Source organism: Pseudomonas sp. NPDC090208, from assembly GCF_044746785.1.
In the GTDB taxonomy this organism is placed as follows: domain Bacteria; phylum Pseudomonadota; class Gammaproteobacteria; order Pseudomonadales; family Pseudomonadaceae; genus Aquipseudomonas.
This window is the reverse complement of sequence record NZ_JBIVCU010000004.1, coordinates 1-41,596: the sequence shown is the minus strand read 5'-3', so window position 1 is coordinate 41,596 and position 41,596 is coordinate 1. Positions and strand designations below refer to the sequence as shown.

Sequence of the window (41,596 nt, the reverse complement as noted above, 5' to 3'; positions counted from 1 at the left end):
CGCATTCGCCAGCAAGCCGGCTCCCACGGCCTTCGGCCAGAATCAAAAGCAGAAGTTGCCGGTTGTTCCGTAGCAGTCCGGCTTGCCGGCGGTGGCGATCTCACGGACACCGACACTGACAAGCCGGACAAATGACCAAAAGTGGGAGGGAGCCCTGCTCGCGAAAGCGGAGGGTCAGCCAGTGCAGCATTGACTGGATGGACGCCATCGCGAGCAGAGCTCCCTCCCACGGGCCTGGTAGCGCCAACGTTGACAAGCCAGACAGGGGCAGCGGGCCTCTATCAGCGCAATCGCTCCGCCAGATAATTCAATACCGCCCGGGTTTTGGCCGGCATGCGCTGACCCAATGGAATCAATGCATGAACCGGCGGGCCGGGGGCGTCGACGGTGGGGAGGACGCGCACCAGCCTGCCGCTATCGACGTAGGGTTGGGCGACCTTGTCGTACAGCTGGGCGATGCCCAGGCCGATCACCGTGGCGTCGATCACCCCCTGACCATCGGAAACGATCAGCACAGGCGTCGGCGAAAACTCGCGGGCGTGGCCGTTTTCCACCAGCGACCAGTGCCGCAGCTTGCCGGTGAAACCACGAAAGATCACCGCTTCGTGATTGACCAGATCCGCCGCTGACTCGATGGGGGCGTGACGTGCCAGATAGGCCGGCGCGGCATACAGACTCAACGTGATGTCGCACAGCTTGCGCACGGTCATGTCGCTGTCCTGCGGCAACTCCCCGGCGCGCACGACGATGTCCCAGCCTTCGCCCACCGCATCGGACATGCGGTCGGTCATCGACAGTTCCAGCGTGACCTTCGGGTAGCGGTCGCGCAGCTCGGAGAGCGTCGGCAAAAACAGTTGGCGAAAGCCTGAAGGGATGTCCAGCCGTACCCGGCCGGTGGGTTCTTCCTTGCGTGCCGCCAGCGCTTGGGCTGCGTCGCGCAGACCATCCAGAGCGGCCTGTGCGGCGATCAGGTAGGTTTCGCCGTCTTCGGTCAATCGCACCGCCCGGGTGGTGCGCTGAAACAAGCGGCTGCCCAATCGGCTTTCCAGACGCTGCACCGCCTTGCCGACGTTGGATTTGCTGGTGGCAAGGTTCTCCGCTGCGCGGGTGAAGCTGCCGGTCTGGGCGACAGCGACGAAGGCGGCAATGTCGGGAAATGACGTGTCGGCGCGTTCCATGATTGTCTCTCTTGAGGCGACTAAGTGTCTCTTGGTTACGCATTTATCGATAATTCTGCGCCAGCAACAATGACACATCTTTTTGTAAAACAGGTAGCTACATCCATGACAAATATTGCCCACACGGCAGGCGCGCGAGACAAGTTGCTCATTCTCGCGGCCATATGCCTGTCAGCGCTTGTGCTGCCGCTGAGTTTCACCGGAGGCGCCGTGGCAACCCCGGCAATCGGCCGCGAACTGGGCGGCAGTCCGGTCGCGTTAACCTGGATCACCAACGCGTTCATGTTGTCGTTCGGCAGCCTGTTGATGGCCGCAGGCGCGCTGGCGGACGTGTATGGTCGCAAAAAACTGTTCACCCTCGGCATGCTGTTGTTCACCGCTGCATCGCTTGCCCAAAGCCTGGCGCCGTCGGTGCTCTGGCTCGACATCCTGCGTGCAGTTCAGGGCGTTGCAGGTGCTGCGGCGCTGGCCAGTGGTTCGGCCGCCATCGCCCAGGAGTTCGACGGCCACGCCCGCACTCGCGCTTACAGCATGCTGGGCACCACGTTCGGCATCGGTCTGGCGTTCGGACCGTTGCTGGCGGGCGGCCTGATCGAAGCGTTCAGCTGGCGGGCGATCTTCGTGTTCACCGCCGCCATTGGCGTGATCGCGATGGTCTTCGGTCTGCCGCGCATGCGTGAAACCCGCGACCCGGATGCTCAGGGGCTGGACTGGCCGGGCACCATCACGTTCACCGGGGTGCTGGCGTTGTTCACCTTCGGCGTCATTCAGGCACCCGAAAGCGGTTGGGGCAGCCCACTGGTGACCGGGCTGTTGATCGGTTCGGCAGTCCTGCTGGCGCTGTTCGTGACGATTGAAATGCGGGTCCGGCGCCCGATGCTCGACCTCACGCTGTTCCGTTATCCACGCTTCATCGGCGTGCAGATGCTGCCGATCGGCACCTGCTATTGCTACATCGTGCTGGTGGTCATGCTGCCGCTGCGCTTCATCGGTGTTGAAGGCTTGAGCGAGATCGACGCCGGCCTGCTGTTACTGGCGCTGTCTGCACCGATGCTGGTGGTGCCCATGCTGGCAGCGTCGCTGGCGCGCTTCGTTTCCCCCGGCATCCTGTCCGGCGTGGGCTTCCTCATCGCAGCACTGGGGTTGCACGGGCTGAGCCTGTACAACGTCGGCGAACCACGGTTCGGCCTGGTCGGCCCGATGCTGCTGATCGGCATCGGTGCCGGCCTGCCTTGGGGGCTGATGGACGCCCTGTCGGTCAGCGTGGTACCGAAGGAGCGCGCAGGCATGGCCGCCGGTATCTTCAACACCGTGCGGGTGGCCGGGGAGGGCATTGCACTGGCCAGCGTGGCGGCGATCCTGGCCTCGTTGCTGCAGACGCACCTGGTCGAGATCATGCAGAGCGCATCGGGCAGCGTCGACACCGCCGCCATCGCCGAAGTCGCCCAGCGCGTGACCAGTGGCGACATGGCCCATGCGGTCGACCGTGTCCCGGGCCTAGCAAACCAGACACTGATCGCAGGTTACGCCCAGGCGTTCCAGTACCTGCTGCACATCCTGACCATCATCACCCTGTTTTCCGCAGCGGTGGTGCTGGGCCTGCTCAGCAGGGACCGTACGGCCACTGAAGCGTCGGGGCGTGAGGCAGCTGTGGAGTAATGGCCTTAGCAGCCGTTACGGTATCGCGATTCCTAATGCATTCAGGGTTGGGGTATCCATCCGGCCGCTGTTGACAATGCCTGAATCCGCCTGGAACGCCATGATCGACCCTCGCGTGCCGTTACCCAGTACGCCATCAATTGGGCCTGAGTAATATTTTTTGATCATTAGAGCCAGCTGGACCCTGCGCACCAGCATGGATACATCCGCTGCTGCCGGTGTTGCTGCGATAGGGGTAGCTCGGGCCGCAGAGCTTGTTGACGTTGAGGTGCGTGGTGTTGCTGTCGGTGTCGGATTTACCGTCGGGCTGCTGGATCGGTAAAGGTTCGTTGTTGGTGCAGGCGCGCTGTAGTACGACGTAGTCGGCGCGCTGTAGCGCGGGGCACTGTACCCGCCTGAGCTGCTGTAATGAGAACTGTGCGAACTGTGTGAGCTATGGGAGCGATGCGCCGCATAGATGTTCACCGCATCGCTTGCGTTAAGCGTGTTTTTGAATGCTGGTGGCGCGCTATGGGGATGAGGTAACCAATCATCTGCCGCGAGTTGAGGCTGGCCAGCATCAGCCAGCGGACTGGCGAGCATCGGCGCGAGAGCTATCGATTGGCCGATCAGGACTTTCCAACGATCAAGCAACTTCATACGGCGCTCCTTGCAGTGTTTCTAGTTCTTTTAGTGAAAGCGGATGGATGTCTCGACTCTGCCAGCGCGGCGAATGAGACTTGAAAAAACCTGCGCAAGCGTGTTTCGCAGAACAGGCCTGACAGGTGTCAACGAACAGGTTTTTCCAGTCAGAAATGCTCTGGCGATAAAACTTCCCAAGACTCGGATCCAGCACACACAGCGGGAGGTTATAAACCGATACGGCCAGGCCTCGGATATCGAGAAAGTGCGCAGTCAAGGCGAGTTGGGCCTGATAATCGGCAGGGTCTATCCAGAGGACATCGTAGTTTTTCTTTGCCAGCCCGGTGTTTTCGATACCCATCAACGCAACGTGTTCTATGAACGGAAGGTTTCTGAAAACAAAGTGTGCCCACTCCGGCAATCGGGTGACTGTCAGTTTGCTCAAGACCATTCGGATTTCGATTTTCTGTTCGGCCCGATGAAGGTTGTACAGCCCTCCCATGGTCTCTGTGAAAGCCCCCGGCGCACTCACGACATGGTCGTGATCTGCGGCGTTATCCGCATATAACGGAACTCCCCAGGTGACGTTGGGATGTCCGTGGGTTTTCAAATCGACCATCCAGCTCGAATCATTCAGCAGCCGGCCATTGCTGAGAATATGCAGCGCTTTTTCCGGCACTGTGGCAGCGGCATGTCTGACAATTGCCAGCAGTCCTTCACGATAGAGGGTCGGTTCGCCGCCACTGATACCGAGTTGCTCAACCCCCGGATCGATCAGATCCAGCAGTCTCAGGTTTTCATCGATATGCCAACGATCATCGACATCCCTTGGCGGTTGGGAGCACATCAGGCAGAGGCTGTTACAGCGATCCGTCATGAACAGCAAATTGCTGTTGGCTCCCCGACGGTAAAGGACGCGTACCACGTTCGTATGTGGGCTGACCGCAATCACGTCTCCTGGCCGCACCACCCCTGAATCTTTCGGGTGCCCCAACATCACTGCGCTCAAACCTGAAAGCAGCGGTATCTCGTCGGTAAAGAGAAAGCCTCCCACCGGCAAACTCATGAGCTGTTCGCGATGGGATTCAAGCGCACCGTCCATCCACAGAATCAGATCCGAAAACCCGGCTTCGCCTGCACAAACGGCAGTCCCTTTCTCAATCAACTCCTCGGGGGTGATCACTTTGAGGAGTTTCGGTACCGAGACATTGCACATATCAAACCGGGTATCTCTACGCAGCATCATTACCCCCTGTATCCAGCCGAGGGAAGATCGACTATCGATCGCCGCGAAAGCCAGGACACCAGTACCTTCTGTGTGTGGTCGTCAGCATCTCTCAGTTGACCGAAAAGGTAAGTCAGCAACGCCGTGTTCTTCTCACAAAACGTGCTGAAGCCTCGATGTCCTACGGGATCGCCCTGCCTCGCATACTGTTCGACAGGATCAGCACCGCAGTAAGGGACCAGCGCGCAATCGGAACATCCCGGAAGCGCTTCAGCAATGCCGGCCGACAACAGCAGCTCAATGACGGGAGAGCGAAGCAGTTGATCAAGCGGCTGCTTGACGCTGCCCAGTCGCAAACCGTTTTCTCCCATTTCCAGCAGCATTCGAGACTCGTCGGATGGGTAGACGTCGCCGTCGTAGTTGTAAACGAGCGTCCCCAGCCCGGCTCCCAGTGGCGATCTCAGATCGACGTAGCCCGAAGAAAAAGGTGTCAGCACATTGGCAAGAAGGAGTGACATGTAGCCTTCTGCGAGATAGGTACCGTTGGCATTCAGCGAGATCAGGTAATCCATCGATTTCTTGTAGAAGGCAATGAACTCTCCCATCGTATAGTCGAGCCGTTTGGAGGAGGTCTTAGCGAATCCGTATGGGCTCAGCGGGCGTAACGAAATGCTTTTGAAGCCTTGGGCCACATATTCATCAATGATCTCGACGGGATGCAGCAGACTCTTTGCAGTCAGGGTTGTCAGCGCGGATACTGCGTCGTGCCCCAGCTTTGCACGAACTCGTTGTATGCCTTCAATTGTTCGCTCATAGGAGTTCCGGCCAGGCGACGGCCTGTTTGCGTTGTGCAAAAACGCCGGGCCATCCAGGGAGGTGGAGAACTGAATCCGGTGCTGGTAGGCGAAGTCCAGAATATCGTCGGTCAGATGGTGCAATGTCGAAGTGATGACGTATTGGATACGTCGCCTTTCCGACTCATTTCGTTGAGCTATTGCCTGAACGATCTGTTTGATGCGATCAAAGGCGAGCAGGGGTTCGCCGCCTTGAAACTCAACCGTGAGGACCGGCGAGGGCGATTCAAACATACGGTCAATTGCATGGTTGGCGTCGTCCTCGGAGAGGTCATGACTGGATCCGCCGAGCGGTGCACGAGATACCTGGCAGTATTGGCAGGTGTGATTGCAGCGAAGCGTCACCACGAAAATATGCAAGGCCGGCCCATCAAAGATGAAACTCTTGCGGCTCCGGTATTGCGCGGCAATTTCAGGGATCGGATTGTGTCCCCTCGGCTCAAAAATGAAATGCCGAGCCAGCAAATCCTTATACAGAGATGAGCGGACATCGAGTTGTTTGCGTACCAGCGCTTGCAGATCGGATTCTGACACAAACAGGTATTCACCGGTTTCTGCGGTCAGAAGAATATCGGCCGCACTGTCATCGTCACCGAGCCGCAAGAAGCGAAAGGGCAGCAGTTGGTACGCGACGTCCTTGGCGATCAACGAAGTCTGCATGATCAGAGACCTGCGCCTCTTAGCGCAGCGTTCGCGATGATTTCTCTTAATCCTGACGTTTCGCGTTGAATCTGTTCGCGTAAAGCGAAGTCATTCAAGTTGCGCAGCACGAGTTCACGGGCAGCATCCGGAGTCAATTGTTCACTTGAGCCCGCCAAAAGGGTGGGAGTGACGAGCAAAGTGATGATGGAGTCGGATTGTTGAACGCTGATGGTCAGAGAGGAGGCGAGTGCATATACCGCGCGCTGTACAACGCTCAACGGATAGACGCCGCTGTTCAGCGTAAGGGTGACATCCCAGTGCATGATCGAGTCCATTCGGAGCGTTGGATTTTGGTAAAGCATGACCTCTGTGAGATCTAAATGCCACCATGTGTAACAAAAAATTTACGATCGGCCATGAGACGTCGAGCTGAGCTTTTTCTCCTGACGACGAGTGGATCGAGAGGGCCGAACCAACCTCCACTCATCCCGTTCGACGCCTGATCAACTCATCCACCCTCGACAAAAACACTTTCAACAACGGCGAGTCATTGGCCCGGTTGTAGCCGATCATCAGGTCGATGGTCGGTGGTTCGCCGCGCAGGGGGCGGCTGGTGACGGACCAGGGCAGGAAGTTTTCGGCGTAGGCGGGCAGCAGGGCGACGCCGCGGGTGGAGGCGATCAGCGACATGGCCATGGTCAGGTTGTGAATGCGGTGGCTGGGGGTGATGTCGAGGCCGGAGGCGGTCAGGTAGTTTTCGATGGCCAGGCGCATCGGGTAGGCGATGTCGGAGGCGCCGATGAACACTTCTCCGGCGAGGTCGTGCACGTCGACGTCCGTGCCTGCGGCCAGGTGGTGGTCGCTGGGCATGATGACCACGAAGCGCTCCTTGGCAACGCTGATGTAATTGAGTTGCGGGGTGTTGTGTTCTTCACGCAGGAAGGCGACGTCCAGCTTGCCGCGCACCAGGGCGTCGGCAAGGTCGGGGGAGTACTGGCTGGACACGGTCATTTCCATGTTCGGCAACTGATCGAGCAATAGCCGCGTGGTTTCCGGGAGCCAGTCCACCTCTTGCCCGGTCAAGAAGCCCACGGCGAAGGTTGGCTTGCTCGGATGCGCCGCCTCCCGTGCGGCTTCGATACCGGCTTCGACCTGTTCCAGCGCGCGCCGTGCGTGCTCCAGAAAAACCGTCCCGGCCGGGGTCAATTCGATGCCGCGCGCGCTGCGCAGCAGCAATGGCGCGCCCACTTCATCTTCCAGATCCTTGATCTGCCGGCTCAGCGAAGGCTGCGAGGTGAACAGGCGCTTTTGTGCCGCCACCGTCAGGCTGCCTTCCTCGGCGACCGCGATGAAGTAACGCAAATGGCGCAGTTCCATGTTCAGGCTCCTGATCGGGTCATGCTTTAAAAGCATGGGACAGCAGCTTACAAAGTCTTATCCAGCCGCGCAATTGCGGCATAGATTGGCCTCAACAGCAACGGTTCAGCGTTGCGCTCACTGACCAGCGAGGCCTGTCATGCATACCCATCAGACCGCTCCTACCCAGTACATCGATGCCAACGGCATCCGTTTCGCCTATCGCCGCTTTGGCAAACAGCAAGGCGTGCCGGTCGTCCTCAACATGCACTTCACCGGGACCATGGATCACTGGGATCCGCTGGTCACCGACGGCCTGGCGCAACAGCGCGAAGTGATTCTGTTCAACAACGCCGGTATCTCCAGCACCTCCGGTGAGGTGCCGACGTCGGTCGAGGAAATGGCGGCCAACGCCGCGCACTTCATCAAGGCGCTGGGGCTGCAGCAGGTCGACGTGCTCGGTTTTTCCCTTGGTGGCCTGGTCGCTCAGACGCTGGCAATCACGGAGCCGGCGCTGGTACGCCGTCTGGTACTGGTCGGCACCGGTCCACGCAGCGGCGACGGCATGGCATCGCTCACACCAGAGGCAGTCGAGGTGTTCAGTGCCAGCTACGCGAATCCCGACGACCTCTGGCTCGGTGTGTTTTTCACCCCGTCGCAGGCCAGTCAGGCGGCAGGGCGGGCCTTTCTCGAACGCTTCCGTCTGCGCAATGAAGGCCGCGATCCCGAAGTGAACGAGCGCGTTGCCCCGGCACAGCTGGCGGCGCTGGCCAAGTGGGGCGCCCCGCAGGACAAACCGTTCGATTACCTGGCCGCGCTGCAGCAGCCGACCCTGGTCATCAACGGCGACCACGACGTGATCATTTACTCGATCAACTCCTGGCACCTGCAACAGCACATCCCCAACGCCCAGTTGATTTTGTACCCCGATGCCAACCATGGCTCGCAGTACCAGTACCCCGAGCGCTTCGTCGGCCATGTGTCGATGTTCCTGTCCGAGTCGTGATTCACCGTTTCATCCACCCCCGGTTTTCATCGCTACCCCTTTGAGGAATACACCATGAGCAATCTGACTGGAAAAACCGCGCTGGTCACCGGCGCCTCCCGTGGTATCGGCCGCGCCAGTGCGCTGGCATTGGCTAAAAACGGCGCGCAGGTGCTGGTGCATTACAGCAGCGGCGCCGCCGAGGCACAGGCGGTGGTGGCTGAAATTCGCGCCGCTGGCGGCCGGGCAGAAGCGGTCGCTGCCGACCTGTCCACCGCAAACGGGCCCCATGGGTTGGCGCAAAAGGTCATCGAGATCGTCGGTGCCCGGCTCGACATTCTGGTGGCCAATGCCGGCATCGCCAGCGCGGCGAGTATCGAGGACACCACCGTCGAGGATTTCGACCGCCTGTTCGCCGTGAACGTGCGTGCGCCGTTCTTCCTGGTGCAACAACTGCTGCCGGTACTGCGTGAGGGCAGCAGCATCGTGTTGCTGTCTTCGCTGGCGGCCCGTGCGGCGGTGGGCAACCTGGCGGCGTACGCCTCGACCAAGGGCGCTATCGACACGTTGGTCACCCATTTCGCCGCCACCCTCGGGGGGCGCGGGATCCGCGTCAATGCCATCGCGCCCGGCGTGGTCGACACCGACATGTCGAGCTTCGCCCGCACTGATGCCGGTCGCGACATGACCCTGTCGATGCAAGCCCTGCAGCGCGTGGCGCAACCGGATGACATCGGCGGGACCATCGCGTTTCTGGCCTCCGATGCCGCCCGCTGGATCACCGGCGACACCCTGCGGGTCGACGGCGGCTCCAAGCTCTGAGGTGTCCTGCCGACCCACCCATCGCTGTTCCCGGCGCCGGGGCACACGCCACGGCGACCGGTCTGATTTTCAACCGTTATCGAGGAACCGATCATGACCGCAACCCTTTATCACGCTGGCGGCTCTCCCAACTCGCGCCGCGTTCGTATCTTCATTGCCGAGAAAGGCCTGCAGGTTCGGCTATTGCCGGTGGATCTGGGCAGCAAGGAGCAGTTTTCCGACGCCTACAAAGCCATCAACCCGCGCAGCATGGTGCCGACCCTGGTGCTGGCGGACGGCACGTCGATTGCCGAAGTACCGGCCATCTGGCGCTATTTGGAAGAGACCCACCCCGAGCAGCCGCTGTTGGGCAGCACGGCGACTGAAAAAGCCCTGATTGCCATGTGGGAGCGGCGCGTGGAGCTCGACGGTTTTGCTGCGGTGATGGAAGCCGTGCGCAACGCCGTACCGGGTCTGGCCGGGCGGGCGTTGGCCGGTCCGCATTTGTATGAGCAGATCCCGGAACTGGCCGTGCGCAGTCGCTTGCGTGTGGTCAATTTCTACGCGGACCTGAATCAGCGTCTGCAGACGGTGCCGTTCGTGGCAGGCGAGCATTTCAGTGCGGCGGACATCACCGCGCTGGTGACCCTGGATTTTGCCAGGGGCGCGCTGAAGATGGAGATTGCCGAGGAGCAGACGGCGCTGAGGGCCTGGTACGACAAGGTGGCCGCGCGGCCCGGGATGTCGGCCTGAATCTTGCCGACTGTTGAATGAACAATGCCAGCCGGTGACACCGGCTGGCATTGTTCATTTCAGCGCTGGATCAAGCGCCGGCGAACTGCGCACTCAGTTGTTCGGCCGCCTTGTCGAACGCCACCTTCATCGCCTCGATCACTTCGTCGTCGTGTTCGAACGAGATGTAGATGCGCCCATACGGCGAAGGCATCATCAACACGCCCGCTTCGCGCAAGGCCAGGTGCAGGGCTTTGCTGAACGCCGGGTTGGCGATTTTTGCCGCTTCTTTATAGGTTACCGGCGCAGTCGCGGCGGGCCAGATACCGAAGACGTTGCCGTAGCCGCTGGTGGCGACGCTGATGCCGTGGAATCTGAAGCTGCTTTCCACGGCGGAGCGCAGGTCTTCGCCGCGCTGAATCAAGCGCGCGTAGTCACTTTGGTCCAGTTGCTCAAGGGTGCTGGTGACCGCCGCACAGGCCAGCGGGTTGCCGCTGAAGGTGCCGCCACGGGCCACACGGCCCTCCTCGAAACCGGCGAGGATGTGTGGCTTGCCGACCACCGCAGACACCGGGACGCCGTTGCCGATGGCCTTGCCGACGCTTGCCAGGTCCGGGTCCAGGCCGTCACGCAGCCCGGCGAGGCCGGCGTACAGACGGAAGCCCATCAACACTTCGTCGCAGATCACCAGCGCACCGTGCCGGTGGGCGACGTCCTGCACATGCTTGAGGTAGCCGGGCAGGGGCATGATGCAGCCGGCGTTGGCGAGCATCGGTTCGAGAATCACCGCAGCGATGTCATGGTCTTCGGCGAACAGTCGCTCGACATCGGCGAAGTCGTTGAAGCGGATCAGCGTGGTGCGTTCGGTGGACGGGCGGGCGCCGTCTTTGAAGCGTGCTTCGTCGGAGGTCACGTTGCCGAAGCTGACGTCGTCGAACCAGCCGTCGAAACCCGCCGCCATCTTGGCGATCTTGCCGCGACCGGTGTAGGCTCGCGCGGCACGGCAGGCCAGATGAACCGCCTCGCTGCCGGAGTTGGTGAACATGACTTTGCTCAGTCCACCGGTGTGCCGGGCCAGCGCGGTCGCCGCCCCGTGTTCGCGAACGTGAGCCCAAGAGGGCGCCGCGCTGTCGCCGAGGGCTTCGGTCACGGCGGTATTCACCGTGTCGTTGGCATGCCCGAGCAACACCGCGCCGAAGCCCAGCGCGGTGTCGATGTACCGGCGCCCCTTGTCGTCCCACAGCCAGGCGCCCTTGCCGTTGCGGATGAACAGCTTTTCGCCGTTCAGCTCCGGCAGAATGCGCGCGGCACTGGATACATCGCCCACTAAGTTAGCCATTTCAACCTCTGAATCTGGACAGTAGTTTGCCGTCCGGGCCCGGCCCGGAACGGAATCACATGGTTTTCAAAGCGTCCCGGACGGGACTGCGCCTGCCGGTTTATTGTTGTTTGACCTTCAGCTTCTCGTTGCGCCGCCGCAGCAGTTCCAGGGTCAGCAGCATCAGCACGGAGAGCACGACCATGATGGTGGCGACGGCGGCAATGTTCGGGCTGATGTTTTCGCGGATACCGGCGAACATCTGCAGCGGCAAGGTGCGTTGCGAGGGGCTGGCGAGGAACAGCGTCACCACCACTTCATCGAACGAGGTGGCAAAGGCGAACAGCCCGCCGGAAATCACGCCGGGCGCGATCAGCGGCAGCATCACCCGGAAAAATACCGTCAGTGGCGGGGCGCCGAGGCTGGCCGCCGCGCGACTGAGGTTGGTGTTGAAGCCCTGCAGTGTCGCGTTGACCGTGATCACCACGAACGGCACGCCGAGCATGGCGTGGGCCAGCACCAGGCCAAGGTAGCTGTTGAGCAGCTGCAGCTTGGCGAAGAAGAAGTACAGGCCGACGGCAACGATGATCAGCGGCACGATCATCGGCGAGATCAGGAACGCCATGACCACGGCCTTGAAACGAAAGTTGCCGCGACACAGGCCGACCGAGGCCATGGTGCCGAAGACCATCGCCAGCACTGTCGCACCGGGGGCGATGATGAAGCTGTTGCGGAACGCCTGGCGCCATTCCTGCGAGGACATCAGTTCCTCGTACCAACGCAGGGAAAACCCGTCCATGGGGTAGGTCAGGAACGATGACGCGTTGAACGACAACGGGATGATCACCAGGATCGGCACGATCAGAAACAGCAGGATCAGGATGGACGCCGACACCAGGCCGAAGCGCGCCAGTTTCTCGGCGGGGGATGCGTAAGGTTGCAACATGTCGATTACCTCGCCTGGGTCGGGTTGGTGAGCTTGCCGTAGACCACGTAGAGCAGCAGGGTGGCGATCAGCAACAGGCTGCCGAGCGCCGAGGCCATGCCCCAGTTCACGGTCTTGTTGGTGTAGAAGGCGACGAAGTAGCTGACCATCTGGTCGGCCGCACCGCCCACCAGCGCCGGGGTCACGTAGTAACCAATGGCGAGGATGAACGTCAGCAGGCCGCCAGCCGCCAGGCCCGCGAAGGTCTGTGGTACATACACGCGCCAGAACGCCACGAACGGGTGGGCGCCGAGGGAAATGGCCGCACGCACGTAGTTGGACGGGATGCTTTTCATCACGCTGTACAGCGGCAGGATCATGAATGGCAGCAGCACGTGGGTCATCGCGATGATCACGCCGGTGCGGTTGAACACCAGCTGGATCGGCGCATCGACGATGCCGAACAACATCAGTGTGCGGTTGATCAGGCCATCCGATTGCAGCAGCACGATCCACGCCGCGGTGCGCACGATCAGCGAAGTCCAGAACGGCAGCAGCACGCAGATCATCAGCAGGTTGCTCTTGCCCTCGGGCAGTATCGCCAGCCAGTAGGCCACGGGAAAACCGAGCAGCAGGCATAGCACGGTGACGATGGCGCCGATATAAAAGGTGCGGGCGAAGATGTCGACGTAGATCGACTGGTTGGCATCGGCCTTGACCAGATCGCCGCTGGCAGGGTCGAGCCGGTGGTCCAGCGCGGCGAGCAGGTAATACGGCGTCAGTTTCGCCGAAGCCTGCTTGAGCGCCTTCCAGTAGGTGAGGTCGCCCCAGGCCTTGTCGATGTCGATCAGCGCTTCACGCTTCGACGCGGCACTGTCGTCCGGCAGCTTGCGCAGGGTTTTGGTGATGACCGTGCGGTAGTCGGGAAGCTCGTAGCTCAGACGCTTGCTCAGGGCGAGGATCTGGCCGTTTTCCCTGGCGTCAGCGAGATCCTTGATCAACGCCGCGTAAGTGTTTTCGCCGGGCAGCGCGTCGCCTTGCCAGCCGCGCAGGGCCGCTGTCGTGGCGGGCAGCGCCGTGTTGACTTCGGGGTTGTCGACGCTGCGGCTGAGCATGGTGCCGATCGGGAAGGCGAAGCACACCAGCACGAACAGAAACAGCGGCGCGATCAGCGCGAGGGATTTCATCTTGTAGGCGCGTTGCGACTTCTTGAGCTTGGCTCTCAGGTCGACGGTGTCTTCGTCATGCTGCAGCACAATAGCGGTCTGGCTCATGATCCGCGCCTCAGTGCTGGGTGGCGTCGAGCGCACGAATGTGCTCGGGCGCCCAGGAGAGCGAGATGGCGCTGCCGACGGTCCAACTGCTGTCCATTTTCGCGGCGGGCAGTTTGATCATGAAGTCGGGCTGCCCGGCGATCTCGGTGATCATCCGGACGTGATCGCCCAGGTAGATGTATTCGCGAATCCGCGCGGTCAGCGGCGTGCTGCCGGCGGCGCCGACCATGACCCGCTCGGGGCGGATGCACAATGCGACCGGTTCGCCCGGGCGAGCGCGGGTCACGGTGATCGCCTGGACATGGCTGCCGTCCTTGAGACGCACGGTCGAGTGGGTGGCGTCCTGGGACAGCACGGTGCCCATCAGGGTGTTGTTCTCGCCGATGAACTGGGCGACGAAGCACTGGGTCGGGGTTTCGTAGATGGCGGTCGGGGTGTCGATCTGCTGGATCACGCCATCGTTGAACACGGCCACGCGGTCGGACATGGTCAGCGCTTCGCTCTGGTCGTGGGTCACGTAGACCACCGTCAGCCCCAGCTGCTTGTGCAGGTGTTTGATCTCCAGTTGCATGTGCTCGCGCAGCTGTTTGTCGAGAGCGCCCAGCGGCTCGTCCATCAGCACCAGCTTGGGCTCGAAGACCAGTGCGCGGGCCAGGGCGACACGTTGTTGCTGGCCACCGGACATCTGCGCCGGGTAGCGTTTGGCGAAGTCGTTGAGGCGCACCATGTCCAGCGCGCGGCGCACTTTCTCGGCGCGTTCGATGCGGTTGATCTTGCGCACCGACAGGGGGAAGGCGAGGTTTTCCTCGATGGTCATGTGCGGAAACAGTGCGTAGTTCTGGAACACCATGCCGATGTCGCGCTTGTGCGGCGGCAGGTTGTGCAGCGGTCTGTCCTTGAGAAAGATCTCGCCCTGAGTCGGTGTTTCAAAGCCGGCGAGCATCATCAGGCTGGTGGTCTTGCCGGAGCCGGACGGGCCGAGGAGGGTGACGAATTCACCTTCCTTGATGTCCAGGTTCAGGTCTTTCACCACCGGACGAAAGCCGTCGTAGGTTTTCTGGATGTTCTTGAAGCTGACCAGGTGTTTCATGTCGCAGAGCCCTCATCAGGGAGTAGGCAGGGTCTGTCTTCGCTACTCATCTGCCTGTTCACGCAAAATGAAGAAGCAATCGTCGGCCGTCACGTCGCGGCGGGCGCGACATGGGGCGTCGTTCAGGTTTGAAACTGCCACCCGCAACGGGGCGGCAGGGCGGTGGAGCCGTCGGTAACGCGGGTTACTTCTGGGCGATCCAGGCGTTGAACCGTTCGGTGAGCGATTCGGTGTTGTCGACCCAGAACTCCACGTCCAGCGGCAAGGCGGCCGCCAGGTTGTCCGGCGTGGTCGGCAGGTCGGCTTTCAGGTCCGCAGGCACCAGCTCGTTGGCCTTTTTGTTCGGCAGGCCGTAGGCGATGAATTTCGGCAGTTTGGACAGGTTTTCCGGCTTGCTGGCGAAACCGATGAAGTCCATGGCGGCGGCCTTGTTTTCACTGCCTTTGAGCACGGTCCAGGAGTCGATGGCCGAGACGCTGCCGTTCCACAGGAACTTGAAGTGCTTGCCTTCGTTGCGGTTGAAACCGGTGATGCGGCCGTTGTAGGCCGAGCTCATGACCACGTCACCCGCCGACAGCATTTGCAGCGGCTGGGCGCCGGCTTCCCACCAGACGATGCTCGACTTGATGCTGTTCAGCTTGTTGAACGCGCGGTCCACGCCTTCAGGTGTGCGCAGCACCTTGTAGACATCGGCCGGCTTGACGCCGTCGGCGATGAGGGCGAATTCGAGGGAGTATTTCGGGCCTTTGCGCAGGCCGCGCTTGCCGGGGAATTTCTGGGTGTCGAAGAAGTCGGCCCATGAGGTCGGCGAGGTTTTCAGTTTGTCGGCGTCCCATGCCACGCCGGTGTTCCACACGATCGCGCCGACGCCGCAGTCATTCACGGCTTCCGGGATGAAATCGGCCTTGTTGCCGACCTTGGCCCAGTCGATCTTTTCGTAGAGGCCGGCCTCGCAACCCAGCGCCAGGTCCTCGGCTTCCACTTCGACCACGTCCCAGTTCGGGCTGCCGACTTTCACCTTGGCGTCGAGAACGCCCACGCCGCCATCCCAGCTCTGGTCGAGGACTTTCTTGCCGGTCTGCTGACCGTACGGCAGGAAGAAAATCTCCCGCTGTGCGTCCTGGAAGTTTCCGCCCCAGGAAACGATAGTCAGATCACGGGCGCTCGCAGACTGTGCGCCTGCCAATCCGGCAACGGCAAACGCGAGAGCGGCTAAAGCGTGGCACGGCTTGTGCTTCTTGTGCATTTGGAACCTCGACGCAGATGTTGTGTGGTGGTGGTAAAAATTTTTACCACTGCGAAATCTGCGACGCAAGTTTTATTTTCCTGCGCGCCTGAAATCTGAAATCGCCCGGATAATCGGTAAGCGATTGATTTTTATCGCCTGAAATTTGATATTGGGCGGCCCCGGCCATCGCGCCTTTCCGGCGTGCCGAGCCCGTTGCTTTGCGTCTTCCAAGCGAGGCGCGGTCACACGCTGTTACTTTTGCGCTTGTCAGGTGAGGCGTGTTGGTGCGAAATACCCAACGTGGTGCGCCGAGTTCATTTGAGGAAAAAACCGTGACAGATTCACCGGCGATCAGCCGTAACCCCCACGCGCCGGAAGAGCCGCCTGCAGACGAAACGTCAGCCGAGGACAACGCATCGGTCGGCGAACGCCTCAAGGCCTTGCGCCAGAGTCGGGGCCTGTCGATTCGTGGCCTGGCCGAACTGGCCGGGGTGCCCCACGCCACGCTGTCGATCATCGAACGCGACAAATCCAGCCCCTCGGTGAGTATTCTCAAACGCCTGCTCAAACCTCTGAACGTCACCTTGAGCGTGTTCTTTTCCGACTCGGCGGTGGTCGACCGCGCGGTGTTCTACAAGGCCAGCGAACTGGTCGAATTGGCCGACGGCAAGATGCTTTCGTACCGGCAAGTCGGCGCGAACCTCGCCAACAGCTCGATGATGATCCTCCATGAGCGTTACGAACCCGGCGCCGACACTGGCCAGGAAGGCGAAGAGCTGTACTCTCACGAAGCCGAAGAGGGCGGCATCATCATCGAAGGCCGGCTGGAAATGACCGTCGGCGACGAGGTGCGAATCCTCTCTCCGGGCGATGCCTACTACTTCGACAGCCGTTTGCCGCACCGCATGCGCAATCCGTTCGATGAAGTCTGTGTGGTGGTCAGCGCGGTATCGCCTCCGACGTTCTGATCAATGGTGCGGCAGGGCCTATCCCCATGGGTTGTCCTTCAGGCGTTTTTCCAGAAAGTCGCGGAACACCCGGATTCTCGGGCTCAGGTGTTTCCTGTTCGAATAAATCAGGTAGATCGGTTCCTTGCCCGGCAGGCTGAACTCCGTCAACAGCGGAATCAGTCGGCCCTGGCGAATGTCCTCGCCGATGTGGAACTGCGCCAGCTTGACGATCCCCGCGCCGCTCAAGGCCATTTCCCGCAACAGGTCGCCCTGGCCGAACACCGCCTTTGGCGCGATGGGCAGGGTGATGATTGCGCCTTCGCCTTCGCCATCGACGAACTGCCAGGTGTTCCAGGCGCTGTGAAAGCCGAAGTTGAAACAGTCATGGTCGAGCAGATCTTCAGGCTGTGCCGGTGTGCCCCGGCGCGCCAGGTACTCCGGCGACGCACAGGTGACCCAGGCGCTTTCGCCGATCTTGCGCGCAATCCGGGATGAATCCGGCAAGCTGCCGCTGTGAATCGCCACATCCAGCCCCTGATCGAACAGGTCGACGTACTGCGGCCCGACCTGCACGTCGACGGTCAGACCAGGGTAAGTGGCGAGGAACTCCGGCAGCCACGGCAGGATCTGGTGCTTGGCGAACGTGGTCATCGTGTGTACGCGCAGCGAGCCACTGACCCGGTCGGGAAACGCCTCAGCCAGCGAGTCCGCTTCGGCCATGGCATTGATCACGGCCCGGGCGCTGAGCAGATAGGCCGAGCCTTCTTCCGTCAGCGTCAGGGTTCGCGTGCCGCGCTGAAACAGCCGCACCTGCAGCCGGTCTTCGAGGCGGGTGATCAGTTTGCTGATCGCCGAAGGGGTCAGGCCGTTCGCCCGTGCCGCCGCCGAGAAATTGCCATGCTCGGTCGCCCAGACGAAGGCCAGCATCTGTGAGTAGTTATCCATCTGCACGCTCGCGACAGGCTACGGTTGGCACGCAGCCTGCCAGCATTCGAGGCCCCGGACAAGCCGCTTGCCAGTCACCTGAAACCTGCCCGTCAGCGGATGAATCGCTCGATGTAATCGTCCGGCAGGCCCAGGGATTTGTAGTGCTTGCGTGCCGCTTCCAGCTTGGTGAACACGTCTTCGTAACCCACCGCCACGCCCTGCGGGTCGACGTAGGTGTAGCCGCCCTGAACGTGGAACCAGGTGATCATTTCCTCGACGTCTTCGGGCACGAACAGCGTGTGGGTTTCACCTGGTGGCTCGTAGGCGAACGAGCCTTGCTCGGCGACCCAGTCGTGTTCCAGGTAGTACCAGCGGCCCTTGAGCACAATGGCGTGAACGCCGCCGGTGTGGCGATGACGAGACAGCACGCCGCTCTGGCGAACCCGCAACAGGTTGATGTAGTAGCCGCCCGTGGTGCTCAGCAGCAGCGGCTTGAACGACACCGACGCGGTGACCGGCACCCACAGCTGGTCATCTTCGAGCCAGTCGGTCAGTACGCCGGGGTGCACGATGTCCGGCGTCATGTACGGCACTTGCGGCAGTTGATAGGGGATTGCGAGTTCGTCTGGCTTGGCAACGCTGCTCATCGTTCTCTGTCCACGGTCGGTGATCGGAATCCCCGGCTGCTTGACCGTCCGGGGTTGAACACAGAGTAGGTGAGCGCGCGCGGCAGAAAAACCGCATCACCGGCACAGCAGGTATGAACGGGCGTCACAGATGCCGGCCGACTACCTCGGTAATCAGCCGGCAATCGGCGTCACGCCAGCGTTGGCTGGGCAAAGGTACTGTGGCGACGCATCAGCCCCATCACACAGAGGAACGAGGCAAGCGCCAGCAGCGAGTAGAACACCGCCAGCGGCCACCATTGCCCGGCCGCTTGCCCGGCGATTAGCGTCCCCAGCATCGGCGTGGTGCCGCCGATCAGGGCGCCACAGGCCTGGTAGGCCAGGGAAATCCCCGAATAGCGCTGATACACCGGAAACACGTTGACGATGTAGCCGGCGATGACGGCGTAGAACGCCGAGGAGAACACTTTCGCCAGCGCAATGCCGAGGATGATCATTGTGCTTTGCCCGGTCGACACCAGGCCGAACATGAGATAAGGCACCAGAACGCTGATGCCCGAGGTCAGTAGCAGGAAGCGACCGGCGCCGACCTTGTCCGCCAGCCAGGCAGCGATGGGCTGGTTTATCAACTGGACGATGGCGACCACCGACAGGCATTCGAGAATCACCGAACTCTTGATGCCCATGTACTGCGTGGCATAGGCGATCATGAAGGTGTTGGTGAAGTAGGCCGAAGAGATGCCGATGGTGCAGGCGCCCATCACCAGCAGAATCAGCGGCCAGGCGTCACGGACCACGGCCTTGACCGGGGATTGCGCAGGTTTCTCCGCCTTGGCCTGGGCTTCGAATTCCGGCGATTCATGGACGCCGCGACGAATCAGGAACGCCAGCAGCAACAGCAGCACGCTGCCGAGGAACGGCAAGCGCCAGCCCCAGCTGTACATCTCCGCTTCCGGCAGCTCGGTGATGAAACGGAACACTGTCAGCGATAGCACCAGCCCGGCCGGGCTGCCCAGTTGCGCGAACGAGGCGTAGAAACTCTTCTTGCCCTCGGGCGCGTGTTCACTGGCGAGCAACACCGCGCCACCCCATTCACCGCCCACCGCAACACCTTGCAGGATGCGCAACGCCACCAGCAGGACCGGCGCCAACAGGCCGACCTGTTCATAGGAAGGCAGCAGGCCGATGCCGACGGTCGACACGCCCATCAGCAGCAGCGTGAGGATCAGCGAGTACTTGCGCCCGAAACGGTCACCCAGGTGGCCGAACACGATGCCGCCCAGCGGCCGCGCAAGAAAGCCGACCGCGAGGGTTGCGAAGGAGGACAGAGTGCCCACCAGTTGGCTGCTGCCCGGAAAGAACACGTGGCTGAAGATCAGTGCCGAGGCCGTGGCGTAAATATAGAAATCGAACCACTCGATCAGCGTGCCGAGAAACGAGCCGGCAGCGGCCCGGACCGGCTGCCGCGCCCGCGCTGATCCAGCGGGAAGAGAGGTGTTGGAGGAGGTGGACATGGGGCTTTCCTTTGACTGTTGTTGGCATTGTTCAAAAGGCATCAAGCCGGCGTTGTTCATGCGTCTGTCGCGCGCTACCGGCGTTGCGGGTTATCCAGCCAGCGGGCGGTCGACGTAAGGTCGATTCAGCGTTTCCAGCGACTGGGCGAAGGCCAGCAACCGCTGTTCGTCACGGTAGCGACCGACGATCTGCAGCCCGACCGGCAAGCCTTGCTCGCTGAACCCGCAGGGCAGCGACAGCGCCGGGTGACCGCTGAGGGTGATCAGCGAGCAGCTGTTCATCCAGTCGATGTAGGTGTCCATGGTCTGCTCGCCGATCTGTTTGACGAAAGGCTGTTCCACCGGGAATGGCAGCACCTGGCTGACCGGCGCCACGAGGAAATCGTACTGCTCCAGCAGCGCCTGGGTCTCGCGGAACAACCGCGCGCGTACCGCTTCGGCTTCCATCACGTCCCGGGCGGTGAAGCGGCTGGCCTGCTCGATGTTCCACACCACGGTGTCCTTGAGCAGAGGGCGATGGCTGTCGAGCAAATGCGCGTAGCCGCTGGCGTAGGTCAGCGCTCGCAACACTTGAAACGCCCGCGCGCCGCCACGGAAATCCGGCTCGGCCAGTTCCACTGTGCAGCCCAGGTCGTCCAGGCGGCGTACGCCGGCTTCGGTGACGGTGCGCACGGCCGGATCGACCGGCAATCCGCCCAGATCAGGGCTGTAGGCGATGCGGGCGCCTTTGAAGTCGCGTGGTGCGCTCACGTCCAGCGGTAAGGCGCGGGACTGCAACGACAGTGGGTCGCGGCTGTCTTCGCCAGCGATCACGCTCAACAGCAGGGCCACGTCGGCGACGCAACGACCCATCGGGCCGGCCACGGTCAACTGGCCGAAGCTGTTGGCGTTGGGCAGGTTCGGCACGCGACCGATGGAAGGACGCAGGCCGACGATGTTGCAGAAGCTCGCCGGATTGCGCAGCGAACCGCCCATGTCGGTGCCGTCGGCCAGCGCCACCATGCCGGTCGCCAGGGCCACGGCGGCGCCGCCACTGCTGCCGCCGCAAGTCAGGGCAGGGGCGTAAGGGTTGCGGGTGGCGCCGAACACTTCATTGAACGTCTGCGAGCCGGCACCGAACTCGGGCAGGTTGCTCTTGCCCAGCAGGATCGAACCGGCGGCGGCCTGGCGGCTGACGATCAGTGAATCCTGAGTGGGGACGTGCTCGGCGTACACCCGCGAGCCCCAAGTGGTGCGCATCCCGGCGGTGAGGAACGAATCCTTGTGCGCGACCGGCAAGCCATGCAGCGCGCCCAGCGTTTCGCCCCGTGCCTGGCGGCGGTCGGCGGCATCAGCGCGGGCCAAGGCGCCTTCGGCGTCCACGGTGACCAGGGCATTGAGCGTGGGGTTGTGCTGATCGACCTGATCCAGACACGCCTGGGTCAACTCGCGCGCTGACAAGTGACCGGCACGAATCTCTGCTGCCAGTTCCCATGCGGGCCGAGAGGACAGGTTGCCTGCCGAGTGAGCGGACATCGAAAACTCCTTATTGTATCGCTATGCAATACTTCATATTGTTTAGTGATACTATGTATATAAGGGATCGGTGTGTCGGTCAAGATGAGGTATGCTGGCCACCTACATTGGAGGCCGTGTGAACCTGACCGATAAAGACGCTCGCCAGCAGCATCCGCAGTTCATCGAAACGCTGGAAAAAGGCATTCGAGTGCTGGAGGTGTTTCGCGATGGCCAGCCTTCGCTGGGCCTGACCGAGCTGTCCGAAGCCTGTGACATGACAAAAAGCGCAGCCCAGCGCTTCACCCATACCTGGTGCGAGTTGGGCTACCTGTTCAAGGATGAGCGCTCGCGGCGCTACAGCCTCACCCACAAGGCACTGGAACTGGGGTTTCTCTACCTCAACGCGTCGCCGTTGATCAGTCGGGCGCTGCCGGCGCTGAAGCTGATCCGCGAACGCTGCAACCTGACCGTCAACCTCAGCGTGTTGAGCGGCCATGACATCGTCTATGTGATGCGCATTCCAGGCCCCAACCAGACCTTCGCCGAGATGCTGCCCGGCAGGCGCATGCCGGCGTGGTGTACGTCGGCCGGGCGAGTGTTGTTGGCGGACCTGCCTCCGGAGCGGGTCAAGGCCAGCTTGGCGCAGGTCGCCCCGGTGGCCTACACCGCGCACACGGAAGTGGACCCGGACATTCTGTATGAGCGCGTGCTGGAGGCCGGTCAGAACGGCTACTCGTTGACCCGCGAGCAGGTGCTGGTGGGCCAGATCGGCATCGCCGCGCCGATTCGCAACGTGCATTTTCAGGTGGTGGCGGCGATCAACATCACCGCGCAATTGAGTGCCTGGCCGGTGGAAAAGGTCGAGCAGGAACTGGTGCCGCTGCTGATGGAAATCAGCCAGGCCGTGAGCATCGGCTAGCACCCTGTCATCAACGCTGTATCGCAATGGAAGGCTTGTCAGGATGAACGACCTCAACTGCCCGTCGGCTGCGCCGCAGATCACCCGCCAGGCCAATACCGAGCGCCGCCGAGCGCTGTTCGCCGGCTGCGGCGCCCACGCCATCCACGATGGGCTGACGGACGTGATCTACGTGCTGCTGCCGCTGTGGCAGGCGCAGTTTGCCTTGAGCTATGCGCAGGTCGGGCTGCTGCGGGGTGCCTATTCGGCCATGATGGCCGGGTTCCAGCTGCTCGCCAGCCGTGCGGCACGCCGCTGGGGGCGCAAGCGTCTGCTGGTCGGCGGCACCGTACTGGCAGCGCTGGCTTACCTGTTGATCGGCGCTGCCAGTGGCCTGGGCGTGTTGCTGGTCGCGCTGCTGCTCGGCGGATTGGGCGCCAGCAGCCAGCATCCCCTGGCCTCGTCATTGATCACCGATGCCTACGAGGCCGGGGGTGGAATCAAGCAGGCGCTTTCCCAGTACAACTTCGCGGGAGACATCGGCAAGACGCTGGTGCCGGGATTGGTCGGGCTGTCGCTCACGGTGCTCAGCTGGCGCGCCAGTGCCATCGGCGTGGGCATGTTGGGCATGGCGGTCGCGGTGTGGCTGTGGTGGATGATGCCGTCGACCACGGCCACGGCTCAAACCGGCAAGGGCAAGGTCGGCAGCGGCGCGGGATCGGTCGGCGGACTGCGGGCGATGATTGTCACCGGCACCCTCGACAGCGCGGTGCGCATGGGTTTTCTGACCTTTCTGCCGTTCCTGTTGCAAGCTAAGGGCGCCGGCAGCGCCGGCATCGGTCTGGCGCTGACCTTACTGTTCATCGGCGGTGCCTTCGGCAAATTGCTGTGTGGCTACCTGGGCGCGCGCATCGGCATGATGAAGACGGTCTGGCTGACCGAATTCAGCACGGCGGTGCTGATCCTGTTGGCGTTGTGGTTGCCGTACACGGCGCTGATGGCGGTGTTGCCGCTGTTGGGGCTGGCACTCAACGGCACCTCGTCGGTGCTCTACGGCGCGGTGCCGGACCTGGCTGGCAAAGACAGGCGCGACCACGCTTTTTCCTTGTTCTACACCGGCACCATCGGCGGCGGCGCGATCGCCCCGGTGCTGTTCGGCCGGTTGGGCGATCTCACTGGTATTCCTGTCGCCGTGACAGGCCTGGCTGCATTGCTGTTATTGACCTTGCCCCTTGCCTGGTATGTACAGAAGGGGCTGGATCAGGCCGGGTCTGAGGCGGGTCAAGCGTAAGCCGGCCCGATCAGGACCGGCTCACGCGCCGGGCTATTCCATCGCCTCGGCCACGCCCTGATCTTCACCCAGAAACCCGCCGCTCTGGTGTTGCCACAGCCGCGCATAGGTGCCGTTCTTTTCCAGCAATTCGCTGTGGGTGCCTTGCTCGATGATGCGACCCTCGTCCATCACGATCAGCCGGTCCATGGCGGCGATGGTGGACAGCCGGTGGGCGATGGCGATGACGGTCTTGCCCTCCATCATTTCATCGAGGCTTTCCTGAATCGCCACTTCGACTTCTGAGTCGAGGGCGCTGGTGGCCTCGTCCAGCAGCAGGATCGGCGCGTTCTTCAGCATCACCCGGGCGATGGCGATGCGTTGGCGCTGGCCGCCAGACAACTTGATGCCGCGCTCGCCCACCAGCGTGTCATAGCCGGTGTGGCCCTGGCGGTCGCTCAGTTGCTGGATGAAACCGTCGGCCTGGGCATTGGCGGCGGCGGCGCGGATCTGCGCTTCGCTGGCGTCGGGGCGGCCGTAGGCGATGTTGTCGCGAATCGAGCGGTGCAGCAGCGAGGTGTCCTGAGTGACCATGCCGATGGCGCCGCGCAGACTGTCCTGAGTGACGTGGGCAATGTTCTGCCCATCGACACGGATCTCGCCGCTGTTGACGTCGTAGAAGCGCAGCAACAGGTTGATCAAGGTGGATTTGCCGGCCCCGGAGCGGCCGACCAGACCGACCTTTTCCCCGGCGCGAATGTTCAGGCTCAGGCCATGCAGCACCTGGCGTTCGCCGCCGTAGTTGAAGCTGACGTTGTCGAAGCTCACCGCGCCGCCGGAGGTCATCAGCACGCCGGCGTCGGCGGCGTCCTGCACCTTGGGGCTGCGGGTCAGGGTTTCGATACCGTCCTGCACGGTGCCAATGTTTTCGAACAGCGAGGTCATCTGCCACATGATCCAGTGCGACATGCCGTTGATACGCAGCGCCATGGCGGTCACCGCGGCCACGGCACCGGTGCCGATTTCGCCCTGATGCCAGAGCCACAGGGCATAGCCGCCTGCGCCCATGATCAGCGCGACCACCAATGCCTGATTGACGATCTCGAACTGGCTGACCAGACGCATCTGGCGAAAGCCGGTGTGCTTGAAATCTTCCATCGCCGCGCGGGCAAAATGCGCTTCACGCTTGGAGTGCGAGAACAGTTTCACCGTGGTGATGTTGGTGTAAGCGTCCGAAACGCGGCCAGTCATCGACGAGCGTGCGTGGGCCTGCTCCTGCCCGACCTGACCCAGGCGCGGCACGAAATACAGCATCGCCAGTCCGAACAACGCGACCCAGGCAATGAAAGGCAGCATCAGTTTCAGGGCGAAACCGCCGGCCAGGGCGATGATCGCAATGAAATACACGCCGATGCCGGGGGCGATTTCGATGACGGTGAACAGCACCTCACGCACGGCCAGCGCGGTCTGCATCACTTTGGTGGTGACCCGGCCGGAGAATTCGTCGGAAAAGAACGACAGGCTCTGGCGCAGCATCAGGCGGTGAAAATCCCAGCGCAGCCGCAACGGCAGATTGATCGCCAGAATCTGGTGCTGAACCATGGTGCGCAGTGCCACCAGACCGATGCTGACCAGCAGCACGATGCCGATCCCCCACAACACATGGCTTTCCTGTTCGATTGCAGCGCCGCCGGCCTGCCAGTGCGAGAGCAGATCCACCACCTGGCCGAGAAAGGAAAACAGCCAGGCCTCGTAAATCGACACGGCGGCGCTGAGCAGTGCCAGCGCGAGAATATAACCGCGAGCGCCGCGGGTGCAGGCCCACAGAAACCGAGCCAGGCCGTCAGGTGGAGGGGGTACCTCGTCCGGCGGAAAAGGGTCGAGCCAGCGTTCAAACACACGAAGCATAAGGGTCTCCATCACAATCAGATGGGCGAATTCTGCCATCAACGACCGGGACCGGCATGCTTCCCCGGCGTTTTTATGGATTCGCGGCGCTCGTCTTGCTGATCTGAGTACCCCGCGTTGACGGAAGTTGCGGCGCATCTGCTCACCACGATCAGTCGACACCCTCCGTCGACATGACCGTTCGGAACGTCGACCGAACCACGGCGAGGGCAGGGGATTCAAAACCTGTAGGCCGCAACCCATTCACGGCCGGGCGAGGTGCTTATGCGTAACCCGACAGGTATTCCAGGCGGTACTGAAAACGCCATTGATTCAATCGAGCCGCTGGAACCCGGCAGGCCGGACGTGATTCCGCTTCCACCCCTGGATGGAGACGATCTGCCTTCCGAGGAAGAGGAAGTCCCGGCAAGTCCGCAGGAGGAAGCCGAGCGGCAGAAAGCGCTGCAGGAAGTCGAAAGAAACAACTCGTTCGCAGCGGAGCATCCGGGGGAAATCTGAGCCAGGTTTTGCTCACCGATAAGCTGAAAAAAGCGTTGGAAAAGTCGCCGGGCAGAGCTTTGCGCCGGCGACTTCCGTTCAGGCGTATGCCTTGGCCTTTTACCCACTCTGTCAGTGCATGACAATTGGCCAGCAGCGTGAGAGAGTTCGCATCCGGGTGTTGGCGCGGATGACAGGGATAATGGATAAGAAGCTTGGCAAAGCCGTTGAGAGTAAAAGCGTGGGACTGAAAGTCGAGGACTACATCGCGGTGCTGACGGCCAAGCCTCACAGCAGCGAATCACGTCCCACCGATCACGATCATCACCGACGCTGGTACAACTCGCTTTCGGAGGACGATCAGGCGAAAGTCCGGGATGCGATCAGGGAAGAAATCCGGCGGATTCGCAACGAACTCGGCCGGGGCAGTGAAGCTTCGTACCCGATGCCAGCCAAACGCCGGAAGATCGGCTAAATCGCACCACCTTCAGCCACGCCGGGCCGCCAACGGCACGCGTGGCTGCCGCTACCCATTCAATCCGCACATCAGGCTTGCTTGTGAAACGCTGGACAGAGGCGAGTAATCCGCCCCTGTCCAGGGTTTGAGCGATTCGAGCCGACTCAGCCCCTTCAAATTGCCTTCGATGACATCGCCGACACGCGTTGCGCGAGATTCTGGATAACCTGCTCATGACCAGATGATCGGCCGGTAAACCAGCTGTTGGGCCCGCATGACTGCTTGATGCGGGTCCTTTTTTTGATCATGTATAGAGATCATACCATCACCACAGTATACAAACCGAAAAGCCCGTGTTAGAACTAGTACCAAGCTTCTCGCTTCACCCATGACGACGAGCCAGGTCTGGATCGCTGCCTTACAGCGGCCCTAACAAGAATATCACCTCATCACACCAGTTCTTTTCGAACGGCGTAGATGAGCCGGAGAACCGCCATGCACAGCAGCTCCGCATCCCCGGTCGAGCATTCGGCCATTCGCAAGATCTCGTTTCGCCTGGTGCCTTTCGTGGCGCTCATGTTTTTCATCAACTTCCTCGACCGCACGGCGATTTCCTTCGCCGGACCCAACGGCATGACCCAGGATCTGGGTCTGAGCGTGGTTCAGTTCGGCCTGGCATCGGGGATCTTCTTCATCGGTTACATCCTGCTGGAAGTGCCGAGCAACCTTGCGCTGCACAAGTTCGGCGCGCGCAAATGGCTGGCGCGGATCATGGTGTCCTGGGGCATCGTCTCGCTGCTGTTCACTTGGGTCAGCAGCGTCGAAGGGCTGTACGCGCTGCGCTTCTTTCTGGGTATCGCCGAGGCGGGTTTTTTTCCGGGTGCGATCCTGTTTCTCAGCCTGTGGGTGCCGGCCCGTTACCGCAGCAAGATCCTTTCGCTGTTCTATCTGGCCCAGCCGCTGACCACGGTGATTGGCGCGCCACTGGCGGCGTGGTTGATCGGCCATGACGGCCTGTTCGGGCTGACCGGCTGGCGGGTGATGTTCCTCGGTGTGTCGCTGCCGGCGATTGCCGTGGGACTGATCGCCTGGTTCTACCTGGTTGATCACCCGTCCCAGGCCAAGTGGCTCAGCGCCGATGAAAAACGCTGGCTGGTCGGTGAACTGGACCGCGAACAGCAGCATGCGACGACCCGCACCACGCACATGGGTGTCGGCGCGGCGATGCTCAACGGTCGGGTGTGGATGCTGTGCCTGATCTACTTCGGCTTCATTTACGGGCTGTACGCGCTGTCGTTCTTCCTGCCGACCATCATCGGCGGTTTCCAGGCGCAGTTCGGCACCACCTTCACCGTGTTCCAGAAGGGCCTGATCACCGCGATCCCGTACCTGCCGGCGGCAGTTGCGCTTTACCTGTGGTCCCGCGATGCCACCCGCCGTGGTTGCCGCACCTGGCACATCGCGCTGCCGGCGCTGGCCGGTGCGGTGAGCATTCCGCTGGCCCAGGCCATGGGCTCGCCAGCCGCGACGATTGCGGTGATCACGGTCACGGCCTGCTCGATCTTCGCTGCACTGCCGAATTTCTGGACCCTGCCCACGCAGTTCCTGACCGGCGCCTCGGCGGCGGCTGCGGTGGCGCTGATCAATACCGTCGGCAACATCGCCGGGTTTTCCGCCGGCTTCATCACCGGCGCGCTCAAGGATTACACCGGTTCCTACTCGGCGCCGATGCTGGTGGTCGGCGGCCTGATGCTGATGTCCGCGCTGCTGATGATGGCGCTCGGCACCCGACGCAAGGTGGCCGACGACACCCCCATCGCCCCCACGCAACAGGTCCTCCAGGGAGAATAAGAAATGACCCGTTTGTTCAATCAGCCGTCCTCGTTCGCTCACGAACTGGTCGAGGGATTTGTCGCCGCCCACCGCGACAAGGTGCGCCAGGTCCAGGGTGGCGTCATCCGCAGCACGAAGTACCCGCAAGGCGAGGTGGCCGTGGTCATCGGCGGCGGTTCGGGCCATTACCCGGCGTTTGCCGGCCTGGTCGGCCAGGGCCTGGCCCATGCGGCGGTGATGGGCAACCTGTTCGCCTCGCCGTCCGCGCAGCAGATCTACGGCGTCGCCAAGGCTGCACAGAAGGGCGGTGGCGTGCTGCTGGGTTACGGCAACTACGCGGGGGACGTCCTGCATTTCGGCCTGGCCAAGGACCGGCTGAATGCCGAGGGTGTGCGCTGCGAAGTGATCGCGGTCACCGACGACATCTCCAGCGCCTCCAGCGACGAACTGCACAAGCGCCGTGGCATCGCCGGGGATCTGGTGGTGTTCAAGGCAGCGGCAGCGGCCTCCGAGGCAGGCTACGACTTTGATGCGGTGGTGCGCGTCGCCCGGCGTGCCAATGCCAGAACGCGCTCGCTGGGTGTCGCTTTCTCCGGCTGCACACTGCCGGGCGCCGACCACCCGCTGTTCGAGGTGCCGAAGGGAAAAATGGCCCTCGGCATGGGCATTCACGGCGAACCGGGCATCCACGAAGGGCCGGTGCCCAGCGCCGATGAACTGGCCGAAACCCTGGTGTCGTCGCTGCTTAAAGAGTTGCCTGACGGCGTTTCGCAAGCCGCCGGGCAGCGCGTTGCGGTCATCTTGAACGGCTTGGGCAGCGTCAAATACGAAGAGCTGTTTGTCCTCTATCGCCGGGTTGCGCAGTTGCTCGACGCGGCCGGCCTGACCGTGGTCGAGCCTGAGGTCGGTGAGCTGGTCACCAGTTTCGACATGGCCGGCCTGTCGCTGACCCTCTGCTGGCTGGACGCCGAACTGGAAGGCTTCTGGTGTGCCCCAACGTCGACACCGGCCTATCGCAAGGGCGTCACCCAGGTCGCCGAGCGCCAGAGCGATGACGAGGCTGGCGTTGATCAACAGACCGTCATTCCGCCGGCCAGCGCCAAATCCAGACGTTCCGCCGCTTGTGTGCTGCACGCGCTGGAAGCTGCCGAGCGCGTGGTGCTCGACAACGTGGAGGAACTGGGCCGCATCGATGCGGTGGCCGGCGACGGCGATCACGGCATCGGCATGCAGCGCGGCGTGGTCGCGGCGGTTGCCAAGGCCCGCGAGGCGCTGGCGTTGAACGCCGGGGCCGGCACTTTGCTGCGCATTGCCGCCGATGCCTGGGCGGACCAGGCCGGAGGCACTTCGGGGGCGATCTGGGGTGTTTTGCTGACGGCACTGGGCAATGCGCTGGGTGACCGGCATGACCCTGACGCCATTCAGGTCGCCGACGGCGTCGGCCAGGCCTGCGCCGGCATCCAGCATTTCGGCAAGGCGCGGCTGGGCGACAAAACCATGGTCGATGTGCTGATCCCGTTCAGCATCGCACTGCGCGAAGCCGCTGGTCGCGATCTGGAACTCGCCGAAGCCTGGCACCACGCCGCGCAGATTGCCGCCGAGGCAGCTGCTGCCACCGCCAACTTGCGCCCGCGCATCGGTCGCGCCCGTCCGCTCGCCGAGAAAAGCCTCGGCACCGCCGACGCCGGCGCGGTCTCGCTTTCACTGATCATCAATGCCATCGAACCCGTCCTTCGAGGCGAGCCGCAGGCATCCCGTCGTATCGAGGAGACAGTTCATGAATGACACATTGCGCATCGTCATCGGTTCGGATGACGCCGGCTACGAATACAAGGAAGCGCTCAAGCGCGACCTGCTCGACAACCCGCATGTCCAGCTCATCGAAGATGTCGGGGTCGACAGCCAGAGCCATACGGCCTATCCGCTGGTGGCAATTGCCGCCGCTGAAAAAGTCGCTTCGGGCGCAGCGGATCGGGCATTGCTGATCTGCGGCACCGGGCTGGGCATGGCGATTTCCGCGAACAAGGTGCCTGGCGTCCGGGCCGTCACCGCCCACGACAGCTTTTCGGTCGAGCGCGCGGTGCTCAGCAACAACTCGCAGGTGCTGACTTTCGGCCAGCGGGTCATCGGTCTGGAACTGGCGCGGCGTCTGCTCAAGGAGTGGCTGACCTATCGCTTCGACGAGCTGTCGGCGTCGGCGCAGAAGGTGCAGACCCTGACCGATTACGAGCGGGTCAGCGCACGATGAGTAGGCCCGTGATCACCCTCGGAGTGAGCCTGAAGATGTACTTCGGCTACCGCCGCACGCTGGACTGGTGCGAAGCCGTCGCCGCGCAACTGCGCGGGCATGCGGCGGTGCGCAGCGGTGCGATCGAGGTGTTCATCATCCCCAGTCATCCGGCGCTGGCACCGGTGCTGGAAATCTTCGACGGGCTGGCGCGGATCGGCGCGCAAAACCTGTTCTGGGAAGACGAGGGCGCCTACACCGGCGAAGTCAGTCCGCAGATGTTGCGTGAGATGGGCTGCAGCATCGCCGAGATCGGCCACGCCGAACGCCGTCGCTACTTTGCCGAAACCGACCGCCAGGTGGCGGACAAGACCGCCGCCGCGTTGCGCAACGGCCTGACCCCGGTGCTGTGCCTGGGCGAAGAGCGGCACGGCCGGGTCGAGGATGCGGTGCAGGCCTGCCGGCAACAACTGGATGCCTCGCTGGCGTCGGCCCGCCGCGCAGGGCTGGCGGGCGACCTGATCGTCGCCTACGAACCGCAGTGGGCCATCGGCGCCGCGCAACCGGCGTCGGCTGCCTACATCGGCCAGGTCTGCCAGGCACTGCGGGGCACGCTGGGTGAGGACGGCATTCGGGTGATCTACGGCGGCAGCGCCGGGCCCGGGTTGTTGAGCCAGTTGGAAGGGCAGGTCGATGGCCTGTTCCTCGGACGCTTTGCCCACGACCCGGCGGCCTTTCAATCGATTCTCGACGAGGCGGCGGGGTTTTGCCCGCCGTCGTCGGCACCACGGCAGGAGGGCACGATATGGCAATCGGCCTGAGCACCTATTCGTTTTTCTGGCGCGCCAGCGAGCGCGTACCGCACCCACTGGACTTGCCGGCGATGCTGCAACAGACCGCCGAGCTGGGCGCCGGGGTCTTTCAGATCTGCGACTACAAAGGCGTCGAAGCCTTGAGTCTCAGTGAACTGGCAGACTTGAAACGCATGGCCGACGACCTCGGCCTGACCCTGGAGCTGGGCACCCGCGGCCTGGACACCGAGCACCTGCGCCGCTACCTGGCGATGGCAGAAATCCTCGATGTCCGCGTACTGCGCAGCATGTTCAACAGCAACAGCCTGAAACCCACGCCGGAGCAAGCCTTCGCGCTGCTGAACACGGTGATGCCGCAGTTCGTCGAGCAGGACGTCAAGCTGGCGCTGGAGACTTACGAGCAAGTGCCGACGCGCACGGTGCTGGAGGTGATCGAACGGATCGACAACCCGTGGCTGGGCATCTGCCTGGACCCCGGCAACTGCGTGGCGGCGCTGGAAAACCCTACCGACGTCATCGACATGACCGCCTCGCGGGTGCTCAACCTGCACGTCAAGGACTTCGCCTTTTCCCGCCGCGACGGCTGGGTCGGCTTCACCTATGCCGGCTGCCCCATGGGCGAGGGCCTGCTGGATTACGCCTATATGCGCGACAAGGTCCGGCCCGGGCACCGGCACATCAACCAGATCATCGAGCACTGGCTCCCCTGGCAACTGGACGCGGCCTCCACCTGCGCGCTCGAAGACCAGTGGACCCGACACAACCTGAACTACCTGAATGCAAGGCAAACCGAGGATTGACCCCATGACATACGAACTCAAGAAAATTGCGATTGTGGGTGCCGGCGGCAAGATGGGCATGCGCATCTCCAAGAACCTGCAGGGCAGCCACTACACGGTGACCTACTGCGAGAACTCGCCCAGGGCGCAGGAGCAGATTGTCGCGGCGGGCCGCAGCCTGTCGGCGACCAACGAGGTCGTACCCCAAGCCGACGTGGTCATCCTCGCGGTGCCGGATGTCGCCCTCGAAGCCGTGTCGGCCCAGGTCGTGCCGCAGATGAAAAGCGGCGCGATCCTGCTGACCCTCGACCCGGCGGCGTCCTATGCCGGCCTGCTGGCGCAGCGCGAAGGTATTCATCAGGCCGTGGCGCACCCTTGCCACCCTTCGGTGTTCCTGGAGCGTTACACCCAGGAAGAACACGCCGACGCCTTCGGCGGCAACGCGGCGGTGCAGGACGTCTGTGCGGCCTTTGAAAGCGGCAACGACAAGCAGCGTTCGGAATTGGCCAACATCATCGCGGTGATGTACGGCCCGGTCGGTGAAGTGCACTGGGTCACGGTCAAGCAACTGGCCTATCTGGAACCGACGCTGGTGGAAACCGTGGCGTGCATGGTCGGCAGCTTCATGAAGGAAGCGCTGGACGAGACGATCAACCGCATCGGCGTGCCGGAAGCAGCGGCCAAGGCCATGCTTTATGGCCATATCCAGATTGCGTTGGCGGTGTCGTTCCGCAGCACCAACCCGTTCTCCGATGCCTGCATGATCGCCATGGAGTACGGCCGCGAGCAGATCATCAAGCCGGACTGGAAGAAGATTTTCGACGAGAAAGAGCTCGATCTGATCATCGCCCGCATGCTGAAAATCGACGCAGTGCGCAAAGCCGACGCGGCTTGATTCGCGCTGAAAACCCACTACGGTTTGACGTCCGGGCGGTGAACACCTCCGGGCGTCTTTTTTTATCTGTGCATTTTCATCTGAGCCAAGGACAACAACATGGACAGTCCACCGCTACGGGGCGCGTTGATCGGTTGCGGTTTTTTCGCCCTCAATCAACTGCGTGCCTGGCAAGACCTGCACGGTGTGGAGATCGTCGCGCTGTGCGACAGCGACCCGCAGCGTCTTGCCGTATTTGCCGAATACGCGCCGGATGCGGCGTCGTTTACCGATGCGCAGGTGATGCTGCGCGAACTGGATCTGGATTTCATTGACATCGCCACACCGACTTCGGCGCACAAGCCGCTGGTACTGATGGGCGCCGAGGCGGGCGTCGACATCATCTGCCAGAAGCCGTTTGCCGCGACGCTGGAAGATGCCCGGCTGATGATCGACACCTGTGCCGCACGTGGCGTGAGCTTGACGGTGCATGAGAATTTCCGCTGGCAGGCGCCGGTGCGGGCGACCATCGAGAAACTGCGCGAAGGGCTGATCGGCACACCTTTTTTCGGGCGGGTCAGTTTTCGCAGCGGATTCGACGTTTATCGCCTGCAGCCGTATCTGGCAAAGACCCCGCGCTTCATCATCGAAGACCTCGGCGTGCATGTGCTGGACATCGCCCGTGCGCTGTTCGGCGATGTTGCCCGTCTGACTTGTGAAACCCGCCGGGTCAATCCGACGATTGCCGGTGAGGACGTTGCCACGGTGTTGTTGGCCCATGAACAGGGCGCAACCAGTGTCGTCGATTTCAGCTACGCGACGCGGCTGGCCCGCGATCCGTTTCCACAGAGCCTGATCGAGGTGGATGGCGACAAGGGGTCATTGCGCTTGCTGGCGGACTTTCGTCTGGAAATTCACGATGCGCAGGGGCATGTCGAAACCGTGAATGTGGCACCCGAAGCACCGGCGTGGAGCGATGCGCCGTGGTATCCGATCCAGGAAAGCGTGCTGCGTCTGCAGCGCGAGTGGCTGGCCAAGCGGCGCGGCGGCCGTGATTCGGAAACTTCTGGCGCGGATAACTTCAATACCCAGGCGTTGGTGGAAGCCGCCTACGAGTCGGCGGCGAAGGGCACAACCATCGTGCCTGCCCGATTCTTGAGCCGGTAACTGCAATGTCCCCACGCCGGGCGTGGGGACATCTTGTACTCAGCGCATGCCGAATCCGCCTTCACGCACCTGCTTGCTGTTGTCGCGGGACACCATCACACAATCCACCGATTGCTTCTCCGGTTTGTCGGTCTTGCCGTTGCGCAGGAACTGATCAGCCTGTTCCATGGCCATCGCCGCCATTTGCGTGGCCTGCTGCAGGCCGGTGGCAATGATCGGGCCGTCGCCGGCAATCTGCCGCACGACGTCCGGGTTGCCGTCGATGCCGACCACTTTCACTTCGCCCTTGCCGGCATTTTTCAGCGCAGCGGCGGCGCCCAATGCCATGGTGTCGTTGCCGGCCAGCACGCCAACGATGTTCGGGTTGCCCTGAATGATCGACTGCATCACGTTGTAGCCTTGGGTCTGGTCCCAGTTCGCCGATTGTTGCGAGACCATTTTCAGGTCGGGAATCTGGTCGAGCACCCGGTGGAAACCTTCCGAACGCACATGGGCGTTGACGTCCGAACTGCGCCCGATCAATTCGACGTATTCGCCCTTGAAGCCGACCTGCTCGGCGAAGTATTCGGCAACGGAAGTCGCGCATTGCGAGTTGTTGGAAACGATCTGCGCGGTGGCGATGCCGTTGGCGTTCACCTCACGGTCGATCAGAAACACCGGGATCTTCGCTTCCTGGGCGCGCTTGACTGCTGCAACCGAGGCGTCGGAGCCGGCGTTGTCGAGGATGATCGCCGAGGCGTTGTCGCCAATGGCGGTTTGCACCAGGCGCAACTGAATGTCCGGGTCGTCCTGATGGACGAGGGCGTTGGTCCGGTAGCCGAGCTTCTTCGCCGCCGCTTCGGCGGTGTCGGATTCGGCTTTATAGAACGCGTTGCTGTGGGACGGCGTGATGATCACCACCAGGTGATCGGACGGTTTGAATTCGGCAGCCGACACCGCCAGCGGCAGCAGCGATGCCGACATGACAGCCAGTGACAGCAGGTGTTGGGAGAAGAGTTTTTTCATTGTTGTAGTCGTCCCTTGAGGTGATGGAAAGTCACGCAGCAGTGGTTGGCATGCCCCGGTCTTCCTGGGCCTTGGCCTGACGTTCTGCGCTGGATTTTTCGACGCGGCGTTGCAATTGGTCGACCACCACTGCCAGCACGATCACCGCGCCGGTAATGACGGTCTGCCAGAAATCGGAAATGCCCACCAGCACCATGCCGTTGCTCAAAACCCCCAGCACAAAGGCGCCGATGATCGTGCCGCCGATGGTACCGACGCCGCCGAACAGCGAGGCACCGCCCAGCACCACCACGGCGATGGCGTTGAGTTCGTAAGAGGTGGCGATGGCCGGGTTGGCTGCGCCCAGCCGCGAGGCGATGATCAGGCCGGCCAGCGCGGCGCAGAAACCGGAGATGGCGTAGGTGCCGATCTTCACTCGGCTGACCCGCACCCCCGAGAGCTCCGCCGTGCGCTCGTTGCCGCCGATGGCGAAGACTTGCCGGCCGAACACCGTCTTGCGGCTGATGTACACGGCCACCAGGGTCAGCAGAATCATCAGCCAGATCGACACCGGCACCGACAGCACGCGGGCGGTGCCCAGCAGCAGAAAGCCTGCGTTGTTGAGTTCGGCCTGGCCGGTGAGGTCGCCGTAGGTGGCGCCGCCCGATACCAGCTGCGCGGCGCCGCGGGCCATGTACAGCATGCCCAGGGTCATGATGAACGGTGTCACTTTCAGGCGGGTGATGAACCAGCCGTTGAGCGCACCCACCAGCGTGCCCAGCGCCAGACTCAGCAGGCACACCACCGGGATGCTGAAAAATGCCGAAATCCCCAGCCATGGCAAACGCAGGCCTTCGGTGATCAGGTAGCCGGCAATCATTGCCGCCAGACCAGCCACGGCGCCCACGGACAGGTCGATACCGGCGGCGAGAATCACGAAGGTCATGCCGATGCCGAGAATCGCGAACACCGCGACCTGTTCGGCGACGATGACCAGGTTGCGCGCCGACAGAAACGACGGCGCAATCGAGGAGAACAACACCACCAACAGCAGCAGTGCGAGATAAGCTCGCAGCCTGAGTAATAACAGCGGCAGCGAACGCAGGTTCAGTGACGGGGATTTGCGGGCAGGCATGGAAAGAGACTCGGCCATCATGCGGTTTCCTTTTCAATGGGCGCCAGGGCTGCGGAGTCCTTGCGCGAGACTTGCGACCAGCTCACCAGCGTGGGTTCGTCCAGTTGCTGGCGGGTGAGGTTGGTGGTGATGCGGCCCTGGCACATGACCAGCGCCCGGTCGGCACCGCCGATGATTTCGGTCAGGTCGCTGGAGGCGTAGAGGATGGTCAGGCCGTGCTTTGCCAGACGGTCCAGCACTTCAAACAGCTCGCGCCGGGCCTTGATGTCGATGCCCCGGGTCGGTTCATCCAGCAACAACACATGAGGCTCGGTCAGCAGGTTCTTGCCCACCACCACTTTTTGCTGATTGCCGCCGGACAGCGAGGAGATGGAGATGTCGGCGTGCTCGGTCTTGATATGCAGCTCGCGGATCATCCGCGCCACGTCATCGTTCATCGGCTGGCGGGCGAGGCCATCGGCTCGGCTGTAGCGGTTGAGATTGGCCAGCAGCAGGTTGTCGCGCACGCTGGCGCTGGTGACCAGACCGAGTTTCTGCCGGTCTTCCGGGACCAGCGCGATACCGGCAGCAATGCGACCGGCAATGTCCTGGCGAAGTGGCAGCGCCTGACCGTTGACTTCGATGCGCCCACCGATGGCGTGGCGCAGGCCGATCAGCGTTTCGAACAGCTCGGTACGGCCAGCGCCCATCAAGCCATAGAAGGCCACGATTTCACCGCGCTTCACGCTGAACGACACCTTGTTCAGCAGCAGCGAGCCTTGATCGCTGGCGACTTCCAGATCAGTGACGCGCAGCACTTCGGGGGCTTGTTCATGTTCGGCAGGATCGACCCCGGCGCGCAGTTCGGTGGTCATCTGGCTGCCGATCATGCGCTCCACCAGCCAGTCGACCGTGACGGAATCCCGCGTGCCGGTGCCCACCAGATGGCCGTCGCGCAACACGGTGAAGTGGTCGCCGATCTCGATCAGTTCATCCAGGCGGTGAGAGATATAAATGATAGAGACGCCCTGACGCTTGAGGTCGGCGATCAGCGAAAACAGGATGCCGACCTCGGCCTCGCTCAGCGACGACGTGGGTTCATCGAGAATCAGCACGCGCACGTCGCTGACCAGCACCTTGGCGATCTCGACGATCTGCCGCTTGCCGATGCTCAGGTCTTGCACCAGTGTGTCGACGTCGATCTGTTGGCCCATGCGCTGCAACGTGGTCTGGGCCAGCTTGCGCTGCTCGGCATGCAGCACCCGGCCAAAGCGCGTACGCCGCTCCTTGCCGATGAACATGTTCTCGGCAACGCTGAGGTTCGGGCACAGGTTCAATTCCTGATGCACGATGCCGATGCCACGGGCCATCGCCTCACGGGGGCTGTTCAGCGTCAGCGCCTCTTCACCGGCAAACAGTTGCCCCGATGTCGGTTGTTCGATGCCGGCGAGGATTTTCATCAGCGTCGATTTGCCCGCGCCGTTTTCACCGATCAGCACATTGACGCTGGCGTGTACCACGTCGAAATCGACACCCTTGAGCGCCGTGGTGCCCTGGTACACCTTGCGGACCTGTCGGGCGCACATCGCCAGCGGCTGAGGAGAGGAAAGCGCATTCATCGGCTATTCCTCCAGCGTCAAGCTGACCGGCACGATGCGAATCGAGGCCGGTGATTGCAGGTTGAATACGCCGCTGAAATGCACTGTCTTGCCGGTCAGGCTGGCCGCCGGGGCCTTGCCGTACGCCTGCGCCAGCGCATGTTTGTTCAGTGCCGCTGCGACGTCGGCGTATTGGGTCTGATTGGTGAACGCGTTGAGCGACATGTTGCTGGCGACATCGCGCAGTGCAGTGCTGATCACCAGCGGGCCGGTCAGCAGCTGAATCTTGTGCTGAGCCAGCTCGGCGTTGCCGGGGAACTCAAGGGTCAGCAGCCCCATGGGCGATTTCAGACTGGCTTCCGTCACCCGGGCCGTGCCGCTGACGATGAAGTTCTTCGCGCTGCTGTCGTGGGGTGTCGCGAAGCGATTGGCTGCGTCGGCCGGGTTGGCGGCGATGGCTGCCAGCAGGGTCGGCAGGTCGGTGGCGTTCTTGTCGAGAATGGGTTGTACGTCGCTCGCCCATTGCTGCTCGACGAATTGCTCGGCGTTGAAGCTGTTCAGCGCGAATTTCTGATCCTGCCCCTGGGCGTTGGCGTTGCGCGTGGTGTTGAACACCACACGGCCGGTTGCCGGGTCCAGCGGGCGGAAGGTCACGAGGGGGCCGCTTGTCAGCGCCGTCGTGAGCAGAACGGCGGCGACGGCGCCAGCCAGTGCAACAGCAGGGATGCCTCGGGAAAACCCCGACGGTTTACCGGATACAGTCAAGCTCATGCAGATCTCCTCGCCTTGGGGCGATTTTTTTGTACTTGTCAGGAGGTTCAGTCATCACTATATATCATCATCATACCAGTTCAAGGTAGTGTCTTTTTTCTGCGCTTGAGGCCGGTTCGATTTACCTTAATGAAATCAATAACAAGAACAGGGACACCCGAATGAGCTCATCACCGTCGCGTGATCTACGCCTGTATGGCACCGCACAGCCTGTCGCCGAACTGCAGCAGATACAGTTCGGCGATCTGACATTTCTGGCCCAAGGCACGCAGTTGCGGCGCTTGTGTCTGCGTGGGAAAGAGATCATGCGCAGCGTCGGGCTGGTGATTCGCGATGGTTTCTGGGGGACCCATGAGCTGATCCAGCACCGCATTGACACCCGCGAACAGGATCAGCGTTGGTGGCGGCAGATCGAAGGTGTCGTGGTTGCAGCTGACGCCGAACCGGTCCTTGACTGGACGGTGCGCATGGAGGTTGCCAGCGACAGGTTGTCGATCCATGTCGAACTGGAGGCCCGTCGCGATTTTTCCACCTGCCGCGCCGGGCTCATGTTGTTGCATCCGCTTGCGGGCGTCGTGGGCGCACCGGTGTCGGTGCTTCACAGTGACGGTCGATTGGAGGAGGGCGTGTTTCCTGAGCTGATCAGCCCGAGCCAACCGTTTTTCGACATTCGCGGATTGAGCCATTCACCTGCACCTGGCTTGACTCTGGATTGGCAATTGCGTGGTGACGTCTTTGAAATGGAGGATCAACGCAATTGGTCCGACGCCTCGTTCAAGACCTACAACCGGCCTTTGACGTGGCCTTGTCCCTATGTCATCGCAGAGGGGGAGCGGATCGAGCAATGCATCGAACTGCGAATCGGGCGCCATCAGGAGTACCGGCCATGAACTCGACGCGTATCGTCATCACGGGGCCCTCGGCTCATCCCTTGCCGTTGCTCGGGCATGGTCTGTGGGTTGACCACCTTGCGGATGTCGCGAGCACCGAGGCGCTGGTCAGGCAACTCGGCGGTGCTCATCTGGACATGCTGGTCGACCTGCGCCGGCCCAACAGTTTTGAACGGTTGCTTGAGGCATTGGCGCTGAGCCAGCAAGCCCAGGTCGACGCCTGGCTCTTGGTGATCGTCAGCGACGAAGCGCCGGAGAAACAGTTACGCGAGCTGTCCCGTGTGCTTGCCGACTCGCCGACTCGACCCAAGGGGATTCTGGTGACGCCGGCCGCCTATCTGCTCAGCTACCAGCCGGATGCAGTCTGGCCTGATGGGCCGACGCCGGAGGACGTCGCGGTGCTGGCCCGTGACATCCTGCCGGGATACGAGATCGGAGGGGGCGTACCGACTTACTTCACTGAGCTGAACCGTTGCCGGCCCGCGCCCGATAGTTTCGATTATCTGACCCACGCCACTTCGCCGATCGTGCATGCGGCGGATGATCTTTCGGTGATGGAGTCGCTTGAGTCTCTGGGCGATATCGTCCGCTCGGCGCGGCAACTGGCCTGCGGGAAGCCGTATCGGCTGACAACCTCTGCCATCGGCGCATGGTGCAACCCTTATGGGGGGCAACTGACGCCCAATCCCGAGCGGCAACGGCTGACCCTGTCGGATCGGGACCCTCGCCAGCGTGGTTTGTTCGCTGCCGCGTGGACACTGGGTCACTATGCCGCCGTGCAACGTGCGGGTGTTGACGCCATTGCCCTGTGGGCGGTGAACGAACCCTTTGCGGTGGCTGCCGCTGGCGAATACTGGCCGGTGTTTCATGTGCTGCGAGGGCTCAATCAGGGGCGTGGTAAAGCCGCCATGGATGTCGATGTTTCGAGTTCCGCGATTTCGGCGCTGTGCTGGCGGGAGGGGCGGCAGGTCAAAGTCTGGCTGGCCAACCTCACTGGGCATGAACAAGTCGCTGAACTGGAAGGCCTGAACATCATCGGATGTGCCCGGCTTGCTGCTGATACGGTTGAGGTGGCTCACGATGATCCAGGCTTCATGGCGCGGCTGGATACTTCCGCGCCTGCCGTGACTTCGCTACAGCCCTATGAAGTCCTTGTGCTGGACTGCCGGTGGAGCGTTGAGCGCGGCTTATAATCGCGTTACCGTTGCCGCCATTGAAGCTTTCACGAACGAGATGTCGATTAATGCCTGAGATCAAGAAACGTACCATTCAACGCAAGAAGCTTTCTGACGTTGTCTTCGAGCAACTGATCGATCTCATCGAAGAAGAAAAACTGCAGCCCGGCGATCAGATGCCGGGCGAGCGCGAGCTGATGGAGAGCTTCGGCGTCGGCCGTCCCGTCGTTCGCGAGGCCATGCAGCGTCTCGCCGGCATGGGCATGATCACTATCCAGCACGGCGAGCGGGCTAAAGTCGGCCGTGTCGACATGCATTCCATGATCAATCAGATCGATCTGGCGGCACGTCACCTGTTGTCCAGCTCCGCCAAGAACGTCGATCACTTGCGCCAGGCGCGAGAGTTCTTCGAAACCGGGCTGGTGAAGATCGCTGCGCAAAAGGCCACGCCTGCCGATGTGGCCCGGCTGGAAGCGGCGCTGGCGAAAATGCACAAGCACAAGAAGACTGACGAATTCATCCCGGCCGACATGGAATTCCACGCGGAGATTGCGCGCATCTCGGAAAACCCGATCTACGTCGCCATCTCCCACGCCATCCTCGACTGGATGGCGGACTACCGTGAAGACATGCTGCGCTTCAAAGGCCGCGAACTGACGCTCAAGGAGCACGGCATCATTCTTGAGTTCATCAAGGCGAATGATCCGGTGGGCGCCGAGAAGGCCATGCACGATCATCTTGTCGAGCGCGGCGAGGAGTAGACGAGCAATACGCTTTCCGCTGTTTCTCTTCTCTCTATATAGAAGAAGCGAGGCGGGCCGGATATATCTCCCGAGTGGCTTTCGCTGATTAATGAAATAAGTGCTTGACGCGCCTGCGGATGTCTCTATAATTCGCCCCACTTCCGGCGCAGACGGAACGGAAAACTCCTTGAATATCAACGAGTTAGACGATAAGTCA

The 41,596-nt window shown here is 62.2% G+C and carries 39 protein-coding genes; 19 read left to right on the top strand and 20 right to left on the bottom strand.

From position 1 onward, the window contains the following. Positions 1-281: 281 nt before the first annotated feature. The gene (locus ACIPL0_RS08510) at positions 282-1,178 is read right to left on the bottom strand and encodes a LysR family transcriptional regulator (protein WP_400598987.1); all 897 of its coding nucleotides are present in this window, start codon (positions 1,176-1,178) and stop codon (positions 282-284) included. 105 nt (positions 1,179-1,283) lie between these two features. Between ACIPL0_RS08510 and ACIPL0_RS08505 the strand changes: the two genes are divergently transcribed. Further along, complete coding sequence (locus ACIPL0_RS08505) at positions 1,284-2,837, top strand: MFS transporter (RefSeq protein WP_400598985.1); 1,554 nt, start codon at positions 1,284-1,286, stop codon at positions 2,835-2,837. A gap of 15 nt (positions 2,838-2,852) precedes the next feature. Here ACIPL0_RS08505 and hxsA read toward each other — a convergent pair whose 3' ends face one another. The 5 genes from hxsA to ACIPL0_RS08480 form a co-directional block, all read right to left on the bottom strand. Continuing rightward, positions 2,853-3,476, bottom strand: a complete 624-nt coding sequence (hxsA, locus tag ACIPL0_RS08500; protein WP_400598983.1) for a His-Xaa-Ser repeat protein HxsA — start codon at positions 3,474-3,476, stop codon at positions 2,853-2,855. After that, positions 3,463-4,701 (bottom strand): His-Xaa-Ser system radical SAM maturase HxsC, encoded by a 1,239-nt coding sequence (gene hxsC, locus ACIPL0_RS08495; protein WP_400599209.1) that lies wholly within the window; start codon positions 4,699-4,701, stop codon positions 3,463-3,465. The genes hxsA and hxsC overlap by 14 nt, the downstream gene beginning before the upstream one ends. Positions 4,702-4,703: 2 nt before the next feature. Beyond that, on the bottom strand, positions 4,704-6,197 hold the full coding sequence (gene hxsB, locus ACIPL0_RS08490; protein ID WP_400598980.1) for a His-Xaa-Ser system radical SAM maturase HxsB: 1,494 nt from the start codon (positions 6,195-6,197) through the stop codon (positions 4,704-4,706). Positions 6,198-6,199: 2 nt separating this feature from the next. Next, on the bottom strand, positions 6,200-6,502 hold the full coding sequence (gene hxsD, locus ACIPL0_RS08485) for a His-Xaa-Ser system protein HxsD (RefSeq protein ID WP_400598978.1): 303 nt from the start codon (positions 6,500-6,502) through the stop codon (positions 6,200-6,202). 160 nt (positions 6,503-6,662) lie between these two features. Next, on the bottom strand, positions 6,663-7,556 hold the full coding sequence (locus ACIPL0_RS08480; RefSeq protein WP_400598976.1) for a LysR family transcriptional regulator: 894 nt from the start codon (positions 7,554-7,556) through the stop codon (positions 6,663-6,665). A 139-nt stretch (positions 7,557-7,695) separates the two neighbouring features. On the opposite strand from ACIPL0_RS08480, the gene ACIPL0_RS08475 reads away from it, so the two are divergent. The 3 genes from ACIPL0_RS08475 to ACIPL0_RS08465 all read left to right on the top strand — a co-directional run bounded on the left by ACIPL0_RS08475 (position 7,696) and on the right by ACIPL0_RS08465 (position 10,074). Continuing rightward, positions 7,696-8,541, top strand: coding sequence for an alpha/beta fold hydrolase (locus tag ACIPL0_RS08475; RefSeq protein WP_400598974.1), 846 nt, complete (start codon positions 7,696-7,698; stop codon positions 8,539-8,541). 54 nt (positions 8,542-8,595) lie between these two features. Then, on the top strand, positions 8,596-9,342 hold the full coding sequence (locus ACIPL0_RS08470) for an SDR family NAD(P)-dependent oxidoreductase (RefSeq protein ID WP_400598972.1): 747 nt from the start codon (positions 8,596-8,598) through the stop codon (positions 9,340-9,342). A 93-nt stretch (positions 9,343-9,435) separates the two neighbouring features. Next, positions 9,436-10,074, top strand: a complete 639-nt coding sequence (locus ACIPL0_RS08465; RefSeq protein WP_400598970.1) for a glutathione S-transferase — start codon at positions 9,436-9,438, stop codon at positions 10,072-10,074. 70 nt (positions 10,075-10,144) lie between these two features. Here ACIPL0_RS08465 and ACIPL0_RS08460 read toward each other — a convergent pair whose 3' ends face one another. From ACIPL0_RS08460 to ACIPL0_RS08440, 5 genes are all read right to left on the bottom strand, one after another. Then, positions 10,145-11,392 carry an aspartate aminotransferase family protein gene (locus ACIPL0_RS08460; protein WP_400598968.1) on the bottom strand — a complete coding sequence of 416 codons (1,248 nt, stop codon included), beginning with the start codon at positions 11,390-11,392 and terminating at the stop codon, positions 10,145-10,147. 100 nt (positions 11,393-11,492) lie between these two features. Beyond that, positions 11,493-12,317 carry an ABC transporter permease gene (locus ACIPL0_RS08455; protein WP_400598966.1) on the bottom strand — a complete coding sequence of 275 codons (825 nt, stop codon included), beginning with the start codon at positions 12,315-12,317 and terminating at the stop codon, positions 11,493-11,495. Between the two features lie 5 nt (positions 12,318-12,322). Beyond that, a complete protein-coding gene (locus tag ACIPL0_RS08450; RefSeq protein WP_400598965.1) occupies positions 12,323-13,570 on the bottom strand; it encodes an ABC transporter permease in 1,248 nt (415 codons plus the stop codon). A 10-nt stretch (positions 13,571-13,580) separates the two neighbouring features. Beyond that, positions 13,581-14,660: an ABC transporter ATP-binding protein gene (locus tag ACIPL0_RS08445; RefSeq protein WP_400598963.1), complete on the bottom strand. Its 1,080-nt coding sequence runs from the start codon at positions 14,658-14,660 to the stop codon at positions 13,581-13,583. 184 nt (positions 14,661-14,844) lie between these two features. Next, a complete protein-coding gene (locus ACIPL0_RS08440) occupies positions 14,845-15,906 on the bottom strand; it encodes an ABC transporter substrate-binding protein (protein WP_400598961.1) in 1,062 nt (353 codons plus the stop codon). A 314-nt stretch (positions 15,907-16,220) separates the two neighbouring features. Between ACIPL0_RS08440 and ACIPL0_RS08435 the strand changes: the two genes are divergently transcribed. Further along, entirely contained in the window at positions 16,221-16,856 is a 636-nt protein-coding gene (locus ACIPL0_RS08435) for a cupin domain-containing protein (RefSeq protein ID WP_400598959.1), read from the top strand. Positions 16,857-16,874: 18 nt separating this feature from the next. Here the strand turns inward: ACIPL0_RS08435 and ACIPL0_RS08430 are convergent, their stop codons facing one another. From ACIPL0_RS08430 to ACIPL0_RS08415, 4 genes are all read right to left on the bottom strand, one after another. Then, entirely contained in the window at positions 16,875-17,783 is a 909-nt protein-coding gene (locus ACIPL0_RS08430) for a LysR family transcriptional regulator (RefSeq protein WP_400731518.1), read from the bottom strand. A 92-nt stretch (positions 17,784-17,875) separates the two neighbouring features. Then, the gene (locus ACIPL0_RS08425; protein WP_400598955.1) at positions 17,876-18,412 is read right to left on the bottom strand and encodes a 2,4'-dihydroxyacetophenone dioxygenase family protein; all 537 of its coding nucleotides are present in this window, start codon (positions 18,410-18,412) and stop codon (positions 17,876-17,878) included. Positions 18,413-18,582: 170 nt separating this feature from the next. Next, positions 18,583-19,905 (bottom strand): MFS transporter, encoded by a 1,323-nt coding sequence (locus tag ACIPL0_RS08420; protein ID WP_400598953.1) that lies wholly within the window; start codon positions 19,903-19,905, stop codon positions 18,583-18,585. A 90-nt stretch (positions 19,906-19,995) separates the two neighbouring features. Next, positions 19,996-21,420 carry an amidase gene (locus tag ACIPL0_RS08415; protein WP_400598951.1) on the bottom strand — a complete coding sequence of 475 codons (1,425 nt, stop codon included), beginning with the start codon at positions 21,418-21,420 and terminating at the stop codon, positions 19,996-19,998. A gap of 118 nt (positions 21,421-21,538) precedes the next feature. Between ACIPL0_RS08415 and ACIPL0_RS08410 the strand changes: the two genes are divergently transcribed. Together ACIPL0_RS08410 and ACIPL0_RS08405 are read left to right on the top strand one after the other, a co-directional pair. Beyond that, the gene (locus ACIPL0_RS08410) at positions 21,539-22,321 is read left to right on the top strand and encodes an IclR family transcriptional regulator (protein WP_400598949.1); all 783 of its coding nucleotides are present in this window, start codon (positions 21,539-21,541) and stop codon (positions 22,319-22,321) included. Positions 22,322-22,364: 43 nt separating this feature from the next. Next, the gene (locus tag ACIPL0_RS08405; protein ID WP_400598947.1) at positions 22,365-23,591 is read left to right on the top strand and encodes an MFS transporter; all 1,227 of its coding nucleotides are present in this window, start codon (positions 22,365-22,367) and stop codon (positions 23,589-23,591) included. A gap of 33 nt (positions 23,592-23,624) precedes the next feature. Here the strand turns inward: ACIPL0_RS08405 and ACIPL0_RS08400 are convergent, their stop codons facing one another. Further along, on the bottom strand, positions 23,625-25,478 hold the full coding sequence (locus tag ACIPL0_RS08400) for an ABC transporter ATP-binding protein (RefSeq protein WP_400598945.1): 1,854 nt from the start codon (positions 25,476-25,478) through the stop codon (positions 23,625-23,627). A gap of 264 nt (positions 25,479-25,742) precedes the next feature. Here ACIPL0_RS08400 and ACIPL0_RS08395 point away from each other — a divergent pair, with 264 nt between their 5' ends. The 9 genes from ACIPL0_RS08395 to ACIPL0_RS08355 all read left to right on the top strand — a co-directional run bounded on the left by ACIPL0_RS08395 (position 25,743) and on the right by ACIPL0_RS08355 (position 34,104). After that, the gene (locus tag ACIPL0_RS08395) at positions 25,743-25,976 is read left to right on the top strand and encodes a hypothetical protein (RefSeq protein WP_400598943.1); all 234 of its coding nucleotides are present in this window, start codon (positions 25,743-25,745) and stop codon (positions 25,974-25,976) included. A gap of 181 nt (positions 25,977-26,157) precedes the next feature. Continuing rightward, a complete protein-coding gene (locus tag ACIPL0_RS08390; RefSeq protein ID WP_400598941.1) occupies positions 26,158-26,430 on the top strand; it encodes a hypothetical protein in 273 nt (90 codons plus the stop codon). A 477-nt stretch (positions 26,431-26,907) separates the two neighbouring features. Further along, the gene (locus ACIPL0_RS08385) at positions 26,908-28,263 is read left to right on the top strand and encodes an MFS transporter (RefSeq protein WP_400598939.1); all 1,356 of its coding nucleotides are present in this window, start codon (positions 26,908-26,910) and stop codon (positions 28,261-28,263) included. A 3-nt stretch (positions 28,264-28,266) separates the two neighbouring features. Then, positions 28,267-30,030 carry a dihydroxyacetone kinase family protein gene (locus ACIPL0_RS08380; RefSeq protein WP_400598937.1) on the top strand — a complete coding sequence of 588 codons (1,764 nt, stop codon included), beginning with the start codon at positions 28,267-28,269 and terminating at the stop codon, positions 30,028-30,030. Continuing rightward, entirely contained in the window at positions 30,023-30,493 is a 471-nt protein-coding gene (locus tag ACIPL0_RS08375) for a ribose-5-phosphate isomerase (protein WP_400598935.1), read from the top strand. The genes ACIPL0_RS08380 and ACIPL0_RS08375 overlap by 8 nt, the downstream gene beginning before the upstream one ends. 8 nt (positions 30,494-30,501) lie before the next feature. Then, entirely contained in the window at positions 30,502-31,293 is a 792-nt protein-coding gene (locus ACIPL0_RS08370) for a triose-phosphate isomerase family protein (RefSeq protein WP_400598933.1), read from the top strand. Beyond that, positions 31,278-32,084, top strand: a complete 807-nt coding sequence (locus ACIPL0_RS08365) for a sugar phosphate isomerase/epimerase family protein (protein WP_400598931.1) — start codon at positions 31,278-31,280, stop codon at positions 32,082-32,084. The genes ACIPL0_RS08370 and ACIPL0_RS08365 overlap by 16 nt, the downstream gene beginning before the upstream one ends. 4 nt (positions 32,085-32,088) lie before the next feature. Beyond that, entirely contained in the window at positions 32,089-32,958 is an 870-nt protein-coding gene (locus tag ACIPL0_RS08360) for a phosphogluconate dehydrogenase C-terminal domain-containing protein (RefSeq protein ID WP_400598929.1), read from the top strand. Positions 32,959-33,057: 99 nt separating this feature from the next. Continuing rightward, complete coding sequence (locus ACIPL0_RS08355) at positions 33,058-34,104, top strand: Gfo/Idh/MocA family protein (protein ID WP_400598927.1); 1,047 nt, start codon at positions 33,058-33,060, stop codon at positions 34,102-34,104. A gap of 39 nt (positions 34,105-34,143) precedes the next feature. Here ACIPL0_RS08355 and ACIPL0_RS08350 read toward each other — a convergent pair whose 3' ends face one another. From ACIPL0_RS08350 to ACIPL0_RS08335, 4 genes are read right to left on the bottom strand one after another with little or no spacing between them, the layout of a single operon-like run. Next, positions 34,144-35,109 (bottom strand): D-ribose ABC transporter substrate-binding protein, encoded by a 966-nt coding sequence (locus ACIPL0_RS08350; protein ID WP_400598925.1) that lies wholly within the window; start codon positions 35,107-35,109, stop codon positions 34,144-34,146. Positions 35,110-35,140: 31 nt separating this feature from the next. Continuing rightward, positions 35,141-36,244, bottom strand: coding sequence for an ABC transporter permease (locus ACIPL0_RS08345; RefSeq protein ID WP_400598923.1), 1,104 nt, complete (start codon positions 36,242-36,244; stop codon positions 35,141-35,143). Continuing rightward, positions 36,241-37,821, bottom strand: a complete 1,581-nt coding sequence (locus ACIPL0_RS08340; RefSeq protein ID WP_400598921.1) for a sugar ABC transporter ATP-binding protein — start codon at positions 37,819-37,821, stop codon at positions 36,241-36,243. Before ACIPL0_RS08340 ends, ACIPL0_RS08345 begins: the two co-directional genes overlap by 4 nt. Positions 37,822-37,824: 3 nt before the next feature. Next, a complete protein-coding gene (locus ACIPL0_RS08335) occupies positions 37,825-38,571 on the bottom strand; it encodes a DUF2291 family protein (protein ID WP_400598919.1) in 747 nt (248 codons plus the stop codon). A gap of 161 nt (positions 38,572-38,732) precedes the next feature. On the opposite strand from ACIPL0_RS08335, the gene ACIPL0_RS08330 reads away from it, so the two are divergent. From ACIPL0_RS08330 to nanR, 3 genes are read left to right on the top strand one after another with little or no spacing between them, the layout of a single operon-like run. Continuing rightward, on the top strand, positions 38,733-39,461 hold the full coding sequence (locus tag ACIPL0_RS08330; RefSeq protein WP_400598917.1) for a hypothetical protein: 729 nt from the start codon (positions 38,733-38,735) through the stop codon (positions 39,459-39,461). Next, positions 39,458-40,654 (top strand): hypothetical protein, encoded by a 1,197-nt coding sequence (locus tag ACIPL0_RS08325; RefSeq protein WP_400598916.1) that lies wholly within the window; start codon positions 39,458-39,460, stop codon positions 40,652-40,654. Before ACIPL0_RS08330 ends, ACIPL0_RS08325 begins: the two co-directional genes overlap by 4 nt. Positions 40,655-40,704: 50 nt before the next feature. Then, the gene (gene nanR / locus ACIPL0_RS08320; protein ID WP_400598915.1) at positions 40,705-41,397 is read left to right on the top strand and encodes a transcriptional regulator NanR; all 693 of its coding nucleotides are present in this window, start codon (positions 40,705-40,707) and stop codon (positions 41,395-41,397) included. Positions 41,398-41,596: the final 199 nt, after the last annotated feature.

What these genes read in the sequence shown, in the direction of transcription:
- hxsC (WP_400599209.1), bottom strand. Translation starts at nt 4,701, where the DNA reads ATGCTGCGTAGAGATACCCGGTTTGATATGTGCAATGTCTCGGTACCG.
- ACIPL0_RS08355 (WP_400598927.1), top strand. Translation starts at nt 33,058, where the DNA reads ATGGACAGTCCACCGCTACGGGGCGCGTTGATCGGTTGCGGTTTTTTC.
- ACIPL0_RS08405 (WP_400598947.1), top strand. Translation starts at nt 22,365, where the DNA reads ATGAACGACCTCAACTGCCCGTCGGCTGCGCCGCAGATCACCCGCCAG.
- ACIPL0_RS08425 (WP_400598955.1), bottom strand. Translation starts at nt 18,412, where the DNA reads ATGAGCAGCGTTGCCAAGCCAGACGAACTCGCAATCCCCTATCAACTG.
- nanR (WP_400598915.1), top strand. Translation starts at nt 40,705, where the DNA reads ATGCCTGAGATCAAGAAACGTACCATTCAACGCAAGAAGCTTTCTGAC.
- ACIPL0_RS08350 (WP_400598925.1), bottom strand. Translation starts at nt 35,109, where the DNA reads ATGAAAAAACTCTTCTCCCAACACCTGCTGTCACTGGCTGTCATGTCG.
- ACIPL0_RS08480 (WP_400598976.1), bottom strand. Translation starts at nt 7,556, where the DNA reads ATGGAACTGCGCCATTTGCGTTACTTCATCGCGGTCGCCGAGGAAGGC.
- ACIPL0_RS08375 (WP_400598935.1), top strand. Translation starts at nt 30,023, where the DNA reads ATGAATGACACATTGCGCATCGTCATCGGTTCGGATGACGCCGGCTAC.
- ACIPL0_RS08345 (WP_400598923.1), bottom strand. Translation starts at nt 36,244, where the DNA reads ATGATGGCCGAGTCTCTTTCCATGCCTGCCCGCAAATCCCCGTCACTG.
- ACIPL0_RS08465 (WP_400598970.1), top strand. Translation starts at nt 9,436, where the DNA reads ATGACCGCAACCCTTTATCACGCTGGCGGCTCTCCCAACTCGCGCCGC.
- ACIPL0_RS08420 (WP_400598953.1), bottom strand. Translation starts at nt 19,905, where the DNA reads ATGTCCACCTCCTCCAACACCTCTCTTCCCGCTGGATCAGCGCGGGCG.
- ACIPL0_RS08445 (WP_400598963.1), bottom strand. Translation starts at nt 14,660, where the DNA reads ATGAAACACCTGGTCAGCTTCAAGAACATCCAGAAAACCTACGACGGC.
- ACIPL0_RS08460 (WP_400598968.1), bottom strand. Translation starts at nt 11,392, where the DNA reads ATGGCTAACTTAGTGGGCGATGTATCCAGTGCCGCGCGCATTCTGCCG.
- ACIPL0_RS08505 (WP_400598985.1), top strand. Translation starts at nt 1,284, where the DNA reads ATGACAAATATTGCCCACACGGCAGGCGCGCGAGACAAGTTGCTCATT.
- ACIPL0_RS08430 (WP_400731518.1), bottom strand. Translation starts at nt 17,783, where the DNA reads ATGGATAACTACTCACAGATGCTGGCCTTCGTCTGGGCGACCGAGCAT.
- ACIPL0_RS08340 (WP_400598921.1), bottom strand. Translation starts at nt 37,821, where the DNA reads ATGAATGCGCTTTCCTCTCCTCAGCCGCTGGCGATGTGCGCCCGACAG.
- ACIPL0_RS08510 (WP_400598987.1), bottom strand. Translation starts at nt 1,178, where the DNA reads ATGGAACGCGCCGACACGTCATTTCCCGACATTGCCGCCTTCGTCGCT.
- ACIPL0_RS08450 (WP_400598965.1), bottom strand. Translation starts at nt 13,570, where the DNA reads ATGAGCCAGACCGCTATTGTGCTGCAGCATGACGAAGACACCGTCGAC.
- ACIPL0_RS08390 (WP_400598941.1), top strand. Translation starts at nt 26,158, where the DNA reads ATGGATAAGAAGCTTGGCAAAGCCGTTGAGAGTAAAAGCGTGGGACTG.
- ACIPL0_RS08385 (WP_400598939.1), top strand. Translation starts at nt 26,908, where the DNA reads ATGCACAGCAGCTCCGCATCCCCGGTCGAGCATTCGGCCATTCGCAAG.
- ACIPL0_RS08325 (WP_400598916.1), top strand. Translation starts at nt 39,458, where the DNA reads ATGAACTCGACGCGTATCGTCATCACGGGGCCCTCGGCTCATCCCTTG.
- ACIPL0_RS08330 (WP_400598917.1), top strand. Translation starts at nt 38,733, where the DNA reads ATGAGCTCATCACCGTCGCGTGATCTACGCCTGTATGGCACCGCACAG.
- ACIPL0_RS08415 (WP_400598951.1), bottom strand. Translation starts at nt 21,420, where the DNA reads ATGTCCGCTCACTCGGCAGGCAACCTGTCCTCTCGGCCCGCATGGGAA.
- ACIPL0_RS08395 (WP_400598943.1), top strand. Translation starts at nt 25,743, where the DNA reads ATGCGTAACCCGACAGGTATTCCAGGCGGTACTGAAAACGCCATTGAT.
- ACIPL0_RS08455 (WP_400598966.1), bottom strand. Translation starts at nt 12,317, where the DNA reads ATGTTGCAACCTTACGCATCCCCCGCCGAGAAACTGGCGCGCTTCGGC.
- ACIPL0_RS08400 (WP_400598945.1), bottom strand. Translation starts at nt 25,478, where the DNA reads ATGCTTCGTGTGTTTGAACGCTGGCTCGACCCTTTTCCGCCGGACGAG.
- ACIPL0_RS08470 (WP_400598972.1), top strand. Translation starts at nt 8,596, where the DNA reads ATGAGCAATCTGACTGGAAAAACCGCGCTGGTCACCGGCGCCTCCCGT.
- ACIPL0_RS08380 (WP_400598937.1), top strand. Translation starts at nt 28,267, where the DNA reads ATGACCCGTTTGTTCAATCAGCCGTCCTCGTTCGCTCACGAACTGGTC.
- hxsD (WP_400598978.1), bottom strand. Translation starts at nt 6,502, where the DNA reads ATGCACTGGGATGTCACCCTTACGCTGAACAGCGGCGTCTATCCGTTG.
- ACIPL0_RS08365 (WP_400598931.1), top strand. Translation starts at nt 31,278, where the DNA reads ATGGCAATCGGCCTGAGCACCTATTCGTTTTTCTGGCGCGCCAGCGAG.
- ACIPL0_RS08360 (WP_400598929.1), top strand. Translation starts at nt 32,089, where the DNA reads ATGACATACGAACTCAAGAAAATTGCGATTGTGGGTGCCGGCGGCAAG.
- ACIPL0_RS08475 (WP_400598974.1), top strand. Translation starts at nt 7,696, where the DNA reads ATGCATACCCATCAGACCGCTCCTACCCAGTACATCGATGCCAACGGC.
- hxsA (WP_400598983.1), bottom strand. Translation starts at nt 3,476, where the DNA reads ATGAAGTTGCTTGATCGTTGGAAAGTCCTGATCGGCCAATCGATAGCT.
- hxsB (WP_400598980.1), bottom strand. Translation starts at nt 6,197, where the DNA reads ATGCAGACTTCGTTGATCGCCAAGGACGTCGCGTACCAACTGCTGCCC.
- ACIPL0_RS08440 (WP_400598961.1), bottom strand. Translation starts at nt 15,906, where the DNA reads ATGCACAAGAAGCACAAGCCGTGCCACGCTTTAGCCGCTCTCGCGTTT.
- ACIPL0_RS08335 (WP_400598919.1), bottom strand. Translation starts at nt 38,571, where the DNA reads ATGAGCTTGACTGTATCCGGTAAACCGTCGGGGTTTTCCCGAGGCATC.